The organism is Pseudomonas sp. PDM02 (assembly GCF_014852285.1).
Classification (GTDB): Bacteria; Pseudomonadota; Gammaproteobacteria; order Pseudomonadales; family Pseudomonadaceae; genus Aquipseudomonas; species Aquipseudomonas migulae.
The window spans coordinates 115344-173014 of record NZ_JACVBL010000012.1 but is presented as its reverse complement, the minus strand read 5'-3'; the positions used below and the strand labels follow the sequence as shown (position 1 = coordinate 173014).

Below are 57671 nucleotides of genomic sequence, written 5' to 3'. Positions count from 1 at the left end.
GCGTTCGAAGACAGTCGCAATGCCGCCCTCGCCGCTGCCGGGTTGTGGCTGACGCTGGTGTTTCTATTGCTGTTCCTCAACCAGCGCTGGCGCCTGGCGAAGATGCGCCAGCGCAGTCGCGAAGAGCTCGAACAGTTAGTGGAAGAACGCACCCGCGACCTGCGCACGGCGCAGGACGGTCTGGTGCAATCGGCCAAACTGGCCGCCCTCGGGCAGATGTCGGCAGCGCTGGCCCATGAAATCAATCAACCGTTGACCGCCCAGCGCATGCAATTGGCGACGCTGCGGTTGCTGCTCGATCACGGCCGTGTCGACGACGCCTACAAGGCACTGAAACCGGTGGATGAGATGCTGACGCGCATGGCCGCCCTCACCGGCCACCTGAAAACCTTCGCCCGCAAAAGCCCCAGCGGCTTGCGCGAACGCCTGGACCTGGCTTCAGTGGTGGACCAATCGCTGCAACTGCTCGACACGCGCCTGCGCGATGAACAGGTCAGCACCGTGCTGCACCTGACACGCCCGGCGTGGGTGCGCGGCGATGCGATTCGTCTGGAACAAGTGCTGATCAATCTGCTGCGCAACGCCCTGGATGCGATGCAGGACAAACCCTGCAAACGCCTGGAAATCCGCCTCGAAGCCGACGAACAACTCTGGCGCCTGAGCGTCATCGACAACGGTGGCGGCATCGCCGAAGAAAACCTGCCGAAGGTCTTCGATCCGTTTTTCACCACCAAACCGGTGGGCGATGGCCTGGGCATCGGTCTGGCCGTATCCTTTGCCATCGTTCACGAATCGGGCGGACGCCTGAGCGCCGCTAATCACGACAACGGCGCGGTGTTCGCCCTCACCCTGCCCATCGATCCGGAGGCGCCTGGCGCATGCTGAATTCTGTGATGGTGGTCGACGACGAAAGCAGCATCCGCAGTGCCGTCGAGCAATGGCTGAGCCTGTCGGGTTTCGAGGTGCAGCTGTTCAGCCGCGCCGATGAATGCCTGGCGCAACTGCCGAAGCATTTCCCCGGGGTGATCCTCAGCGACGTGCGCATGCCCGGCATGACCGGGCTGGAACTGCTCGCCGAAGTGCAGCGCCGCGATACCGATTTGCCGGTGATTCTGCTGACCGGCCACGGCGATGTGCCAATGGCGGTCGATGCGATGCGCGATGGCGCCTACGACTTTCTCGAAAAACCCTTCAGCCCGGAAACCCTGCTCGGCAGCCTGCGCCGTGCACTGGACAAGCGTCGGCTGGTGCTGGAAAACCGCGCGTTGCACGAGCAGGCCGATAACCGCGCCAAACTCGACGCGACCTTGCTCGGCGTGTCCCGTGGCTTGCAGACATTGCGTCGGCAAGTGCTGGACCTGGCGGCGTTGCCGGTCAACGTGTTGATTCGCGGTGAAACCGGCAGCGGCAAGGAGCTGGTCGCCCGCTGCCTGCACGACTTCGGCCCGCGTGCCGACAAGCCGTTTGTCGCGCTGAACTGTGCAGCGATTCCCGAGCAGTTGTTCGAGGCCGAGCTGTTCGGTCACGAGAGCGGCGCGTTCACCGGCGCTCAGGGCAAACGCATCGGCAAGCTCGAATACGCCGATGGCGGCACGCTGTTTCTCGATGAAATCGAAAGCATGCCGCTGGCCCAACAGGTGAAATTGCTGCGGGTGTTGCAGGAGCAGAAGCTGGAGCGCCTGGGTTCCAATCAGAGCATTCGCGTGGATTTGCGCATCATCGCTGCGACCAAACCGGATTTGCTGGACGAGGCGCGGGCCGGGCGCTTTCGCGAGGATCTGGCCTATCGGTTGAACGTTGCCGAGTTGCGCTTGCCGCCGTTGCGTGATCGACGCGAAGACATTCCATTGTTGTTCGAGTCGTTTGCGCACAGGGCTGCCGAGCGGCTGGGCCGCACGTTTGCGCCGCTGAGCGGCCCGCAGTTGAGCCATCTGTTGAGCCACGACTGGCCGGGTAATGTGCGCGAACTGGCGAACGTGGCCGAACGGCAAGTGCTGGGGCTGGAAGAGCCCACACCTGCGGGCATCGATCCGGGGCAGTCGCTGGCAGCGCAGCAGGAAGCGTTCGAAGCGCATTGCCTGCGCGCGGCGTTGACGCGGCACAAGGGCGATGTGAAAGCGGTGCTTGAAGAGCTGCAACTGCCGCGCCGCACGTTCAATGAAAAGATGCAGCGGCATGGCCTGACCCGGGAGATGTTCCTCTAACGGCCGACGCAAACCCTGTAGGAGCGAGGCTTGCCCGCGAAGAACGATAACGCGGTATTCCAGTTACACCGCGTTGGATTCTTCGCGGGCAAGCCTCGCTCCTACAGGATCGCGAACATGCGCGGATTTTCGCTCGCTGCTCCGCTAACCATAAGCGGATTTCCGCTCATCCAAACCTCTCCCCCCCTCTAAACCGGCCCTCCCCCCGTTGGCACACCTCCTGCTATAGCCCTCGCAGGCTGCGTTTAAACGCGCTCCACAAAAACAATTAAACGAAGGATCCTTCAATGGATAACTCCAACGCCCTGCCCCTTGGGTCGGCTGCCGTGCCGGTCAAAGAAAGAACCACCGCCAGTCGTATCAAATCGATCTTCAGCGGTTCGGTCGGCAACATGGTCGAGTGGTACGACTGGTACGTCTATGCCGCCTTCTCCCTGTACTTCGCCAAAGCGTTTTTCCCCAAAGGCGACACCACCGCCCAACTGCTGAATACCGCCGCGATCTTCGCCGTGGGCTTCCTGATGCGCCCGATCGGTGGCTGGCTGATGGGCCTCTACGCCGACAAGGCCGGTCGCAAGAAAGCGCTGATGGCCTCGGTGTACCTGATGTGCTTCGGCTCGCTGGTGATCGCCCTGAGCCCGGGTTATGAAACCATTGGCATCGGCGCACCGATCCTGCTGATTTTCGCCCGTCTGCTGCAAGGCCTGTCGGTCGGTGGCGAGTACGGCACTTCGGCGACGTACCTCAGCGAGATGGCGACCAAGGACCGTCGCGGTTTCTTCTCCAGCTTCCAGTACGTGACCCTGATCTCCGGCCAGCTCATCGCTTTGGGCGTGCTGATCGTGCTGCAAAACATCCTGACCACCGAAGAGCTGTACGCGTGGGGCTGGCGTATTCCGTTCGCCATCGGCGCGCTGTGTGCCGTGGTCGCGCTGTACCTGCGTCGTGGCATGGAAGAGACCGAGTCATTCACCAAGGTCAAGAAAGAGAAAAAAGAAAGCGCCATGCGCACGCTGATGCGCCATCCCAAGGAACTGATGACCGTGGTCGGCCTGACCATGGGCGGCACCCTGGCGTTCTACACCTACACCACGTACATGCAGAAATACCTGGTGAACACCGTCGGCATGAGCATCTCCGACTCCACCACCATTTCCGCTGCCACGCTGTTCCTGTTCATGTGCCTGCAACCGATCATCGGCGGGCTGTCGGACAAGGTCGGTCGTCGGCCGATCCTGATCGCCTTCGGCATCCTCGGCACGCTGTTCACCGTGCCGATCCTGACCACCCTGCACACCATCCAGTCTTGGTGGGGCGCGTTCTTCCTGATCATGGCGGCGCTGATCATCGTCAGCGGCTACACCTCGATCAACGCCGTGGTGAAAGCCGAGCTGTTCCCGACCGAAATCCGCGCCCTGGGCGTTGGCCTGCCGTATGCCCTGACCGTGTCAATCTTCGGCGGCACCGCTGAATACATCGCGCTGTGGTTCAAGAGCATCGGCATGGAAACCGGTTACTACTGGTATGTCACCGCGTGTATTGCCGTGTCGTTGCTGGTGTACATCACCATGAAAGACACCCGCAAACATTCGCGGATCGAGACGGACTAAGCTCGTCAGCGCAACAAAAAAATGGGGCAGACCTTAGCGGGTCTGCCCCTTTTTCGTTGAATAAACACAATCCCCCTGTAGGAGCCGGCTTGCTGGCGATGGAGTGTCAGCCGACATCAACGTAGCTGACACACCATCGCCAGCAAGCCGGCTCCTACAAGGGATTGTGTGCGCTGGAAATTATGGGGGCATCCTTGCACTATGAACGCCACACCAACAGGAATCCCTTCATGCCCGACGACATCCACTACTACGAACCCGCCAACGGCCACGGTCTGCCGCATGACCCGTTCAATGCCATCGTCGGCCCGCGCCCCATCGGCTGGATTTCTTCGCAGGATGCCGACGGCCGCCTGAACCTGGCGCCCTACAGTTTCTTCAACGCGTTCAACTACATTCCACCGATCATTGGGTTTTCCAGCGTCGGACGCAAAGACAGCCTGAACAACATCGAGCAGACCGGCGAGTTCGCCTGGAACCTGGCAACCCGGCCGCTGGCCGAGCAGATGAACCAGAGCTGCGCGATGGTCGGGCCAGAGGTCAACGAGTTCGAGTTGTCCGGGCTGACGCCTGTCGCGTCGAAAATCATTCAGGTGCCACGGGTCGCCGAAAGCCCGGTGTCCTTCGAGTGCAAGGTCACGCAGATCATCCAGTTGCAGCGCGCCGACGGCAACGTGGTGCCGAGCTGGCTGATTCTCGGCGAAGTGGTCGCCGTGCACATCGCCAAATGGCTGTTGAAGGACGGGGTGTACGACACCGCCGCGGCAGAACCGATTCTGCGCGGTGGCGGACCAGCGGATTACTTTCAACTGGGCCCGGAGGCCTTGTTCAAGATGTTCCGCCCGGGAGCGGTCAAGTAATTACCAGATCAGCTCGCCGTCTTCGCCGACGCCCTTGAGGTGCGTCAGTTGCAGGGCGGCAGCTTCGTCCGCTTCTTTGGCGGTCTTGAACGTCTGGTCTTCCAGCAATTTGTTGAAGCGCGGTGCGCCCGAGCCACCGATGGCTTTGGTGGCAATCGCCGCATAGTAACCGCCCTCGCGGGGCACTACGGCGGATACGGCTTCGAAGGTTTCAAAGGCTTTGCGTGCCATGTCGCGGATCCTGGCTGATTGAGAATGGCGTCATTAAACCCTCAACCCGCCAGTTTGTGTACCCGCGACCGGGACTGCCACTGCGCCTGGGCCGCCGACACGTCCTTGAAGGTATGGAAATCCAGGCTGTTGACCACCAGCTCTTGCACCAGCTCAGCGAAAATATCCATGGCCGGCGTACTGAAATAGGCCGTCATGGCTTGCTGATGGGTCCAGAAACCGGACACCAGCCACAATTCCGGATCGCACTGCGAATGCTGCAGGGAAAAACTCAGGCAGCCAGGCGCGGTGCGCGACGGCTCGATCAAGGCGCTGAGGCGCGCACCGAGTTCCGCCGAACACCCGGCGCGGGCCCGGACGAAGGCCATATGACTGACGGGGATCTGCTTAGACATGTTCAACCCTCCCAGGTACTCGAGTGGCAGCCGTGGGACGGGCTGCGACAGGATCCAAGATTAAGCCCCTGCTCGCCGCCCCGTTAGTCGATTCCTGCCGGCTTGTTGCACAATCCTGCGAGGCTGCATTCGGTACCTGTAACAATGTGTGAATAGTGTCACAGGCCTGAAACACGAGGTTCGAGCAAGTTTTCTCTGCCATAGACTGCTCGAGCAGCACACCTCTTCAACCCCGTGCAGAATCAGGCAAGCTTTTCGCAGGATGTGTCTACCGCTGTGCCTTGCACAAATTTAAGCTCAGCTCATTCCCATTGCTTCGCCGAGGATGCCCTGCATGTCGTCGCTCGATCACTTTCAAGCCCCGCTGGACGCCGACATGGAGAAACAGCGCGCGGAACTGGCCGCTATCATCCGTCGCAACACGATGGAGGATGGCACTTATGCCACTGCCGTCGCCTCGCTGTTCATGGGCAAACACAGCCAGTCCCATGAATTCGCCCCGGTGCTGGCGCAACCGGCGTTGTGCATCATGGCGCAGGGGCGCAAAGAGGTCAGACTGGCCGACGAATACTTCAATTACGACCCGCTGAATTACCTGGTGGTGTCGGTCTCCATGCCCCTGAGCGGGCGGATAGTGAACGTCACCTCTGAAGAACCGATCCTCTCGGTGCGGCTGGACATTGATCCGGCGGAAATCACCGCGTTGATTGCAGACGCCGGTCCATTGGGCGTGCCGACCCGCCCCACCGGTCGCGGTTTGTATGTCGAACGGATCGACACCGCGATGCTCGATGCGGTGTTGCGCCTGGCGCGATTGCTGGACACACCGAAAGACATCGCCATGCTCGCACCGTTGATTCGCCGGGAGATTCTCTATCGGTTGCTGCGCAGTCAGCAGGGCCATCGCTTGTATGAGATCGCGATTGCCAACAGCCAGAGCCACCGCATCAGCCAGGCGATCAAATGGCTCAACGGCAACTATGAGCAACCGCTGCGCATTGATGATCTGGCCAAGGAAGTGAATTTGAGTGTGTCGACCTTGCATCACCGGTTCAAGGCGATGACGGCGATGAGTCCGTTGCAGTATCAGAAGCAACTGCGCTTGCAGGAAGCGCGGCGGTTGATGCTGGCCGAAGGGCTGGAAGCGTCGGCGGCGGGGTATCGCGTCGGGTATGAAAGCCCGTCGCAGTTCAGCCGGGAATACAGCCGGTTGTTCGGGGCGCCGCCGCTGCGGGATTTGGCGCGGTTGCGGTTGACGGTTTAGCCGAATTCAACCGCACACCTGTAGGAGCGAGGCTTGCCCGCGAAGAACGATAACGCAGTTTTCCAGAAGTACCGCGCTGCCTTCTTCGCGGGCAAGCCTCGCTCCTACAGGGGGTGCGCTTTTTACGCGCCGAGTACTCGGCAAGCCTCGGCCGGCAACGTCACCGACACCGGGTTGCCAATGCTCAACCCAAACCCCTGGCACGGCGTGCTCAACGCGGTAAACGACACCCCGGAACACTCCACGGTCGTCTCGATCGTCGCTCCGATATCACGCACGAACGTCACGGTGCCCAACAAACGATTCCCCGCCGTCGCCTGCGGATGCGACAGTTGCAGATCCTCAGGGCGGATCAGCATCTTGACCCTCTCTCCCGCCGCAATGCTCGTGCAGATCGGCACTTGCAGTGCATCGCCCCCCGGCAGGCTGACCTGGCCGTTACCCAGCGCGGTCGCCGGGAAGATGTTGCCCGAACCGATGAAGTCCGCGACAAACTCGTTGGCCGGGTGCCGGTAGATCTCGATCGGCGTGCCCACTTGCTGCACGCGATGCTCACCCAGCACCACGACGATATCGGCCATGGTCATCGCCTCACGCTGGTCGTGGGTGACCATGATGGTGGTGATGTTCAGGCGTTGTTGCAGCTGACGGATTTCCACCTGCATCGACTCGCGCAGCTTGGCGTCCAGCGCCGACAGCGGTTCGTCCAGCAGGAGGATTTTCGGGTGGTTGGCAATCGCCCGGGCAATCGCCACACGCTGACGTTGACCGCCAGACAGTTTCGCCACCGGGCGATCAATCATTTCCTGCAACTGGATCAGTTCCAGCAATTCCACTACGCGCTTGTGCTGATCAGCCTTGCTGACCCCGCGCAATTTCAGCGGATAGGCGATATTTTCCCCAACGGTCATGTGTGGAAACAGCGCCAACGATTGAAACACCATGCCGAAATTACGCAGATGCGCCGGGGTTTGGCCGATGTCTTCACCGTCCAGGCGAATCTCGCCGCCGGTCAGGGTTTCGAGGCCGGCGATCATCCGCAGCAAGGTGGTTTTACCGCAGCCCGAAGGGCCGAGGAAACACACCAGCTTGCCTTCCGGCAAATGCAGGTTCACATCCTTTACCGCGCAGGCCGAGCCGTAATGTTTCTCGACGTTTTCCAGAATCAGACCAGACATATGAATCACCTCAAGAATCAGAACGAAACGCCACCTTCACCGACCAGCTTCTCCAACGCCCAGATCAGGACGAAGTCGATCAGCACGATCAGCACGGCAAACGAAAATACGGTAGGGTCGAGCGACGACACGGTGCGGCTGTACATCCAGATCGGCACGGTCATCACGTCGATGGTGTAAAGGAAATAGGTCACGGTGAATTCGTTGAACGAGACGATGAACGCCAGCAGCATCCCCGCCAGAATCCCCGATTTCATCAGCGGCACCACCACATCGATGATCGCCCGCGTTGGCGAAGCACCGAGCATTTGCGCGGCCTCTTCGACTTCGCTGCCGATGGAGAGCATTGCCGCCGTGCAGTTTTTCACCACGAACGGCAGCGCCAGGATCACGTGGGCGATTACCAGCCGCGAGGTGGTCATCTGGAACGGCAGGCTGTCGAACACCAGCAGCAATGCCAGGCCCAATACCACCATCGGAAACACCAGCGGCAGCGACATCAGTTGCAGCGCCACCGCTTTGCCACGGAACTCGCAACGGGTCAGCGCATAAGCCGCCGGCACCGCGATGATCGTGGCGAAAACCATGGTCAGGCACGACACCATCAGGCTGGTGGTCATGGCTTTGCCGAGGCTCAGCACATCACTCGCGTCCGGCGACACGAAGGTGTGCCAGGCGGCCTTGTACCATTGCAGGCTGTAGCTGCTCGGCGGGAAGTCGAGGTTCGACGCACCGCTGAACGACATGACGATCATGGTCAGGATCGGCAACACCGCCAGCAGCAAAATGAACCCCGAGAGGATGCCGGCAAACTTGCCGGTTTCGCCTGGCAGCAGCGAGTAACGCTTCTTGATCACAGAGCTCATTGCGAAGCCTCCAGCATGCGCCGACGACGGCCAGTGATGTATTCGGACAAAGTCATGATCGCGAGCGTGGTGACAATCAGCACCACACCGGCGGCGGACGCGGCGGGCCAGTTCATCAGCGGGGCGATCTGGTCATGGACCATCACCGCCAGCATCGGCACGCGTCGGCCACCCAGCAGCAACGGCACCACGAAGCTGCTGGCGTTGTAAGCGAAAACCAGTGTCGCGCCAGTGATGATCCCCGGAAAACTCATCGGCAGAACCACCTGGCGGAACACCTGAAAGCGACTGGCGCCCAGGGTGGCGGCGGCCTCTTCGTAAGTGCGGGCGACGCCGCGCATGGCGCTGGCAATCGGCAGCACGGCCAACGGGAACGCGGTTTGCACCAGGCCCATCAGCACGCCGTTCTGGTTGTACAGCAGCATGATCGGGCGCTTGATCAGGCCCAGGCCCATCAGTGCCTGATTGAGCATGCCGCCCGGGCCGAGAATCACCAGCCAGCCGTAGCTTTGCAGCAGCAGGTTGACCAGCAATGGCAGCAGCACCGCAGCGAGGAAGATCCTGCGCACAAACGGCGACGTCAGGCGCGACATGGTGTAGGCCACCGGGATCGCCAGCACCACGGCGATCACTGCGCTGATCAGCGCCAGGCGCAAGGTCAGCAGCAAGGATTTGAGGTAATACGGTTCCAGCAATTGGGCGTAGCTGGCCAGGCTGAACCCGGTCCATTCCGCGCCTTTGGTGCCGACGCTCATGCGCAGCACCAGCAGGCTGGCGGCAATCAGCACGCCGAGAAACAGCATCGACGGCGTCAGAAAAAACCAGGCGCGGGTCGTCGGCGAAACACCCCGATTGGCGCGCACAGGAGCTGCATCGACCGGATGAGTCAGAGGTTGGTGTTCCATAGCAAGGGTCTCGTCAATGGAAAGCAGCTGGCAAACATAATCTTCGAAATCACCGTAAACCCTGTGGGAGCGGGCTTGCTCGCGAAGAGGCCGTGTCAGTCGACATCAATGTTGAATGTCACACCGCATTCGCGAGCAAGCCCGCTCCCACATTGGATTTGTGGTGCTTTATGGACCTGTGTTCGCCACTCGATCAGGAAGAAAAGATTTCCGTGTAGCGACGAATCCATTGGTCATGCACGGAGGCCAGGAAGGCGTTGTCGTGCATGATCGCCTTCTCGGCGATCTGCTCCGGCGTGAGGATGTACGGGCTCTTGCGCGCTTCGGCGGAGATGATCGCCTTGGCGTTGACCGGGCCGTTGTAAATGTCCTCAGCCATCTTGCCCTGCACCAGCGGGTCCAGAGAGTGGTTGATGAACGCGTAGGTCAGGTCGGTATCGCCCGGACGGTTCTTCGGCATCACCGACAGCATCAAGTCGGTGTAGAAACCTTCTTTCATGCCGAACGTGGCGCCCAGGCCGTAGGCCGGATCGCGGATCTGTTTCGGGAAGAAGGCCGGTGCGTACAAGCCGCCCATGTCCAGGGAACCGGTGCGGAACAGCTCGGCGATCTGGTTCGGGTTTTCACCCAGGGTCACCACACGATCCTTCAGCTCGGCGAGTTTCTTGAAGCCGGGTTCGATGTTGTGTTCGTCACCACCGGCCAGTTTGGCGGCGATGATGATCAGGTCCATCGCTTCGGTCCAGTTCGGCGGCGGCAGGAAGATGTTCGGCGACAGCTCTGCGTCCCACAGGGCGGCGTAACTGTCCGGTGCTTCCTTGATGGTACGGGTGCTGTAGACCAGGCTGTTGCACCAGAGCAGGTAACCGATCCCGTGGCCATTGGCGCCGGTACGGTATTTCTCCGGGACATCCACCAGGTTGGGGATGCGGTTGAGGTCAGGTTTTTCCAGCAGGTTGGCGGCGGCCAGACCTTCGGCGCCAACGCCAGCCAGGGTGATGATGTCGTATTGCGGACGATCACCGCCGGCCTTGAGTTTGGCGACCATTTCCGAGGTACTGCCGGTGCGGTCAGCGATGACCTTGCAGCCGTACTTGTCTTCGAACGTTGCGGCGATGTTGCGCAGTGCCGCCAGGCCTGTGTCATCGGACCAGGTCAGCAGGCGCAGGGTCTTGCCCTGGAAGCGCGTGTCGCTGGCATTGGCCTTGACGAAGGGCAAGCTCATGGCTGCCGCGGCAACCGAGGCCACGCCTACGGTTTTGATGAATTGACGTCTGTTCAGATCATGCTCGCCCATTACGGACTCCCTTTGTTTTTGTAGGTATAAGGCAGGTCGAAACTGTTGCATCCGCGCGGCCGGATCAGTGTTATCCCCCGTATTTTCGGGGGCTTGGCTGAACCAGTGAGTTCATCCTGAGGTCGTGTAAAACACCTGACTATCGATAAAAATTCATTGAAGCCATGACGCCAGCGCATGCCTCCTTTGAAGGCATGCGCTCACCTTTTTCGTGCCGTCAGACGGCGCGAATCACGTGTTTGATTTCCTGGAAAGCCTGCAAGCCCCACGGCCCCAATTCGCGGCCGATGCTGCTCTGCTTGTAGCCGCCCCAGGCGGTCTGCGGGAAGATCACTTGCGGCGCGTTGATCCACACAAGCCCCGCCTGCAAAGCGTTGGCAACCCGATCCGCCGCCTCGGCGTTGCGCGTCACCACGCTGGCCACCAGGCCGAACTGGCTGTCGTTGGCCAGGGCAATCGCCTCGGCTTCGGTGGCGAAACTGCGCACGCAGATCACCGGGCCGAAAATCTCTTCACACCACAGCGCACTGTCGAGGGGCACTTCGGTGAAAATCGTCGGCTGCAAAAAATAACCGCGCGGCAGGTCTGCGGGGCGATTGCCGCCGCAGATCAGCTTGGCGCCAGCACTCAAACCGCGATCGATGTGGCCGAGCACGCGTTGGTATTGCGCCTGATTGACCAGTGCGCCCATTTCCACGTTCGGGTCGAACGGGTCGGCCACGCGGATGGCTTCAGTACGCGCCTTCAGGCGCAGGAGGAATTCGTCGGCCAGTTCATCGGCGACCAGCACGCGGCTGGTGGCGGAACACATCTGCCCGGCGTTGAAGAAACCACCGCCACAGGCCACTTCCACGGCCAGTTCGATGTCAGCATCGGCCAGCACCAGCAGCGAGGATTTGCCGCCCAGTTCCAGGCTCACGCCCTTCACGGTTTCTGCCGCGCGCTGCATCACCTGCACGCCGACCGCGTTGCTGCCGGTGAAGGAAATCTTGGCGATGCGCGGGTCCGCCGACATCGGCGCGCCGACCGCCAGACCGGTGCCGCAGACCACGTTGAACACGCCCTTCGGCAAACCGGCCTCGGCGATGATCGCCGCCAGTTCCAGCTCCGGCAGCGGCGTCACTTCGGAAGGCTTGAGCACCACGCAGCAACCGGCGGCCAAGGCCGGGGCGAGTTTCCAGGCGGTGGTGACCATCGGGAAATTCCACGGCACGATCAGGCCGACCACACCACACGGCTCACGGCGCACACGGGCGCTGAAGTCGTCGGTGGGCAGCTCGACGTTGCTGTCCTGTTTGGCGTTGAGGCCTTCGGCCAGGCCTGCGTAGTACTCGAAAGTAGCGATCACATCATCGACGTCGATGGCCGCTTCGAACAACGGTTTGCCGTTGTTGCTCGACTGCAAGTGCATCAACTTGTCGCGACCAGCCTGTACGCCCGCAGCGATTTTGCGCAGGATTGCACCGCGCTCGGCACCGGTGGTTTGCGACCAGGCCTTGAAGGCTTCGGTCGCTGCGTTCGCGGCTTGATCGACGGAGTGCGCATCACCGCCGTTCACGGTGGTCAGCAACGCTTCGGTGGCCGGGTTGATCACGCGCAGGTGTTCGCTGCCCGCCGACCATTTTCCGTCAATGAACAGACCGTCGAGGGTGGTAGGAAAAGTCATTTCGACACCGCCTGCATCCACACAGTCTGATCGATTTCAATCAGGGTCGGGCCCTGGCGATCAGCCGCGCAGCGCAATGCACCGCGCAGTTGCTCGACACCGTCGACCGCTTCAGCCGCACAGCCCAATGCCTTGGCGACACCGATGAAGTCCGGGGTGTAGATGTCTACGCCGACCGGCTCGATGGCGCGGTTGACCATGTATTTCTTGATCTCTTCGTAGCCCTGGTTGTTCCACAGCAGGACGATCACCGGGGTACGCGCTTCAACAGCGCTGGCCAGTTCCGGCAGGGTGAATTGCAGGCCGCCGTCGCCGATCAGGCACACCACTGGAGGACGTGCGCCGTCTTCAACGCTACCGCCGAGCCAGGCGCCAATCGCTGCCGGCAAGGCATAACCGAGGGTGCCGTAGCCGGTGGACGAGTTGAACCAGCGGCGCGGGCGCTCCGGGTTGAAGGTCAGGTTGCCGGTGTACACCGGTTGGGTCGAGTCACCGACGAACACCGCGTTCGGCAATTCGTGCAGGACAGTTTCCAGGAAACGGGTCTGGGCCAGTGTCGGCGCGTCCCAGGTGGCGGCGAGGTCTTCGCGCAGACGTGCGGCGCGGACCTGGCCCCAATCGTTGCGGCGCTCGGCCAGCGATTTGTGGGACAGCGCGCTCAGCAAGGCTTGGGCAGCGTTGCGCGAATCGGCCACCAGTGCGATGTGCGGCGGGTAGTTGCGCACGGTCTGGTCCGGGTCGATATCAACGCGCAGCAGCTTGCCGGGAATTTCGAAACCACCGGCGAAAGTGACGTCGTAGTCGGTCTCGGCCAGCTCGGTGCCGATGGCCAGAACCACATCGGCCTCGGCAACCAAGGCGCGAGTCGCAACCAGGCTCTGGGTCGAGCCGATCAACAGCGGATGGCCGGATTCGAGCATGCCTTTGGCGTTGATGGTCAGCGCGACTGGCGCGTCCAACAATTCAGCCAGTTCAGTCAATTCCGCAGCGGCATCGATGGCACCGCCACCAGCGAGAATCAGTGGGCGTTTGGCGCCGGCGAGCAGTTCGGTCATGCGGCTGATCGCGCTTGGCGAAGCACCGGCGCGGTCGATGTTGACTGGCAGGCTGCTGAGCAGGTCGTCGGCTTCTTCAACCAGAACGTCCAGTGGGATTTCGATGTGAACAGGACGCGGACGACCGGCCTGGAACAGCGCGAAAGCGCGGGCCAGCACGCCCGGCAGTTCGGACGCCGACATCAGGGTGTGGGAGAACGCCGCCACGCCGCCGACCAATGCGCTCTGGTTCGGCAGCTCGTGGAGCTTGCCGCGACCACCGCCCAACTGGCTGCGGGTCTGCACGCTGGAGATCACCAGCATCGGGATCGAATCGGCGTAGGCCTGGCCCATGGCGGTGGTGATGTTGGTCATGCCCGGACCGGTGATGATGAAGCACACACCCGGTTTGCCGCTGGTGCGTGCATAACCATCGGCCATGAAACCGGCGCCCTGCTCGTGACGCGGAGTGACGTGGTTGATGCTCGAACGGGCCAGCCCGCGATACAGCTCCACGGTGTGAACCCCGGGGATGCCGAACACCTGCTCAACCCCGTAATCTTCGAGTAACTTGACCAATACTTCGCCGCACGTCGCCATGTCTTTTGCCCTTTTTGTTCGTTTGAGACGCCGGGCCTGCGCAGTGTTTATGATGAGCGGGCAGGTCCAGGGATGGCCTCATTGGAACGGGCGACACGTAGCCGCAACAATGGATAAAAAGTCATACTAGCCATGTCCTCACGTCATACCTTGGATCCCAATGAAACGATTGCCTCCCCTGCCGGCGCTGCACACTTTTCTGATTACCGCGCAGTGCTGCAACTTCACCCGTGCCGCCGAACAGCTGTTCATCACCCAGGGCGCGGTGAGTCGACAGATCGCCGGGCTGGAAGAACATTTGGGTTATGAGCTGTTCATTCGCCAGGCCCGCGGCCTGGATTTGACGGCGGAAGGACGGGAGTGGCTGCCACGGGTGCAGCAGATTTTCGGCTTGATCGACGAGGCGGTGGAGCAGATCGGCGAGAAGCGCGAAACCCTGCAACTCAAGGCGCCGACCTGTGTTATGCGCTGGTTGTTGCCGCGCCTGTTGCAGTGGCAACGGGAGCGTCCGGATGTGCCGGTGGAGCTGACCACCACGGTCAAGCACGGTGTGGATTTTCATCGCGAGCAATTCGATGCGGCGGTGATGTATGGCGCGCCGCCGGACAACGCGCTGACGTCTTATCTGCTGTTCGATGAGCAACTGACGCCGGTGTGTTCGCGACCGATGCTGGAAGGGCCACAGGCCTTGCAGTCACCGGCGGATCTGCAACAGCACTTGCTGCTGCACCCGACGCGGGATGAGCGCGACTGGAATGCCTGGCTGAAAGCGGCGGATCTTCAACTGAGCAATGTCAGCAAGGGTCAGCATTTCGAAACCCTGGACCTGGCGATGTCGATGGCGTCTCAGGGGACAGGTGTGGCGATTGGCGATTGGTCGTTGATTGGCGATGACCTGAGTGCCGGGCGGCTGGTCATGCCGTTTGAATTGAAGGTGAAAACCGGGTTGGCGTATTACCTGGTATTCCCGGAGAAACCTGCACCTTCGCCGAAGTTGCGCGAATTGATGGGGTGGTTGGTGGAGCAGGCGCAGAGTCGGTGAAAAGCTCAAAAGCTTCGCGAGCAAGCCCGCTCCCACATTGGATCTCCTGTGAACACAAAAATGTGAACACCTCGGATCAATTGTGGGAGCGGGCTTGCTCGCGAATGGATTTAAGCCACGCTATCAATACCCAACTGTGAACCGCTGCCGAGAGTGCTTCGGCACTTCCACTTCATCCAACATCGCAATCGCATAATCAGCAAACGTAATCCAGCTGCGCCCCGCCCCGCTCACCAGCAAATCATCCTTGCCAACCCGGAACGTACCCGTACGCTCACCTTCGACAAACTCCGCCGAGGGCGACAGGAAGGTCCAGTCCAGTTCCTGTTCCTTGCGCAGGTTTTCGAGAAACAACGCACCGGCGCTGGCCTCTGCCTTGTATTCCGCCGGGAAGCCCTCGCTGTCGATGACGCGGGTGCCGTCCGGCAGCAACAGCGAACCGGCACCACCCACCACCAGCAGACGTTTCACCCCGGACTTCTTCACCGGCGCCACAACGGCAGCGGCGGGAATCGTGGCGAAATGTGCCGCGCTGATGACCACATCATGCCCCGTCACAGCGGCTTGCAAGGCGTCGCCATCCAGCACGTCGACATTCTTGCTGACCACCCCGGCACGCGGGCCGATTTTCGACGTATCGCGCGCGATGGCCGTAACGCTATGACCACGACGCAGGGCTTCTTCCAACAGTTGGCTGCCGGCACGGCCGGTGGCACCGATGATTGCGATGTTGCTCATGACGTTCTCCAGTGTGGATCAGTGTGAGTGGGTGAATCGGGTTACCACTTCATCTCGCCCTTGGCGACTTTGGCGCTCAGCTCCAGCGAGCTTTCTTCGCCCAGTTTCGGGTAGCGTTTTTTCATCGCGGCGATCAGCGCGGCGGCGTCTTTGGCCTTGGCGGTTTCTTCGTCGAAGGCTTTGATGTAATCCGCGGTGAACTGCACGGCAGCCAGGGAGCGGGCACTTTTGCCAAGGTAGTGACCCGGCACGAGGGTGTGCGGTTTCAGGGTTTCGATGGAGTGCAGCGTAGCCAGCCAGTCAGCGTGGGACTGCGCGGTTTGGGTATCGGCCATCCACACGTGAATGTTTTCTGCGACGACCACGCCACCGACCACTGCCTTGATCGACGGGATCCACACAAAGGTACGATCCGGTTGTTTGCCCTCAAGACCCACCACCTGCAACTTCTGCCCTTCGAGCATCAGGCTGTCGCCCTTGAGTACGTCCGGCACGATGGTTTTGGCCGGCACGTCGGCACCCATTTTCGGCCCCCAGAACGCCAGTTTGCCGTCGACGGTTTGCTTGATGTGGTCCACGGTCGGTTGCGAGGCGAGCACCTTGGCGTTGGGGAACGCAGCGGTCAGGGTGTCGAGGCCGAAGTAGTAATCCGGGTCACCGTGGCTGATGTAGATGGTGGTCAGTTGCTTGCCGCTGGCGCGGATTTTTTCCACCACTTGCTCGGCCTGGGACTTGCCGAATTGCGCGTCCACCAGAATCGCGTCTTTCTCGCCGCTGACCAGCACCGACGTCACCGGGAAGATCGCTTTCTCGCCGGGGTTGTAAACATCCAGCGTCAGCGTCGATGCCGCCGCGTGGGCCGCGAAACCGAGGGTGGCCGTGGCCAGCAAAATACGCTTGAGGTTGAAACCGATCATCTGTTGCTCCGTTGTCCGAGTGCCATGCTTGGCGATGGAACAGAGCTTAGTTGCCTTATTCATTACAAAAAATGCGATGCTTAGACATAGTTTGTTTCTGAAAGCGGGCAAATCATGGATCGTCTACAAGCAATGCGCGTATTCGTCACGGTGGTCGACCTCGGCAGCCAGTCGGCCGCCGCCGACCACCTGGACCTGTCGCGGCCGGTGGTTTCGCGGTATCTGGCGGAACTGGAAGACTGGGTTGGCGCGCGCCTGATGCATCGCACCACGCGTAAATTGAGCCTGACCGCCGCCGGCAGTGAAATCCTGCCGCGCTGTCGACAGATGCTCGACCTGTCCACGGACATGCAGGCCGCCGTCAGCGAGCCGGACGATGCGCCGCGTGGCCTGCTGCGGATCAGCGTCAGCACCTCGTTCGGCCAGGCGCAATTGGCGGATGCGATGGCCGCCTACGTCAAACGTTACCCCGGCGTCAGCATCGACCTGCAGATGCTCGACCGCACGGTGAACCTGGTGGATGAGCGCATCGATCTGGCGATTCGCACCAGCAATGACCTGGACCCGAACCTCATTGCGCGGCGGCTGACGGTCTGCCGCTCGGTGATCTGCGCCGCCCCCGCTTACCTGCAGGAGCACCCGACGCCAATGCGGGTGGAAGACCTGAGCCAGCACAACTGCCTGACCCACTCCTACTTCGGCAAAAGCCTGTGGCATTTCGAGCAGGACGGCGAACCGGTCTCGGTGCCGGTGCAGGGCAACATCAGCGCAAACGAAGCGAGCACCCTGCTGCGCGCAACAATCGCTGGCGCCGGGGTGGCGATGTTGCCGAGTTATCAGGCGGGTGTGCATATCCACAGCGGCGAACTGATCCGCCTGCTGCCCCAGGCCGAGCCGCGCCAGATGAACATCTACGCGGTGTATGCCTCACGCAAGCACATGCCGGCGGCATTGCGCAGCGTGCTGGATTTTCTGGTGCTCAGGTTTCCGGAAGAACCGGCGTGGGATGCCGGCTTGTGAATACGTTCCCTTGTAGGAGCCGGCTTGCTGGCGATGGCGTCCGTCCAGTCAATAAACAGGTTGACTGGCCCACCGCTATCGTCGGAACGCCGCCCGCAGCAAGCCGGCTCCTACAGGGGGTAGTCCGTGTTCTGATGCATGACTGGCAACTCACTGCCGCTGACCTATGCTGAACTTAGTACCGAAGGGTATTCGTTCAGAGGTCAACGCCATGAACACGAAAACAAGAAGATACCTCGCCATTTTCATCACCTGCGCGGTGACGCTGGCGCTGTACGGCACCGCGGCGTGGCGCGTTGAGCAATTGCGAAACCTGCCCCGTGAGTACGCGAGCTGCAACTTCGAGCGCTGCATTCCCCACAACGCGACCCTCAACGCCCTCCGGTGATGAAGGGGATCAGGCCTCGTTGTCCTGATCGGCCTTCAAGCGGTCGCGGAACGCCTTGGGTGAGATCCCTACACGACGCCGGAACAGGCGCGTGAAGTTGGTCGGATCGGAAAACCCCAACACATCGGACATTTCATAAATGGTCATGCTGGTGTAGGTCAGCAAACGCTTGGCCTCCAGCAATTGCCGCTCGTGCATGATCTGCAACGCCGGTTGTCCCGCCAATTCACGGCACGTGCCGTTGAGGTGCGACACCGAAATCCCCAGCCGATGCGCCAGGTCTTCAACCTTGACGTGCTGGCGATACGTCTCTTCCACCAGTTGGATAAACCCGTTGAGGTATTCCCGCGCACGCTGCGGACGCTGACTGGCCGAGCGACGCTGCAGCGCCTGCCGGCTGACCCACACCATGATCACGCTGACCAGCGAATGCATGAGCATTTCCCGGGCCGGTTGATGGCCGGTGTATTCGGTTTGCAGCGCAGAAAACAGACTGTTGAGGTACTCGCTGTCGTTGCCGGCCGGATAACTTTCGGCCTGGGCCAGAGCATTCACCGAGTTGCCCAATTGTGCCTGAAGATGGGCGACCAGCGGCGCGGCGAGGGTCACGACAAAGCCTTCGACATCCTCGGAAAAACGATAACCGTGCACCGATAACGGCGGCAGAACCAGGATCGCCGGTTCGCCCAATTGCGTACGTTTGCCTTCGATTTCAAGCTCTGCCTGACCTTTGAACACGAAGAGTAATTGGCATAAATCGGCGTGGCGATGGGGTTTGATTTCCCACTGGTGTTCGCGGCTGCGTTTGGAAATGGTTTCACAGTGCAGCAAGTCCGGGGTCGGCCAATCCAGGCTTTCACCGTAGAGCTTGAACACCGGTATCGAAGGCAGGGCAGGCTTGTTCATAACTTCAATCCAGGCCTCGGGAAGTGACGGGCGATAATCGCACCGATTGGCAGAAAGTACAGCTATCGGCTCAGTTTTCACCTTCAATTGACAGACCCGCAAGTGAAAAATGCAAGCACTCGATCCATAAAAATTATTCACCGACGCAGGTCGTGTGGAGCTTGCGAGTCATAAAAACAATGAAAACACTGAAAACCCAAGTCGCCATCATTGGCGCCGGCCCCTCCGGTTTGCTGCTCGGCCAATTGCTGCACAACGCCGGTATCGACACCCTCATTCTCGAACGCCAGCCCCCGGACTATGTGCTCGGGCGAATCCGTGCCGGTGTCCTCGAACAAGGCATGGTAGAGCTGCTGCGTCAGGCCGGCGTTGGCCAGCGCATGGACGCCGAAGGACTGGTTCACGGCGGCTTCGAACTGGCCCTCGACGGGCGCCAGGTGCACATCGATCTGCACGCCCTGACCGGGGGCAAAACCGTGATGATCTACGGGCAAACCGAGGTCACTCGAGACCTGATGGCCGCTCGTCGGGAGGCCGGCGCGCAGACGATCTATGAAGCCGGCAACGTCGTGCCTCACGGTATGAAAACCGATGAAACGTTCGTGACGTTCGAAAAGGACGGCGAAGCGTATCGGCTCGATTGCGACTACATCGCCGGTTGCGACGGTTTCCATGGTGTAGCGCGGCAATCGATTCCCGCCGAGAACCTGAAGGTGTTCGAACGGGTTTATCCGTTCGGCTGGCTGGGGATTCTTGCCGACACGCCACCGGTTCACGATGAGTTGGTCTACGCCCGTCACGAGCGCGGTTTTGCCCTGTGCAGCATGCGCTCGGCGACTCGCACCCGGTATTACCTTCAGGTCCCTGCCGACGAGGCTGTCGAGAATTGGTCCGATCAACGTTTCTGGGATGAGCTCAAATCCCGGCTGCCTTCTGCGCTGGCCGAGTCTTTGGTGACCGGGCCGCCCATCGAAAAAAGCATCGCGCCGTTGCGCAGTTTCGTAGTCGAACCGATGCAATACGGGCGGATGTTTCTGGTCGGCGACGCCGCGCACATCGTCCCGCCGACCGGCGCCAAAGGCCTGAACCTGGCGGCCAGCGACGTCAGTACGTTGTTCAATATCCTGCTGAAGGTTTACCGCGAAGGCCGTGTCGATTTGCTGGAGAAATACTCCGAGGTCTGCCTGCGCAGGGTCTGGAAAGCCGAACGATTTTCCTGGTGGATGACCTCGATGTTGCACCGCTTTGACGATCACGATGCGTTCAGCCAGCGCATCAGCGCGTCGGAGCTGGACTACTTCGTCAGCTCCGAAGCGGGTCGGAAAACCATTGCAGAAAATTACGTCGGACTTCCGTATGAGGCTATCGAATAGCCTGCTACCGACTTACACTGGCGAGCATCCCCGCTCGCCCTTGCCTCCTGCGGGACCCTCACTGCCCGCAGGTTCTCCCGTGACCAATCTCAACCAGCCTGAAACGCCCAAACCGGCCATCCGGAGCGTGCTGATCGCCCTGATGCTGGCCATCTTTCTCGGGGCGCTGGATCAGACGATCGTCGCTGTATCGATGCCCGCCATTTCCGCGCAGTTCAAGGACGTCAGCCTGCTGGCCTGGGTGATTTCCGGCTACATGGTGGCGATGACCGTGGCCGTGCCGATCTACGGCAAACTCGGCGACCTGTACGGTCGGCGCAAGTTGATGCTGTTCGGCATGGGGCTGTTCACGATTGCTTCGTTCTTCTGCGGCATGGCCCAGAGCATGGAGCAACTGGTGCTGGCGCGGATTCTTCAGGGCATTGGCGCCGGCGGGATGATTTCGGTCAGCCAGGCGATCATCGGCGACATCGTGCCGCCTCGCGAACGCGGTCGTTATCAAGGCTATTTCAGCAGCATGTACGCGGTGGCCAGCGTCGCCGGGCCGGTGCTCGGCGGTTACATGACCGAATACCTGTCCTGGCGCTGGGTGTTCCTGATCAACCTGCCGCTGGGCCTTGGCGCCTGGCTGGTCGCCCGTCACACCCTGGTCGGGCTCCCGGTGCCGCAGCGCAAACCGATCATCGATTACCTCGGCACCGTGTTGATGATCATCGGTTTGACCGCCTTGTTGCTCGGCATTACTCAGGTCGGCCAGGGCCATTCGTGGCGCAGCGCCGAGGTACTGGGTTTGCTGGGTTGTGCGGTGGTGGTCCTGGCGTTGTTCGTCGGGCATGAGCGCCGTGCACGGGAGCCGTTGCTGCCGATGCACCTGTTCGCCAACCGCAATGCGATCCTGTGCTGGTGCACGATTTTCTTCACCAGTTTCCAGGCGATTTCGTTGATTGTGCTGATGCCGTTGCGCTTCCAGAGCGTGACCGGCGCCGGGGCCGACAGTGCCGCGCTGCACCTGTTGCCACTGGCCATGGGTTTGCCGATCGGCGCGTATTTCGCCGGGCGCCGAACCTCGGTGACCGGGCGCTATAAACCGATGATTCTCGCGGGCGCCCTCCTCATGCCGATCTCGATTCTCGGGATGGCGTTCAGTCCGCCACAGGCGGTGGTGCTCAGCAGTCTGTTCATGGTGCTCAGCGGGATCGCCTCCGGCATGCAGTTCCCGACGTCATTGGTCGGGACGCAGAACTCGGTGGAACAACGGGACATCGGCGTGGCGACCAGCACCACCAACCTGTTCCGCTCCCTCGGCGGCGCGGTGGGCGTGGCGTTGATGTCGGCGTTGTTGCTGGCATTGCTGCAAGACTCGAGTTTCGCCCATCTGGCCGGCTCTACGCTGATTGCCGAGGGCAGCTCCGGGAACGTTTTGCTGGATGGCCTGAACGCCGCGCCGGGGGATGCGCAGAACGCCTTGCGCGCCGAGCTGCTGCTGACCTTCCGGCATTTATTGATGGTCAGTGCGGCGGTGTCGTTGCTTGGGTTGGCGGCGGCGATTGCCATGCCGAACCGGGTGTTGCGTGGGCGGGAAGACAAGGCTCGGTAGTTGAACCGAGTCGCGGCCATCGCGAGCAGGCTCGCTCCCACATTGGACCGAGTAGTTCCTGTGCACGCGGTCAACTGTGGGAGCGAGCCTGCTCGCGATGGAGTACTGTCAAACACCAACATTCAAGGGCTGTAATACCCCACAGCCACCAGAAAATGCCCGACCTTCTTCAGGTACGCATGCTTGTCCTCGACCTTGCCGGTCACCGGGTTTTTCCACCGGTACGCGTATTCGCCATAATCCTGCCCGGCCATCAACGCCAGGATCGGCTCGCCGACCGGCTTGCCTTCAGGGTCCTTGATCTTGCCGAAATCGGTGTTGATCAAGCGCAGATTGGTGCCATGGGCGACATATCGCTGGGTACCCAGGTTGACGACGAACACATACAAGTCATCCTGCAAATAACCGCCCTTGAGCGAGTTGATCGACGTGAGCGTGCCCTTCTCGTCCTTGGCCAGATCGGTCGCCGCTTTGTTCAGCAACGCCATCGCCTGCTCCGCCGACGCCCGTGGCAAGTAGTAACCCACCGCCAGAATCCGCTGGCCGACCCGTTGATAGTACACATGCTTGCGTTCGACCTTGCCGTCGGACCAGTTCTGCCAGCGATACTCCGCTTGCTGAATGCCATTGCCCTCCGGCACTTTCAACGCGTCCTTGAAAGCCTTCTGCAAATCCGGCCCGAGCACATCCGATACATCACGCCCGATCAACGCCGAAGAAGGCCCACCGCTGGCGAGCATCACGCCTTTGGTATCGAGCACGAACACGTAGCGGTCCTTGTCGACAAACTCGCCCTGACGACTGAAAGCCGCGAACGCCTTGTCGCCATTGTCGTGGTAATAGGCCAGGGCTTTTTCCAGCAAGGCGATGGCGGCCTGGCTGTCGTCCTTCTCGGTCCCGGCGGCTTGCGCCTGCCCCAGGCACAGCAACAGCATCCCGCCCAGCAGGGCCAACCTGTGCAAAAACCCCATTGCGCATCCCTCGTTTTCTTCGGTGTTTGAAGAGCGTAGACGGCAATGGGGCATGTATGGATATTCAGCGAACCGCAGTCTGCAAAATGGTATTGCAGCGAATTACCGCGCCTTCAGCCTCAAGGCCTGGCCCGCAACTGCTGCTGCAAATTCTGAATCTGCGCCTGAAGGGTGTTGATGTTACGGGTGACCTGGCTACGGAAGGCGTCGAACTCGGCGGTACTGGATGGGCCTGACGCGGCGGCCGGGCGGTTGTCCTGCTCGCTTTTGAGCACGATTATGTCTTGCTCCAGACGTTCGATGGCGGCGCTCGGGTTGCCTTGTTTTTTCAGCGCGGTGATGTCGGCGCCGAGGCTTTTTAGCTGGGCGTCGAATTTTTCAGTTTCCGCCGGGGCGCTTTTCAGGGCGGCCAGTTCGCTGCTCAGGGCTTTGACCTGGGCCTGCAATTGCGTGTTGGCGGTCTGGTGCTCGGTGTTCTGGGCGGTGGCTTGCGCCAGGCGCTTGTCCAGATCGGCGGTTTGCGCAGTCATTTGCGCCAGACGCTTGCCCAGGTCCGACGTCTGACCGGCAACGCCCTGCTGCTGTTTGCTCTGGTCCTGGAGTTTGCTTTCCAGCTGCCTGATTTGCAGTTTCAGCGCTTCGCTGTCGCTGGTGACGTTGGTCTGACTGGCGACCACCTTGCCGGAAATGTCCTGCAAGCGTCCCGCTGCATCCTCACTGATACGCGCGAAACTTTCCTGGGTCGCCACCAGTTGCTGTTCCATCAGCGAGATCTGCTGAAAGCTCCACCACGCAAGGCCGGCGAACGCAAAGAACAAGGCGCCGACCAGCGCCCACAACGGGCCGGTGCTGGCCGCCCTGACCTTGACCACCGGCGGCGTGCGCGAATGCACGGCGGTGCGGGCGGAGGGCACAAAATCATCGTCGTCGAGGCTGTCGGCACGCAGGCTCGGTACATCGTCGAAGTCGTCGTTGGCATCGTTACGCATGGACATTGAGTCAACCTTTGTGGAACGCGGTGATGGCTTGATGGGGCGAAGTATAAACCCGTCAGCCGCATCGATTGACCCTGAACCCCACTCTGCGTTCAGTAACGGGATTTGTCAGTGAATGTCCTGAGCCTTCCACCAGCCGCAGAATTCATCGAGGGCCGTCCAGAGGCTGACCTTCGGGTCGTAGTCCAGATAATGCCGCGCGCGGCTGATGTCCAGGGTGAAATTTTTGTTCATGACCTGCATGCCCAGGCGCGACAGGGTCGGCTCGGGGCGCCCCGGCCACAGCTTGCACGCGCCCTCGTTGAGCGCCGCCACGGCGTAGGCCAAGCCGTAGGAACGGTAGCGGGTCACCTGTGGGACGTCCATTTTGCGCATGACGTAATTGACCACGTCCCACAACGGAATCGGCGCGCCGTTGCTGATGTTATAGGCCTTGCCCAACGCCGAACCGCTGGCCAGCAAGCTGCTGAGCAACGCTTCGTTGAGGTTTTGCACGCTGGTGAAATCGACCTTGTTCAAACCGTTTCCGATGATTGCCAGGCGACCTTTGCGTTGCATGTTCAACAGTCGCGGGAAGATGCTCATGTCACCGGCACCGGTCACGAAACGCGGGCGCAGGGCCAGGGTTTCGAGGCCGAACTCCTGGGCGCCGAAGACCTTTTGCTCGGCCAGAAATTTGGTCGCGGCGTAGGGATGCTTGAAGCGCTTGGGCACCTGTTCTTCGGTCAATCCGAGGTGATCGCGGCCGTCGAAATAGATCGACGGCGAGGACAAATGCACCAGTCGCCGCACGCGTTGCTTCAGGCAGGCTTCGACCACGTTTTCGGTGACCTGCACGTTGCCTTGATGAAAGTCCTGATAACGTCCCCACACGCCGACAGCACCGGCGCAATGCACCACGGCTTCGACATCGGAACACAGATCGCGCGCCAGTTGCGGGTCGCTCAAGTCGCCCGCAATGAACTCGGCGCCACGGCGCACCAGATGTTCGACGCTTTCGGCCCGGCGACCGTTGACCCGCACGTCCAGGCCCTGCTCCAGGGCGAAACGCGCAAAGCGCCCGCCGATGAAGCCGCTTGCGCCGGTGACCAGAATCTTCATGTAGTGCTCCGAATATTTCGTTTTGCGTAGTGCGTGAGGTCTTGACGCTGCCGGTCAGGTCAACGGCACCAGCCATTGCCTCGACGAGCGCACCAATTGATCGGTCAGCAACCCCAGCAACTGACCGCCATTGCGCCAATGATGCCAGTACAGCGGCACATCGATGGGCTTATCTGGCAAAAGCTCCACCAGAACGCCGCGCTCAAGTTGCTCGCGCACCTGCAATTCCGGCACCAGTCCCCAGCCGAGACCGGCTTCCGTCAGGCGAATGAACCCTTCGGATGACGGGCATAAATGGTGTTCGAAACCGCCGTCTACGCCGAGGGACGCGAGGTAGCGATGCTGTAGGAAATCGTCCGGGCCAAAGACCAGCGCCGGCGTTTTCGACAACTGATCGGCGCGCACGCCATGCGGAAAATGCCGGGCGATGAACGCCGGACTGGCCAGCGCGCGATAACGCATGGCGCCCAACAGGACGCTGCGCGCACCCGCCACCGGACGTTCGCTGGCACAGACACACGCCGCCACTTCGCCTGCACGCATGCGTTTGAGGCCGACAGTCTGGTCCTCGACCACCAGGTCGAGCAGCAAATGTTGCTCGGCACAAAAGTCACCGACCGCCTCGGCCCACCAGGTGGCGAGGCTGTCGGCGTTCAGCGCGATGCGCAGACGTTCCGGCAAGCCTTCTTCATCCAGCGCCGGCACCAGTGTCTGGAGGTCGCGTTCGAGCAAGCGCACCTGCTGCACATGGTTGAGCAAACGCCGGCCGATTTCCGTCGGCGCCGGTCGCGCCATCCGCACCAGCACAGGCTGGCCGACCCGCGCCTCCAGCAGTTTGATGCGCTGGGAGATCGCCGATTGCGACAAGCCAAGCACCTTTGCGGCACGTTCAAAACCGGCCTGCTCGATCACGGCGGCCAACGCAGAAAGCAATTTATAGTCGAACATCAGTTTTCCTAATGAGCGATCAGCATGATTGATTTTTCTTATACAGGTTAGCAGCAGAGAATGCGCGGCAAGAACTCTTGAACAAGGATTACCGACATGGCTGGCGAAACTTCACTGGCAACACTGCTACGCAGCATGAGCCCGCAGCTCAACGCTGGCGAATACGTGTTCTGCACCCTGCGGGACGGTCAATTGCCATCGAACCTTGAGATTGTCGGCAGCTTTCGCGAGCAGGAAGGTCTGACGGTGATTCTGGAACGTTCCCACGCAGAACGGGCCGGTTTCAGCTTCGACTACGTCGCAGCCTGGATCACCCTCAACGTGCATTCGGCCTTGGAAGCCGTCGGCCTGACCGCCGCGTTCGCCACCGCGCTGGGCCAGGCCGGGATCAGTTGCAACGTGATCGCCGGTTACTACCACGACCATCTATTCGTCGGCCAGGCCGATGCCGAACGCGCCCTGCAAGTGTTGCGGGATCTGGCAGCCAACGCGGAGTAAAACTTATGTGGCAAAGCTATGTGAACGGCCTGTTGGTGGCCGCGGGGCTGATCATGGCGATCGGCACTCAGAATGCGTTTGTGCTGGCCCAGAGCCTGCGACGTGAACACCACCTGCCGGTGGCAGCGCTCTGCGTGACCTGCGACGCGTTGCTGGTAGCGGCCGGCGTATTTGGTCTGGCGACCGTGCTGGCGCAAAACCCGACCTTGCTGGCCATCGCTCGCTGGGGCGGTGCGGCGTTTCTGCTGTGGTACGGCAGCCTTGCGCTGCGCCGGGCCTGCTCGAAGCAAAGCCTGCAACAGGGTGAAAACCAGACGGTCCGTTCACTGCGCGCGGTGATGCTCAGCGCCCTCGCGGTGACCTTGCTCAACCCGCATGTTTATCTGGATACCGTGTTACTGATTGGCTCCCTTGGTGCGCAACAAACCGAACCCGGGGCTTATGTTGTCGGCGCGGCCAGCGCTTCGCTGCTTTGGTTTTTCACGTTGGCGCTGGGCGCCGCCTGGTTGGCGCCATGGCTGGCTCGGCCAAGCACATGGCGGATCCTTGATTTGTTGGTGGCCGTCATGATGTTCGCTGTAGCCGGCCAACTGATCATCGCGTCCTGATATTCCAAATGGCTCTGGAACCTCTATTCCACACAGTTGTTGCGTGGTTATGCCGCACCCCCGGTGCTATGATCCGGTTCGATGCGCCGCAAAGAGTACAAACTCCCCGGCGCTTGTCTGGCCGCCCGTGATCGGCCTTGCGCTCACCGCAACTGACCTGATTAGGAGAATCATCATGGCTTTCGAATTGCCGCCGCTGCCTTACGCACACGATGCCCTGCAGCCGCACATTTCCAAGGAAACCTTGGAGTACCACCACGACAAGCACCACAACACCTACGTCGTGAACCTGAACAACCTGGTGCCAGGCACCGAGTTCGAAGGCAAGACCCTGGAAGAGATCGTCAAGTCTTCCTCGGGCGGTATCTTCAACAACGCCGCTCAAGTCTGGAACCACACTTTCTACTGGAACTGCCTGGCGCCAAACGCCGGCGGTCAACCAACCGGCGCACTGGCTGAAGCCATCAATGCTTCCTTCGGTTCGTTCGACAAGTTCAAGGAAGAATTCAGCAAGACTTCCATCGGCACCTTCGGTTCCGGTTGGGGCTGGCTGGTGAAAAAGGCTGACGGTTCCCTGGCCCTGGCCAGCACCATCGGCGCCGGCAACCCGCTGACCAACGGCGACACCCCGCTGCTGACCTGCGACGTCTGGGAACACGCTTACTACATCGACTACCGCAACGTTCGTCCGAAATACGTCGAAGCGTTCTGGAACCTGGTCAACTGGAAATTCGTGGCTGAGCAGTTCGAAGGCAAAACCTTCACCGCTTAAGCTCGACGCCAGTCAAAAAACCCGGCTTTTGCCGGGTTTTTTTATGGGTCTGGAAACGTACAAACCCAGGTGTTCCCGTAGAACGGGTCGGTAGTTCTGACGCCATCGTCGGAACACCGCCCGTAGCAAGCTGACTCCTACAAGGTCCGGGTACAGCCGTGAAAACAGGTCGGTTGTCAGGACGCCATCGCCAGCAAGCCGGCTCCTACAAGGTCCGGGGACAGTCGTGAAAACAGGTTGGTTGTCAGGCCGCCATCGCCGGCAAGCCGGCTCCTACAGGGGGTGGGTACATCCGTGAAAACAGGTTGGTTGTCAGGCCGTCATCGCCAGCAAGCCGGCTCCTACACAAGCAGACTCGCGCCCACCACCCGCTTCTCACCACTCATCAGGCCGAGCGTTAGCTCGCCTTCAGCTTTTGATCTACCCGCCCCTTCGGGAGGCCGAGCGCAGGTTCTGCGCAGTGGGCAACCCGGCATGGATGCCGGGTTAGCCGCCCCCGGCCATGGATGGCCGATGGCGGCGGGCCCACGGAGCAGGACCGGAGCGAGGGAACGCCGAGCCTAAGCGAGGGGCCGGACGCTGGGGCAAGACTTTTTGGTTCCTTTTGTGGCGTTTGACAAAAGGGACTCGCCGTAAGGGCGAAACCATAAGCGGCCGTTACCGCAGGAATGGATATGTACACCCGAAAGAAAATGGTCCGCCATAAGGCCGCCATCGCCAGCAAGCCGGCTCCTACAGGAGATCGAGGTGTTGCAGACAGGTGATTTCAGACAATGAAACAAGCGTTAAGCCCCTTGCCCCAACGCCACAGACGTCTACCATCAACCAAATGGAAAATAAGTCCAAATCCCCCTCAAGTTGAAGGACTCGACTACCGACACAGTACTAATAGGGCAAATACTCCAGGCAACAGCATTTCGGCCAACCCACAGGCAAATTCCCCTGTGTTTGATTGTCCCTTTGACTGCCATCACCGGATTGCCAATACTCATGGCAACTTGATGCTACCTGCACGGAACAAGGAATGACTCTTTGAAGCTGGAACTCAAGAACAGCTTGTCGGTGAAGTTGCTCCGGGTCGTGCTCCTGTCGGCATTGATCGTCGGCGTGGTCTTGAGCTGCGCGCAGATCGTTTTCGATGCCTATAAAACACGCCAGGCCGTGGCAGGCGATGCCCAGCGCATCCTCGACATGTTCCGCGACCCCTCGACCCAGGCCGTCTACAGCCTGGACCGAGAGATGGGCATGCAGGTGATTGAAGGCCTGTTTCAGGACGACGCCGTCCGCCAGGCCTCCATCGGCCACCCCAATGAGGCCATGCTGGCGCAAAAATCCCGCGAGTTGCAGCAATCCAACAGCCGCTGGCTGACCGACCTGATCCTCGGCAAGGAACGCACCTTCACCACTCAACTGGTGGGTCGCGGCCCGTACAGCGAGTACTACGGCGACCTGAGCATCACCCTCGACACCGCCACCTACGGACAAGGGTTCATCGTCAGCTCGGTGATCATCTTCATTTCCGGGGTATTGCGCGCCCTCGCCATGGGGCTGGTGCTGTATCTGGTCTACCACTGGCTGCTGACCAAACCGCTGTCGCGGATCATCGAGCACCTGACCGAAATCAACCCGGACCGCCCCAGCGAGCACAAGATTCCACAGCTCAGGGGCCACGAGAAAAACGAACTGGGCATCTGGATCAACACCGCCAACCAGTTGCTCGAGTCCATCGAGCGCAACACCCACCTGCGCCACGAAGCGGAAAACAGCCTGCTGCGCATGGCCCAGTACGATTTCCTCACCGGCCTGCCGAACCGCCAGCAATTGCAACAGCAACTGGACAAGATCCTCGTCGACGCCGGCAAACTGCAACGCCGAGTCGCGGTGTTGTGTGTCGGCCTCGATGACTTCAAGGGCATCAACGAACAATTCAGCTATCAGACCGGCGACCAACTGCTGCTGGCGCTGGCTGATCGCCTGCGGGGCCACAGCGGTCGCCTTGGCGCCCTCGCCCGACTGGGCGGCGATCAGTTCGCCCTGGTTCAGGCCGATATCGAACAACCCTACGAAGCCGCCGAACTGGCGCAAAGCATTCTCGATGACCTGGAAGCGGCATTCGCCCTCGATCATCAAGAGATTCGCCTGCGCGCCACCATCGGCATCACCCTGTTCCCCGAGGATGGCGACAGCACCGAGAAGCTGCTGCAAAAAGCCGAGCAGACCATGACCCTGGCCAAGACTCGCTCACGCAACCGCTACCAGTTCTATATCGCCAGTGTCGACACCGAGATGCGTCGCCGTCGCGAACTGGAAAAGGACCTGCGCGACGCGTTGATCCGCGACCAGTTCTACCTCGTCTACCAGCCGCAGATCAGCTACCGCGATCATCGGGTGGTGGGCGTCGAAGCATTGATTCGCTGGCAACATCCCGAACACGGGCTGGTGCCGCCGGACCTGTTCATCCCGCTGGCCGAGCAGAACGGCACCATCATTGCCATTGGCGAATGGGTGCTGGATCAGGCCTGCAAACAATTGCGCGACTGGCATGACCAGGGCTTCACCGACCTGCGCATGGCAGTAAACCTGTCCACGGTGCAATTGCACCACGCCGAGCTGCCGCGGGTGGTCAACAACCTGTTGCAAATGTACCGCCTGCCACCGCGCAGCCTGGAGCTGGAAGTCACCGAAACCGGCCTGATGGAAGACATCAGCACCGCCGCCCAGCATCTGCTGAGCCTGCGTCGCTCCGGTGCGTTGATCGCCATCGACGACTTCGGCACCGGTTACTCATCGCTGAGTTACCTGAAAAGCCTGCCGCTGGACAAGATCAAGATCGACAAGAGCTTCGTACAAGACCTGCTCGATGACGACGACGATGCAACCATCGTTCGGGCCATCATCCAGTTGGGCAAGAGCCTTGGCATGCAGGTCATTGCAGAGGGGGTGGAAACCATCGAGCAAGAGGCCTACATCATTTCCGAAGGCTGCCACGAAGGTCAGGGCTACTTTTACAGCAAGCCACTGCCGGCGCGAGAACTGGGCGCCTATCTGAAGCAGGCCCAGCGCAGCAACGCGGCTATTTTGTAGGGATCCTGTAGGAGCGAGCCTGCTCGCGATGAACTCCAAGGCGACGCATTCTTTCAGTCTGCACGCGTTATCGTTCACGTTCATCGCGAGCAGGCTCGCTCCTGCAAAGTGCAACATCCGCTATCTGAATAAGAAATATTTCCAAGAACAACTCTTTACACATAATGCGAAAGATTTGCATTATGTCGCAGTTTTGCGCGCTAGCTGCGCCATTCCACCCCCTCTCGAAGCAGGATGTTCGCCATGATTCGTATGCCTCTGGCTACCGCCAGTCTGTTGGCCATCGCTATTTCCCTCGCCGGTTGTGGCGAAGGCAAAGACAAAGCTGCCGCCCCAGCGCCTACGCCAGCCGCCACTACCACGGCCCCGGCCGCTGCGCCTGCGCCAGCTGCTGCCGGCAAAGTCGACGAAGCCGCTGCCAAAGCCGTTGTCGCGCATTACGCCGACATCGTCTTCGCCGTTTACAGCGATGCCGAATCCACCGCGAAAACCCTGCAAACCGCCGTCGACGCCTTCCTCGCGAAGCCGAACGCCGACACCCTGAAAGCCGCCAAGGCTGCCTGGATCGCTGCTCGTGTTCCTTACCTGCAGAGCGAAGTGTTCCGCTTCGGCAACACCATCATCGACGACTGGGAAGGTCAGGTGAACGCCTGGCCACTGGACGAAGGCCTGATCGACTACGTCGACAAATCCTACGAGCACGCACTGGGTAACCCGGGCGCGACCGCCAACATCATCGCCAACACTCAAGTTCAGGTCGGCGAAGACAAGATCGACGTGAAAGACATCACCCCGGAAAAACTCGCCAGCCTGAACGAGCTGGGTGGTTCCGAGGCCAACGTCGCCACCGGCTACCACGCCATCGAATTCCTGCTCTGGGGCCAGGACCTGAACGGCACCGGCCCTGGCGCCGGCAACCGTCCAGCCTCCGACTACCTGGAAGGCAAAGGCGCCACCGGCGGTCACAACGATCGTCGTCGCGCTTACCTGAAGTCCGTGACCCAACTGCTGGTCAGCGACCTGGAAGAAATGGTCGGTAACTGGAAGCCGAACGTGGCCGACAACTACCGCGCCACCCTGGAAGCGGAACCGGTGGATTCCGGCCTGCGCAAAATGCTGTTCGGCATGGGCAGCCTGTCCCTGGGCGAACTGGCGGGCGAGCGCATGAAGGTTTCCCTGGAAGCCAACTCCCCTGAAGACGAACACGACTGCTTCAGCGACAACACCCACAACTCGCAGTTCTACGATGCCAAAGGCATTCGTAACGTGTACCTGGGCGAATACACCCGTGTCGACGGCACCAAAATGACCGGCGCCAGCCTGTCCTCTCTGGTGGCCAAGGCTGACCCGGCGGCCGACACAGCGCTGAAGGCCGACCTGGCTGCGACCGAAGCCAAGATGCAGGTCATTGTCGATCACGCCAACAAGGGTGAGCACTACGACCAGTTGATCGCTGCCGGCAACACCGCTGGCAACCAGATCGTTCGTGACGCCATCGCTTCGCTGGTCAAGCAGACCGGTTCGATCGAAGCCGCCGCTGGCAAGCTGGGCATCAGCGACCTGAACCCGGACAACGCTGATCACGAATTCTGATCAACGCTGGCTAAATGAAAAAGGCGACCTTCGGGTCGCCTTTTTCATGCCAGCCCAACACAGATCATTGTAGGAGCGAGCGATGCGGCGACCCGACTTGCCCGCGAAGACGGCATCACACACGACATCATCGTTGACTGACAAACCGCTTTCGCGGGCAAGCCTCGCTCCTACAACGATCGCATCCAACCAATGGACGCCCACCAAACCTGCGCCACATCAACCAAACGATAATTCCTCTTATTCAATCTCCCCTGCCCTGTTAGACTTTGCGCCCTTGTTTTGCTCGTCTTGCAGGATGTCTGATGCCCTCGCTGCCTCTTCGCTTGTCCGCACTGTTTCTGGCCCTGGGCCTGAGTGCCTGCGATGACGCCCCGCGTTTTACCCAGGCCGAACCCGGCGAAGCCAGGTCCGGAGGCAGCGCGACCGTGCGCAAGACCGATCAGAACGCCTTTTCCCTGCCCTCCGCCAACCTGCCGCCGTCACGGCGCGTTGACTTCAGCGTCGGCAACAGCTTCTTCCGCAACCCCTGGGTGATCGCCCCGTCGACCACCACGGCCCGCGACGGCCTCGGCCCACTGTTCAACACCAATGCTTGCCAGGGCTGCCATATCAAGGACGGTCGCGGTCACCCGCCTGCACCTGATGCAGTGAATGCCGTTTCGATGCTGGTGCGCCTGTCGATACCCGATTCACCGACCTACGCCAAAATCATCGAGCAGCAAGGTGTCGTGCCCGAGCCGGTCTACGGCGGCCAGTTCCAGGACATGTCGGTGCCCGGTGTGACTCCGGAAGGCAAGGTTCGGGTTGATTACACGCCGGTGCCGGTGCGTTTCAAGGACGGCACCGAAGTCGAGTTGCGCAAGCCGACATTGCAGATCACCCAACTCGGCTACGGCCCGATGCACCCGGACACGCGTTTCTCGGCGCGCATCGCCCCGCCGATGATTGGCCTCGGTTTGCTCGAGGCGATCCCGGAAGAAGCGATCCTCGCCAATGCCGCCGCGCAGGCCAAAGAGAAAAACGGCATCAATGGCCGACCGAACCAGGTCTGGGATGACGCCCTGCAGAAAACCGTCCTCGGCCGATTCGGCTGGAAGGCCGGGCAGCCGAACCTCAATCAACAGAATGTTCACGCGTTTTCTGGTGATATGGGCCTCACGACCAGCCTGAGGCCCTTTGATGACTGCACCGAGGCGCAAACCGCCTGCAAACAGGCGCCGAACGGCAACGGCCCGGACGGCGAACCGGAAGTCAGCGATAACATTCTGCGTCTGGTGCTGTTCTACAGCCGTAACCTTGCCGTACCGGCCCGCCGCGATGTCGGCACTCCGCAAGTGCTGGCCGGCAAGAGCCTGTTTTTCCAGGCCGGTTGCCAGTCCTGCCACACACCGAAATACACCACCGCCGCCAACGCGGCAGAACCTGAACTGGCCAATCAAGTGATTCGCCCTTACAGCGATCTGCTGCTGCACGACATGGGCGACGGCCTGGCCGACAACCGCAGCGAATTCCAGGCCAGTGGCCGCGACTGGCGCACGCCGCCGTTGTGGGGCATCGGCCTGACGCAGGCAGTCAGTGGCCACACCCAGTTCTTGCATGACGGCCGCGCCCGCAATCTGCTCGAAGCCGTGCTCTGGCATGGCGGCGAAGCAAAAGCGGCCCAGCAACAGGTTTTGTCTTTCAATGCCGAGCAGCGCGCGGCGTTGCTGGCGTTTTTGAATTCCCTTTAAACGTATTCCTTAGCGGGAGCCCTAAATGTTCCGTCCCAAGTTGTTGTTCACCAGCCTTGCCGCACTCGCCCTCGGCGCCTGCTCACCGCAGGATCCGCAGGCTGTCACGTCGGCGGCCATCGCCAAGTCGGTGATCCTGCCGACCTACACGCGCTGGGTTGAAGCCGACCGCCAGTTGGCCGTCAGCGCGCTGGCCTATTGCGAAGGCAAGGAAAACCTCGACACCGCCCGTGCCGATTTCCTGCATGCGCAGAAAGCCTGGGCCGAGCTGCAACCGTTGCTGATCGGGCCGCTGGCCGAAGGCAATCGCGCCTGGCAGGTGCAATTCTGGCCGGACAAGAAAAACCTGGTGGGCCGTCAGGTCGAGCAACTGGTGACCGCGCAACCACAGATCGATGCCACCGCCCTGGCCAAATCCAGCGTTGTGGTGCAAGGCCTCTCGGCCTACGAATACATCCTGTTCGACAGCAAACCTGACGTGGCCAACGAGGCGCAAAAAGCCAAGTATTGCCCTCTGCTGAAAGCCATTGGCGAGCGTCAGAAACAGCTGGCCGAAGAGATTCTGCAAACCTGGAACAACACCGACGGCATGCTCGCGCAGTTGAGCAAATTCCCGAACCAGCGCTACGCCGACTCCCACGAAGCGATTGCCGATCTGCTGCGTGTACAGGTCACCGCTCTCGACAGCCTGAAGAAAAAACTCGGCACGCCGATGGGCCGCCAGACCAAGGGTGTGCCGCAACCATTCCAGGCTGACCAGTGGCGCAGCCAGTCGTCCCTGACGAGTATGGAAGCGAGCCTCGCCGCCGCCAAAACCGTGTGGGAAGGCGTTGACAACAAAGGCCTGCGTGGCTTGCTGCCAAGCGAGCAGAAACCTTTGGCCGACAAGATCGACGCCGCTTACGCCGCGTCCCTGAAACTGTTCGCCAGCAACCAGCGTTCGCTGACTGAAATGCTCAACGACGACGCCGGTCGCCAGCAGCTCAACGACATCTACGACAGCCTCAACGTCGTCCACCGCCTGCACGAGGGCGAACTGGCCAAGGCATTGGGCATCCAACTGGGCTTCAACGCCAACGACGGTGACTGATGAGGGCGAGTGCCATGCTGCGACGACAGGCTCTGACGTTAGGTAGTTTGCTGCTGGGAGCAGTGACACTGGGCGGCTGGACGCTGTTCAAGCAAAAGGACAAGAGCCCGTTGCTGCTCTCGGCGCGGGACGATGGCGACGGCAAGCACTACGCCGTCGGTTATCGGCTGGACGGTACGCGGGTGTTCGCCACCCAGGTCGGCCAGCGTTGCCACGACATCATCAACCACCCGACGCTGCCAATCGCGCTGTTCGTCGCCCGGCGTCCGGGCACCGAAAGTTACCTGATCGACCTGCGCGACGGCACGCTGCTGCAAACCGTGGCCTCGCAACCGAACCGGCATTTCTACGGTCACGCGGTGATTCACCAGAGCGGCGACTGGCTGTACGCCACCGAGAACGACACGTCCGATCCCGGTCGCGGCTTGCTCGGTGTGTACAAGTTCGAAGGCGAGCGTCTGGTGCACAGCGGCGAGATTTCGACCCATGGCATCGGCCCGCATCAGGTGTCGTGGATGCCCGATGGCGAAACCCTGGTGGTGGCCAACGGCGGCATTCGCACCGAGGCTGAAAGCCGCGTCGAGATGAACCTCAACGCCATGGAACCAAGCCTGGTGCTGATGCAGCGCGACGGTACATTGCTGAGCAAGGAAACCCTCGCGCAACAGATGAACAGCGTGCGGCACCTGGGGATCGCCAGTGATGGCACCATCGTCGCCGGTCAGCAATTCATGGGGCCGTCCCATGAGTCGTCGGAGCTGTTGGCGATCAAGCGTCCGGGGCAACCGTTCGTGGCGTTCCCGGTGCCCGAGCATCAGTTGCAAGCCATGGGGCATTACACCGCCAGTGTCGCGGTGCACAGTGATTTGCGCCTGGTCGCGTTGACGGCGCCACGGGGCAATCGCTTTTTCATCTGGGACATGGACAGCGGTGAAGTGCGCCTGGATGCGCCGCTTCCCGATTGCGCCGGGGTGGGTGCGGTGGCCGACGGTTTTGTCGTGACCTCGGGTCAAGGCCGATGCCGGTACTACGATTGCCGCCAGACAAACCTTGTTGCAAAACCCCTCGAACTGCCTGCGGGGCTCTGGGATAACCACCTGCACCTCATCTGACTGCCCCGCTCTTGTAGGAGCTGAGCTTGCTCACGAAGGCGGTGTGTCAGGCACATCCATTTTGCATGTGCCGCCGCTTTCGCGAGCAAGCTCTGCTCCTACAGGTTTTGCGCCTGCCTGTAAAAAGTGGCAGTTGGAATACCCGGCACACTCGGAGTAATGTGCCCGACTGTCTCACCTGATTTTCTCCAAGGAAGTGGAAATATGCTGCGTCGCCGCATGCTGATCATGTTGGGTGTTGTTTTGCTGATCGTGCTGGTTCTGGCCGGTTACAAAGCCTTCTCCATCTACACGATGATTCAAGGCTTCGCTGTGCCGAAACCGCCGATCAGCGTCGCCGTGGCTACTGCTACCGAGCAACCGTGGCAGGAACGCCTGCCTACCGTCGGCACGCTCAAGGCGCTGCAAGGCGTGGACCTGAGCCTGGAGACCGACGGCACCGTCATCGATTTGCAGTTCGAGTCAGGGCAGAAGGTCAAGGTAGGTCAACCACTCCTGCGCCTCGACAGCGCCGTGGAAAGTGCCTTGCTGGAAACCGCCCAGGCCGACCTCGGGCTGGCCCAGCTCGATTACGGTCGCGGTAGCCAACTGGTGGGCAGCCAGGCCATTTCCAAAGGTGAGTTCGACCGACTTTCGGCGGTGCTGAAAAAAAGCAAAGCCACGGTCAATCAACTCAAGGCTGCACTCGGCAAAAAAAGCATCGTTGCCCCCTTCAGCGGGACCATCGGCATTCGGCAGGTGGACGTTGGCGACTACCTTGCCAGCGGCACCATGATTGCCACCCTGCAAGACCTCAGCAGTCTTTACGTCGACTTTTTCGTGCCCGAACAGTCGGTGCCGAAGATCGCCATCGGCCAGCCGGTTGAAATCATCGTTGCGGCCTACCCGGCGCAGACCTTCCCCGGCACCATCAGCGCGATCAATCCGAAAATCGAGAACAGCACGCGCAACATGCAGGTCCGCGCAACCCTGGCCAACCCCGACGGCAAACTGTTACCGGGCATGTTCGCCAGCCTGCAGGTGATGCTGCCCGACCCGCAGCCGCGCATCGTCGTGCCGGAAAGCGCGATCACGTACACGCTGTACGGCAATTCGTTGTACGTGGCAGCGCAGAAAAAAACCGAAGACGGCAGCGTCGAAAAAGACGACAAGGGCCAACCGATCCTGATCGCCGAACGCCGTTTCATCGAAACCGGCGAGCGACGCGATGGGCAGGTGATGATTACCAAAGGCGTGAAGAACGGCGAAAAAGTGGTCACCGCCGGCCAGATCAAACTGGACAACGGCGCGCACATCGCCATCAGCGACGACAAGACCCTGGCCGAGAAGAACAGTCAGCCACGCGCTGACTGATCAAGGAACCCCCAATGGCTTTTACCGACCCGTTCATCCGCCGCCCGGTGCTCGCCACCGTGGTCAGCCTGTTGATTGTGCTGCTGGGCTTTCAGGCCTGGAGCAAGCTGCCGCTACGCCAATACCCGCAAATGGAAAACGCCCTGATCACGGTGACCACCGCGTACCCCGGGGCGAACGCCGAAACCATTCAGGGCTACATCACCCAACCGATGCAACAGAGCCTGGCGAGCGCCGAGGGCATCGACTACATGACCTCGGTCAGTCGTCAGAACTTCTCGGTGATCTCGATCTACGCGCGCATCGGTTCCAACAGCGACCGCTTGTTCACCGAGCTGCTGGCCAAGGCCAACGAAGTGAAAAACCAGTTGCCTCAGGACGCCGAAGACCCGGTACTGAGCAAGGAAGCCGCCGATGCGTCGGCGCTGATGTACATCAGCTTCTTCAGCAAGGAAATGAGTAACCCGCAGATTACCGATTACCTGTCACGGGTCATCCAGCCAAAACTGGCGACCCTGCCGGGCATGGCCGAGGCCGAGATTCTCGGCAACCAGGTATTCGCCATGCGCCTGTGGCTGGACCCGGTGAAACTGGCGGGTTTCGGCCTCAGCGCCAGCGATGTGACCGATGCCGTGCGCAAGTACAACTTCCTCTCCGCCGCCGGCGAAGTGAAAGGCGAGTACGTGGTCACCAGCATCAACGCCAACACCGAGCTCAAATCCGCCGAAGCCTTCGCCGCGATTCCGCTCAAGGTCGACGGTGACAGCCGGGTGCTGCTCAGCGATGTCGCGCGGGTCGAGATGGGTGCGGAAAACTACGACACCATCAGCTCCTTCGGTGGCACGCCCTCGGTGTACATCGGCATCAAGGCAACGCCCGGCGCCAACCCGCTGGACGTGATCAAGGAAGTGCGCAAGATCATGCCGGACCTGGAAGCCCAGCTGCCGCCGAACCTCAAGGGTGAAATTGCCTACGACGCCACGCTGTTCATCCAGGCCTCGATCGACGAAGTGGTGAAAACCCTGTTCGAAGCCGTGTTGATCGTGATCGTCGTGGTGTTTCTGTTCCTCGGTGCGCTGCGTTCGGTGGTGATCCCGGTGGTGACGATTCCGTTGTCGATGATCGGCGTGATGTTCTTCATGCAGATGATGGGCTACTCGATCAACCTGCTGACCCTGCTGGCGATGGTATTGGCCATTGGCCTGGTGGTGGACGACGCCATCGTGGTGGTGGAAAACATCCACCGTCACATTGAAGAAGGCAAGAGGCCGCTGGACGCCGCCATTGAAGGCGCCCGGGAAATCGCCATGCCGGTGGTCTCGATGACCATCACCCTGGCGGCGGTCTACGCCCCGATCGGCTTCCTGACCGGCCTCACCGGGGCGCTGTTCAAGGAGTTCGCCCTGACACTGGCCGGTGCGGTGGTGATCTCCGGCATCGTCGCCCTGACGTTGTCGCCGATGATGTGCGCCTTTCTGCTGCGCCACGACGAAAACCCCAGCGGCCTCGCTCATCGGCTGGACCTGATTTTCGAAGGTCTCAAGCGCCGCTACCAGCGCATGCTGCACGGCACGCTCAACACGCGGCCGGTGGTGCTGGTGTTCGCGGTGATCGTGCTGTGCCTGATTCCGGTGCTGCTCAACTTCACCAAATCGGAACTGGCACCGGACGAGGACCAGGGCGTCATTTTCATGCTGGCCAGCGCCCCGCAGCCGACCAACCTTGATTACCTGAACACCTACACCGACGAGTTCGTCAGCATCTTCAAGGCGTTTCCCGAGTACTACTCCTCGTTCCAGATCAACGGCTTCAACGGCGTGCAATCGGGGATTGGCGGTTTCCTGCTCAAACCGTGGAACGAGCGTGAGCGCACGCAAATGCAGATCCTGCCTGCGGTCCAGAGCAAACTGGAAAGCATTCCAGGGTTGCAGATTTTCGGCTTCAACCTGCCTTCCCTGCCGGGAACCGGCGAAGGGCTGCCGTTTCAATTCGTCGTCAATACCGCCAACAATTACGAGTCGTTGCTGCAAGTGATGGACCGGGTGAAAAAACGCGCGATGGAGTCCGGCAAGTTTGCCTTCGTCGACGTTGACCTGGCCTTTGACAAACCCGAAGTCGTGGTCGATATCGATCGGGCGAAGGCCGCGCAAATGGGCGTGTCCATGCAGGATCTGGGCGGCACGCTGGCGACGTTGCTGGGCGAGGCGGAGATCAACCGGTTCACCATTGAAGGTCGCAGCTACAAAGTCATCGCGCAGGTCGAACGGCCCTTCCGGGACAACCCCGACTGGCTGAACAACTATTACGTGAAAAACACCAAGGGCGAACTGCTGGCCCTGTCGACCCTGATTACCGTGACCGACCGGGCACGCCCACGGCAACTGAATCAGTTCCAGCAGCTCAACTCGGCGATCCTGTCCGGGGTCCCGCTGGTGAGCATGGGGGAAGCCCTCGACGCGGTGCGTCAGATTGCCCGGGAAGAGGCACCCGCAGGTTTTGCCGTCGACTATGCCGGCGCATCGCGGCAGTACGTGCAGGAAGGCAGTGCGTTGTGGGTCACTTTTGCCTTGGCATTGGCGATCATTTTCCTGGTGCTGGCGGCGCAGTTCGAAAGCTTCCGCGACCCACTGGTGATTCTGGTGACCGTGCCGCTGTCGATCTGCGGCGCTCTGATTCCGCTGTTCCTCGGCTGGTCGAGCATGAACATCTACACCCAGGTCGGGCTGGTGACGTTGATCGGATTGATCAGCAAGCACGGGATCCTGATCGTCGAGTTCGCCAACCAGTTGCGCAAGGACAAGGGCCTGACGCCGCGCGAAGCGGTTGAGGAAGCAGCGGCCATTCGTCTGCGTCCGGTGCTGATGACCACCGCGGCGATGGTATTTGGCATGGTGCCGTTGATCATCGCCACGGGCGCGGGCGCTGTCAGCCGGTTCGACATCGGCACAGTGATCGCCACGGGGATGTCGATCGGGACGCTGTTTACGCTGTTTGTGCTGCCGTGCGTGTACACGTTGCTGGCTAAACCCGATAAACCATAAAAAGCCTCGCTCCTACAATAACGGGCATAAAAAAGGCCTCGCATTTGCGAGGCCTTTTATTTGGGCTTCAATCTGGTCAACTCTGCGGCCTCAGTCCTTGAGAAAGTCCGAACATGAACAGCAATAGATCATGATCGGGTTGGGTTGCAACGGTCGCCTTCGCAACCCGTGGCATCGGACAACGCACGTCCCCGCTCACTGAACTGAGGACCTGCGTGCGGGGCTGCTCCCAAGCCGCCACCGCCAGTGAAGCAACTGCCAAGGCTCCTATCAGGAACAAACCTCTAGCAATTTCGAGTTTCATTGCTATAAACCTTTGATAGCGCTGCCAAACGCCGTCTCATAAAGGTAGACGAGATTTTTCCAGTCCGTGTCGCTGAACGACGAGTGGCGGCGCAGTTGCCGCATGTCATGGGTAGCGGCGCGACGGGCGGTCAAACGCTTCCGGCTCTTCTCCAGATCGAGCATGGCAATCTCGACATTGGCGGCCTCGCCCTCACCAGTGACGCGTACGAATACGTGCTTCATATAGAGGCAGCCGTGTTGCCAGCGGCCCTTGTGCATGCGAGCCAGATTCTCGGCCAGATCCTTCAGGACCCGATCATGCACCGCCTCGCCATGACGTTCGCGACCACCACCTGCATACCAGTGTTCGATTTCTTCGAAACCGTCCAGTGCCTTGGTCACCAGCAATGCGCGCCACTTGTGAACCGGGTCATGCTGCGCACCGCAGAAAACAATCTCCGGAACGCGCACGTCGATCAGGCGCATGCCCATGAGCGCATCTCGCTCACGCAACACCGTCGGCCGACCGAAAGGATGCAGCCAACTCCGATAGATATGTCCGGTCTGACGTTTGACGTAGAGCAGTTGTCCCTTGCTGCTCTTGATACGCTGCACGCCACTTTCGCCGCCACGACGGACGTTGGGTTCTTCAACCCACTCACCGCGCTGATTCCAGAAATAGTCAAAGCGGTCTTGGGAAGCGACGTCCGTTTCTGCTGCACACTGCACTGCCATTGAGTTACCTCTTGCGTAATACATAAACCCGCCACATGGCATAGAGCGGTAAAAAGTCCAGTTGTTCCTGGACTCGAAAACCCGCCTGCTCGAACTCCTTTTCGACCGTAGCCGCCGGTAACACAAATCGGTTTTGGTAACCGAGATGCCCACGTGTTTTTTCAAGCCGCCTGCGTTTCCAGGCTTTGAAATTGCCGTCCACCCACAACGAAATAATCACGCTGTCACGCGTGACGCGTTCGAACTCACGCAGAATGGCCAGTCGATGCTCGGCTTCACCGATGTGGTGCAGCAAACGCATACAAAAAATGCTGTCGACGGCGTTATCAGGCAAGGCAATGTCGAACGCAGATGTGTGCAAGGGTTGTACCCGTTTCACCACATCGGCCGGTTGCGCCTTCAAAGCGATTTTCAGCATGGACTCGGAGTTGTCCGCACCGATAATCACCCGATTGGCTTTTTCCGCCAGTAGTGGCCAGAAGCGCCCGGCACCGCAGGGTAAATCGAGAACCAGGCCAGGTTCACCGGCCAATGTCAAAGCCTTGCGCGCCAGTTGCTCGTCACGCCAATGGGACAGTCGGCGACCGAGTCCGTCCTGATGTTTGCGCAGGTATTTCTGAGCGTGTTGATCGTCGTATTTTTCGGAAAAATCAAGTTTGATCGGGCCAGCCATCACGAAGGGCTCCTGCGTTTCTGATGACCACTACCCTAAGGAATGGTGTGTCAGCGCCAGGTCATGCCTTCGTGAAAAAATCGTGGTGTAAAACCCCGATTTATTTCGAGGTTTTACAGGTTGATGGCAGTGGCCGAGGGCCACCAACGAAATCAACTATCGCGCTGACTCAACGTCACCTGAAAACGACAGCCATTGGGCTCCATATTCGTCAGGCTGACATTCCACCCCTGGTTCTCGCAGATCCGCTGCACCAGCGACAGGCCCAGCCCCAGGCCTTCACCGCGTTTCTCGTTGCCACGCACGAACGGCTCGAACATCGCCTCGCGTTTTTCCTCGGGAATGCCCACACCACTGTCCTCGACCGTGAAACCGGCGGTCGTCAGCGTCAAGCGGATGAAGCCTCGTTCGGTGTAATGCAGCGCGTTACGCAGCAGGTTACCCATGACTGCGTGCAACAGGGTTGCGTTGTAGCAGGTGCTGGCCGGATTGCCCGGTTCAAATATCAGCGACAGCCCTTTTGCCTCGATCGGTTCTCGCCATAAATTGAGCAGCCCGCCGGCGACCTGGCTCAAGGACTGCTGCGGCGCCATGCTGGCGTCTTCATGTTGGGCGCGGGCCAGCATCAGGAAGGTTTGCACCAGCTCACGCATCTCTTCGCAGGCGCGGGCGATTCGTTCAACCTGAGCCCGACCCCGCTGGTCGATGCCGGGGTTTTCCAGCAACAGCTCACAGGAACTGGCCAGCACCATCAACGGCGTGCGCAATTCGTGGCTGACGTCGCTGGTGAACAATCGCTCCCGGGTCAATGCCTGCCGCAAGCGCCCGAGGGTGGCGTCGAAGGCGACCGCCAGCTCGCCCACTTCATCAGCGGCGTAGTCCGGTGCCAACGGGGGCGCCAGCCCCAGGAGCTGATCGCGGTGACGCACCTGCCGAGCGAGGCGCACCACCGGCGCCATCACTTTACGCGCGAGGACCCAGCCGAGGAACACCGCCAACGCCAGGCTCAAGACGAAGCCCACCAGCACCACCGCGAACAGCACCCGCTCACGCTCTTCGAAATCACTCTGGTCTTGCAGCAGCACATAATGCCGGCCGTCGACGACTTCGACCATCGCGTGATACGACAGCTGCTCCCGGAACACCTCGTGAAAACCCGGCTCCAGATGACGCAAATCCTTGGGCAAGTCGAAATCGCCCGGCCCGCCGCTGAAGTAGAACAGCTGGTCTGGTTCGGGGCGATGGCTCCAGTCCGAGACACTGTCCATCAACAACAGACGTTGCAGATCGCCACCCAGACCTGCCGAAATCAGTTTTTCTTCCACCAGGTGCACGGTTGCCACAATGCCCATGGCGAAGGCGCCTGCCACCAATGCGCTCATCAGCGCAAAGGCGATGATGATCCGTTGAGCAAGGCTCTGTTTAAACTCCATCACGGCCCTCGGCCAAGCGATAACCCACACCGTGTACGGTTTGCAGCAACGGCTTGGCGAACGGCTTGTCGATCACCTGACGCAATTGGTGGACGTGGCTGCGCAGGCTGTCGCTGTCCGGGCAGTCATCGCCCCACAGGGCTTCTTCGAGAATTTCCCGGCGCAAGACGTGCGGACTTTTCTGCATCAGCACGGCCAACAGTTTCAGGCCGACCGGGTTGAGTTTCAGCAAGCGCCCTTCGCGGGTGACTTCCAGGGTATCGAGGTCGTAGCTCAGATCGCCGACCTGCAGGGTACGACGACCACCGCCCTGCGCCCGGCGCATCACCGCTTCGATCCGCGCGGCCAGTTCAGACAGGGCGAAAGGTTTGATCAGGTAATCATCGGCCCCGGACTTGAAGCCTTGCAGCCGGTCGTCCAGTTGATCGCGAGCGGTCAGCATGATCACCGGGGTGTCACGGCGAGCGTCTTCGCGCAGGCGTTTGCACAGGGTATAGCCGTCGATGCCGGGCAACATGATGTCGAGCACGATCAAGTCGTAGTGCTCGGTGGCCGCCAGGTGCAGGCCAGACAAACCGTCCTGCGCGCAATCCACGGTGTAGCCTTTGAGCCCCAGGTAATCGGCCAGATTGGCCAGGATATCGCGGTTGTCTTCAACCAATAGAATTCGCATGGGCACCTCCTCCGTACACAGTAACGGCCGTCTTGGCCCGCGCAGCTTAAGGCCTGGCGTGGCGCAGAGCCAGAACTGTGTGCAGTGGCCAAACCCATTGATAAACCCGGTGTGACGTTGACGATTTTTTCACTATCGGTTCACACGGCAGCGACAGAAACAGGCCCAAACTCCGCGCGGCTGCGCTCTCAAGAACATTTAACCGACCAAGGAACTGCCATGGTTTCGACCACTGCCCGCCCCGCCTCTCGCCCTCTGAACTTCTGGGTGTGCCTGGGTGTGCCCGCCGTTGCGGCGATCATTCTGGTGCTGCTCGAACTGACGTCCGTGGACATGGACCTGGCGAGGATGTTCTACGACCCGGCTGCGGGGGATTTCATCGGACGGCACAGTTACTTCCTCGAAAACATCCTGCATGACCGCGCCAAACAGGTGGTCATCGCGTTTTCAGTGTTGGCCATCTTCGGCTTCATCGGCGCCTTTTTCATCGACCGGCTCAAACCGTTCAAACGGGAACTGGGCTGCCTGGTGCTGTCCCTTGGCCTGGCGACCTCTTTTGTCACGCCCGTCAAAGCGGTGACCGCGGTTCAATGCCCATGGAGCCTGGAGCAATTCGGCGGTCATGAAACCTACAGTGAACTGCTCAGCCCGCGCCCACCTACCGAAAAACCCGGCCGTTGCTGGCCGGGGGGTCATGCCGCCACCGGTTTCACGTTGTTTGCGCTGTTTTTCGTGCTGCGCGACCGACGTCCGCGTCTGGCGCGCAAGGCGCTGGTGTTCGCGTTTGCGCTGGGCACGGTGTTTTCCATCGGCCGGATGCTGCAGGGCGCGCATTTTTTCTCGCACAACGTGTGGACAGCGATTTTCTGCTGGCTGATTTGTCTGGGGTCGTATTACTACATCCTTTATCGACCGGCCTCCAAGGTTGAACGGGTTACCAAGACGCAACCGGTCAGCGCCTGATCTGACGCCTTCGCGGGCAAGCCTCGCTCCTACAGGTCTAGCGATTAACCTGTAGGAGCGAGGCTTGCCCGCGAAGGGGCCCTCAAAAGCAATACAACTTTCCGGCACGCAATAAAAAACCCCGCCTGCTTTCGCAGGCGGGGTTTTTTCGTACGGGGTAAGGCTGGCTTACATCATGCCGCCCATGCCGCCCATACCGCCCATGTCTGGCATGCCGCCGCCAGCTGGTGCGTCTTCCTTGATCTCGGCGATCATGGCTTCGGTGGTGATCATCAGGCTGGCAATCGACGAAGCCGCTTGCAGAGCCGAACGAGTCACTTTGGCCGGGTCCAGGATACCCATTTCGATCATGTCGCCGTATTCGCCGGTGGCAGCGTTGTAACCGTAGTTACCCGAACCCTGCTTGACCTTGTCCACAACAACGCTTGGCTCGTCGCCGGAGTTGGCAACGATCTGACGCAGTGGCGCTTCAACAGCGCGACGCAGCAACTGGATGCCAACGTTCTGGTCATCGTTGTCGCCTTTCAGCTCGGAGATAGCCTGCAGAGCGCGAACCAGTGCCACGCCGCCGCCAGGTACCACGCCTTCTTCAACGGCTGCACGGGTAGCGTGCAGGGCGTCTTCAACGCGGGCTTTCTTCTCTTTCATTTCAACTTCGGAACCAGCGCCAACCTTGATCACTGCAACGCCGCCGGACAGCTTGGCCAGACGCTCTTGCAGTTTTTCACGGTCGTAGTCGGACGAAGTGTCGGCCACTTGCTGACGGATCTGCAGAACGCGAGCCTGGATGTCAGCCTCAACGCCGGCACCGTCGATCACGGTGGTGTTTTCTTTCGACAGGATTACGCGCTTGGCATTACCCAGGTGTTCCAGGGTAGTGCTTTCCAGGCTCAGACCGATCTCTTCGGAGATAACGGTACCGCCAGTCAGAACAGCGATGTCCTGCAGCATGGCCTTGCGACGGTCGCCGAAGCCTGGAGCCTTGACGGCTGCGACTTTGACGATGCCACGCATGTTGTTCACAACCAGAGTCGCCAAGGCTTCGCCTTCAACGTCTTCGGCCACGATCAGCAGTGGACGGCCGGCTTTGGCAACGGCTTCCAGTACTGGCAGCATTTCGCGGATGTTCGAGATCTTTTTGTCGACCAGCAGGATCAGCGGACCGTCCAGCTCGGCAGTCATGGTCTCTGGCTTGTTGACGAAGTACGGGGACAGGTAGCCACGGTCGAACTGCATGCCTTCAACAACCGACAGTTCGTTTTCCAGGCCCGAGCCTTCTTCAACGGTGATCACGCCTTCTTTACCGACTTTTTCCATGGCTTCGGCAATGATGTCGCCGATGGAGTTGTCGGAGTTGGCCGAGATGGTGCCGACCTGAGCGATTGCCTTGGTGTCAGCGCATGGCTTGGACAGGGCTTTCAGCTCTTTGACGATAGCGATGGTCGCTTTGTCGATACCGCGCTTGAGGTCCATCGGGTTCATGCCGGCAGCGACGGCTTTCAGGCCTTCGTTGACGATCGATTGAGCCAGAACGGTAGCGGTGGTGGTGCCGTCGCCTGCGTCATCGTTGGCACGGGAGGCAACGTCTTTGACCAGCTGCGCGCCCATGTTTTCGAAGCGATCTTTCAGCTCGATTTCTTTGGCAACGGACACGCCGTCCTTGGTGATGGTCGGAGCGCCGAAGCTCTTCTCGATGATCACGTTACGGCCTTTAGGGCCCAGGGTCGCTTTTACTGCGTCAGCCAGGACGTTTACACCGGCGAGCATTTTCTTGCGGGCGGAGTCGCCGAATTTAACTTCTTTAGCAGCCATGATCGATATTCCTTAAATACTTTGTAGTAGCGGGAAAATGAGCGGGGAATCAGCCTTCGATAACAGCGAGAATCTCGTTCTCAGCCATTACCAACAGGTCTTCGCCGTCGACTTTCACGGTGTTGCTGCCGGAGTACGGGCCGAACACAACCTTGTCACCCACTTTCACGGCCAGCGCACGCACTTCACCGTTGTCCAGCACGCGGCCGGTACCTACAGCGAGCACTTCGCCGCTGTTGGCTTTTTCAGCAGCCGAACCTGGCAGGACGATACCGCCAGCGGTTTTCTTTTCTTCTTCGCTGCGACGGATGACGACGCGGTCATGCAGAGGACGAAGCTTCATTGTCGATCTCTCCTAATTGTGGTTTTCATCGGCCGGTGTAGTCCCGGCGGGTTTAACAAATCCGGCGGTGCCGGGTGCGGTTCGTCAAGCGAACCGCGGAAGTCTGTCTGGCGTGATTGCCAGAAACCTTGCGGTGACCGTTACATAAGGGCGCATAAGCTTATTACAAGGGCGCGGATCGAAATTTTTTACGTTGATGCCCCGAAAACGAACACGGCACCCGAAGGTGCCGTGCAGGTGAAACGATTTACTTGGAATCGCGGTGTTCGAACTCGCCTTCGATCACGTTCGGCTCTCGGCCCAACGGCTCGCGTGGGGCAGGACCGCCACGCGGCTGAAGATCATCGGCGAACGCACGCTGACGGATCGCCGCCTCTTCGGCGCGCTGGCGCATTTTATTGGCCAGCAGTCGACGCGAGATCGGCAGCAGCATGATCAGGCCCAGCACGTCGGTGACGAAGCCCGGCAGAATCAACAGACCACCGGCCAGGGCCAGCATCAGGCCTTCGAGCATGGTCTGGGCTGGCAGTTCGCCGCGGTTCAGACTTTCACGCGCACGCAGCGCAGTTGCCAGGCCGGCGATGCGCAGCACGAACACGCCGAGCATCGAGCCGAGAATGACCAGCAGCAGCGCCGGGAAAAACCCGATCGCACCGCTGACCTTGACGAATACGAACAGCTCCAACACCGGAAACAGTACAAAGAGCAATAAAAAAGGGCGCATCAAATGGTTCCTCAACGCAAGAATGCCTTGCCAGTCTTCCCTAGATGACGTCGCCCTATCGTGAATTCAAGCGCCGGCCACTTCATTTTTCGGCCAATGTTCGGCGTGAGCCAGGAAAACCAAGGCTTCCCGAACTTGTGTCGGCGTATTACACGGGGCTTGAAACGGTAACCAGTACAGCGCCTGGCCAATGCGCAGGTGCATGCCTTCAGTGTCGATCCCGGCCAGTTGCGCCGGCTCGGTTTTCGGCAGCCCCGCCAGTTCGACGTAGTGGGCGATGGCTTTGGCGTGATCGGCGTTCATGTGCTCGACCATGCTCACCTCGGCCTTGCCGGCGAACGGATTGGCCAACGTCAGTTGATCGACCCAATGAATCGCGCCGAAGCCGCCGATGTAGCGATGACGCACGGGTTTGAGCACCCAGAAATCGAAATCGTGGGCCTTGTGGTAATTCTGCGAATCCGGGAAGTAACGGTAGTAGCGCTCGGCGGCCGCTTCAATCGCAGCCACGTCCTCGAGTTTTTCTGCTTCGGCGAGGTACGTCAGGCGGCCGACCGCTTGCACGTCTTCGGCCCCGCGCTCGCCGACGAACAGCGAACACTTCGGGTCTTTCTGCAGGTTGTGGGTGTGCTGGGCGATGCGGCTGATCAGGATCAGCGGCCGGCCCTGCTCGTCCAGACAGTAAGGAACCACGGAGCCAAACGGGAAACCGGGCATCGCCTTGGAGTGCGTCGACAGCACTCCGCGGTATTCCTTGAGAAGCAATTCTCGGGCATTCTTGGCCGCTTCAACGCTCAATTTATGACTCCTTATATAGAATCCGTCGAAAAAACGGACAGGTGACTGCTGAAAGTTCCAGTCCGCCATCGGGGCAGTTCTCATGTGCAGCCAGGCCACATCAGGTGCAGATCGAGAGGCTCTCTAGAAGGAAGACCACTCCAACCTGCAACTGGGGCACGCGAATGCAACTCACTGACAAAGTAATCATTATCACTGGCGGTTGCCAGGGTTTAGGCCGTTCGATGGCCGAGTATTTAGCCGGCAAAGGCGCGAAGCTTGCGCTGGTTGACCTGAACCAGGAAAAGCTCGATGACGCCGTTGCCGCGTGCAAGGCCAAGGGCGTCGAGGCCCGCGCCTACCTGTGCAACGTGGCCAATGAAGAGCAAGTGACGCACATGGTCGCCCAGGTGGCCGAAGATTTCGGCGCGATCCATGGCTTGATCAACAACGCCGGGATCCTGCGTGACGGGCTGCTGTTGAAGGTCAAGGACGGCGAGATGACCAAGATGAGCCTGGCCCAATGGCAGGCGGTCATCGACGTCAACCTGACCGGCGTGTTCCTGTGCACCCGCGAAGTCGCGGCGAAAATGGTCGAGCTGAAGAATATCGGCGCGATCATCAACATCTCGTCGATCTCCCGCGCCGGCAACGTCGGCCAGACCAACTACTCGGCGGCCAAGGCCGGGGTTGCTGCGGCGACCGTCACTTGGGCAAAGGAATTGGCGCGTTACGGCATCCGCGTTGCGGGCATTGCACCGGGCTTTATCGAGACCGAGATGACGCTGGGCATGAAGCCTGAAGCGCTGGAGAAAATGACGTCCGGGATTCCGCTCAAGCGCATGGGCAAGCCGGAAGAGATCGCCCATTCGGCGGCGTACATTTTCGAGAACGACTACTACACCGGCCGGATCCTGGAAATGGATGGCGGGTTGCGCATCTAACCAACACCGCAAAACCAATGTGGGAGCGAGCCTGCTCGCGATAACGGTGTGCCAGTCAACGCATCCGTTGAATGTTAATCCGCTATCGCGAGCAGGCTCGCTCCCACAATTGGATCGCGTTTAATCGTCGCTGATGGTGATGTTCGGCATCGCCGGGGTCGCCGCTTCCTGCAACACGATCCGCGCGCCGACGTGGCGGGCGAGTTCCTGATACACCAGCGCGATCGGGCTGTCCGGCTCGGCAATGACCGTTGGCTTGCCGCCATCGGCCTGTTCACGAATGGCCATCGCCAGCGGCAACGACGCCAGCAGCTCGACGCCGTACTGATTGGCCAGCTTCACCCCACCGCCCTCACCGAACAGATGCTCGGCATGCCCGCAGTTCGAGCAGATGTGCACCGCCATGTTTTCCACCACGCCCAACACCGGGATGTTGACCTTGCGGAACATCTCCACGCCTTTGCGCGCGTCCAGCAACGCCAGGTCTTGTGGGGTGGTAACGATGACAGCGCCCGCCACCGGGACTTTCTGCGCCAGGGTCAGCTGGATGTCGCCGGTGCCTGGCGGCATGTCGATGACCAGGTAATCCAGATCGCCCCAGGCGGTTTGTGTCACCAGTTGCAACAGTGCGCCAGAGACCATCGGCCCGCGCCAGACCATCGGCGTGTTGTCGTCGGTCAAAAACGCCATGGACATCACTTCGACGCCATGGGACTCAATCGGCACGAACCACTTCTGATCCTTGACCTTTGGTCGGGTGCCTTCGGGAATGCCGAACATGATGCCTTGGCTCGGACCGTAAATGTCCGCATCCAGAATCCCCACCTTCGCGCCTTCGCGGGCCAGGGCCAACGCGAGGTTGGCGGCGGTGGTGGACTTGCCCACGCCGCCCTTGCCGGACGCCACGGCCACGACGTTCTTGACGTTGGCCAGGCCCGGAATCTGTGCCTGAGCCTTGTGTGCAGCGATCACACTGGTGATATCAACGCGGGCGCTGGTGACGCCGTCGAGGCCTTCGATGGCCATCTGCAGCATCTGCGCCCAGCCACTTTTGAACAGGCCGGCGGCGTAACCCAACTCCAGCTGGACGCTGACGCGATCACCCTGGATGTCGATGTTGCGCACGCACCCGGCGCTGACCGGGTCCTGGTTCAGGTAAGGGTCGGTGTATTGGCGAAGGACGGCTTCCACCGCTGCGCGATTGACGGCGCTCATGGGCAACTCCGATAGCAAGACTGGAAAATCAGGCGGGTATCGTACCTGTTCTGATCGTTTGGCGGCATGTTGAAAAGATCTGTAGGAGCCGGCGTTCCGACGATAGCTGACTAGAAGGCGCCATCGCCGGCAAGCCGGGCTCCTGCAGGAACGCGGCGCATCGCATGAATCCACGTCAGTCATCCAATGAAACAGGCGCACGGGGTGAAAAATATGCGCCGGCGCTTTATAGTGGCCGACCTCCGTTTCATCAAGTAGCCGAGCCCCATGTCCGAGCCACGCAAGATCCTCGTCACCAGCGCCCTGCCCTATGCCAATGGTTCGATCCATCTTGGCCACATGCTGGAATACATCCAGACCGATATGTGGGTGCGCTTCCAGAAGCACCGCGGCAACCAATGCATTTATGTCTGCGCCGACGACGCCCACGGTTCGGCGATCATGCTGCGCGCGGAAAAGGAAGGCATCACCCCGGAACAACTGATCGCCAACGTCCAGGCTGAACACAGCGCCGACTTTGCCGAGTTCCTGGTGGACTTCGACAACTTCCACTCCACTCACGCCGAAGAAAACCGTGAGCTGTCGAGCCAGATCTACCTGAAGCTGCGCGACGCCGGGCACATTGCCACGCGCTCGATCACGCAGTATTTCGACCCGGAAAAGAAAATGTTCCTGGCCGACCGCTTCATCAAGGGCACCTGCCCGAAATGCGGCACCGAAGACCAGTACGGCGACAACTGCGAGAAATGCGGTGCGACCTACGCACCGACTGACTTGAAGGATCCGAAGTCGGCCATCTCTGGCGCCACCCCGGTGCTCAAGGATTCCCAGCACTTCTTCTTCAAACTGCCGGACTTCCAGGAAATGCTGCAAACCTGGACCCGCAGCGGCACGTTGCAAGACGCCGTCGCCAACAAGATCGCCGAATGGCTGGATGCCGGCCTGCAACAGTGGGATATCTCCCGCGATGCGCCGTACTTCGGTTTCGAAATTCCAGGCGAGCCGGGCAAGTACTTCTACGTCTGGCTGGACGCGCCAATCGGTTACATGGCCAGCTTCAAGAACCTGTGCAACCGCACGCCGGAACTGGATTTCGATGCGTTCTGGGGCAAGGATTCCACCGCCGAGCTGTACCACTTCATCGGCAAGGACATCGTCAACTTCCACGCCCTTTTCTGGCCAGCGATGCTCGAAGGCGCCGGTTTCCGTAAACCGACCGGCATCAACGTGCACGGCTACCTGACCGTCAACGGTCAGAAAATGTCCAAGTCCCGCGGCACCTTCATCAAGGCCCGGACCTACCTGGATCACCTGTCGCCGGAATACCTGCGTTATTACTACGCGGCCAAACTGGGACGTGGCGTCGACGACCTCGACCTGAACCTCGAAGACTTCGTGCAGAAGGTCAACTCCGACCTCGTCGGCAAAGTCGTCAACATCGCCAGCCGCTGCGCCGGTTTCATCCACAAAGGCAACGCCGGCGTGCTGGTGGCCGGTAACGCCGCGCCGGAACTGACCGAAGCCTTCCTCGCCGCAGCGCCAAGCATCGCCGAAGCCTACGAGGCTCGCGACTTTGCCCGTGCCATGCGCGAAATCATGGGCCTGGCCGACCGCGCCAACGCCTGGATCGCCGACAAGGCGCCTTGGTCGCTGAACAAACAGGAAGGCAAGCACGACGAAGTCCAGACGATCTGCGCGCTGGGCATCAACCTGTTCCGCCAACTGGTGATCTTCCTCAAACCGGTGCTGCCACTGTTGGCCGCCGATGCCGAGGCGTTCCTCAACGTCGCGCCGCTGACTTGGGCCGATCACGCGACCTTGCTCAGCAACCATCAGTTGAACGAGTTCAAGCCGCTGATGACCCGCATCGACCCGGTGAAAGTGCAAGCCATGACCGACGCTTCGAAAGAAGACCTGACCGCCAGCCAGACCGACACCGGCGACGCGGCACCCGCCGGCAACGGCGAACTGGCGAAGGATCCGCTGTCGCCGGAGATCGAATTCGATGCGTTTGCCGCCGTCGACCTGCGCGTTGCGCTGATCGTCAAGGCCGAAGCCGTGGAAGGCGCCGACAAGCTGCTGCGCCTGACCCTCGACATCGGTGACGAGCAACGCAACGTGTTCTCCGGGATCAAGAGCGCTTACCCGGATCCGTCCAAGCTCGATGGTCGCCTGACCATGATGATCGCCAACCTCAAGCCACGGAAAATGAAGTTCGGTATCTCCGAAGGCATGGTGATGGCAGCCGGTCCTGGCGGTGAAGAAATCTACCTGCTCAGCCCCGACAGCGGTGCCAAGCCAGGTCAGCGTATCAAGTAAGATCCTGCGGCAAACCGATCCCACAGTCGTGCCCGACGCGACTGTGGGATTTTCATGTCTGGCCCCCCCTCCTTCCTTGCCGGATAATGCCTAACCTTGTTAGCAAGGCTTCTTTCTTCCGGCACGATCATGACCGAGATGCTTCTTACGCTTATCAGCGCTGCCCTGATCAACAACGTCGTGTTGCACTGGCCGCTGGGCGTCGATCCGCTGCTGGGCTCCGAGCGCCGTCAGGTGCATGCGCTGGGCATTGCGACGACGTGCCTGATGCTGATCGTCGGAATGCTCGGCTACGCACTCTATTACTGGCTGCTGGCGCCGCTGGAGCTGACTTCGCTGCGCTTGTTCGCGTTTCTGCCCCTGAGCGTGTTGTTGATCACCCCAGTGCTGAAGCTGCTGGCAAAGGTGTTTTCGACGCTTTCATTCGAAGGGCTCTGGCCGCTGCTGCTCGGCAATGCCGGCGTGCTCGGTCTGGCGCTGATCAACGCCCAGGAAAACCACGGATTTTTCCACGCCACAGCCCTGAGCCTCGGCGCCGGGCTGGGGTTCTGGCTGGTGCTGAGTCTGTTCAGCGACTTGCGCCAGCGCACCCTCGATAACGATGTCCCCCTGCCCTTTCGCGGCCTGCCGATCGACCTGATCGGCGCCGGACTGATCGCAGTGGCTTTTCTCGGTTTCAGCGGACTGATCAAAACATGAGTCTGATTCAACGCATCGACGCCCTCTTGCCGCAGACCCAGTGCGGCAAATGTGGCCATCCGGGATGCAAGCCGTACGCAGAAGGCATCGCCAGCGGCGAGCCGATCAACAAGTGCCCGCCCGGCGGCAGCGAAACCATTGCAGCCTTGGCTCAATTGCTGAAAGTGCCGGTGCTGGAGCTGGACGTCAGTCGCGGTTCGGCCCCGGCGCAAATCGCCTACATCCGCGAAGCCGAGTGCATCGGTTGCACCAAGTGCATTCAGGCCTGCCCGGTAGACGCCATCGTCGGCGCAGCGAAATTGATGCACACGGTGATCATCGACGAATGCACCGGTTGCGACCTTTGCGTGGCTCCTTGCCCGGTGGACTGCATCGAAATGCGGCCGTTGCCGCTGGCCACGGTGTTGCCGATTGTCGGTGGCCTGGCGTTCAGCCCTGAAGAACAACAGGCGCGTACCGCCAAACGCAATCACGCCCGGCGTCGCTTTGAACAGCGCAACGCCCGCTTGCACCGCGAAGAAGAACAGAAACTCGCCGAGCGTCAGGCCCGGGCACATCGCGCCGCGCAACAGCAGCACAGTGAAGTGACAACGCTCGACCCGGTTCAAGCCGCACTGGAGAGAGTTCGTGCGCAGAAAGCGGCCAATGCCGACGCGGCGTTGAAAAAAGCCAAAATCGATCTGGCGATGAGCCGCGCACAACTGAACAAATCGCTCAAGGCGTTCGGCCATCCGCCGACCTTCGAACAGCAGTCGCAACTGATCGTCCTGCAACAGCAATTCGACGCCGCTGAACACGCCTTGGCGCAGTTGGAAAACAGCGCACCACCCGCCGTTGCGCCTGCGGCGCCAGTGAAGGACGCGGAGCTGAAGCGGGCAAAAATACAGTTGGCCATGCGCCGCGCCGAACTCAAGAAAGCGCAAACCAGTGACGCGCCGGCCGAGCAGATCGAAGCCCTGGAGCGTGCACTCGGCGACGCTGAAAAAGCCCTGCACGCGGCAGAAACTGCAAGCGAGCAGCCTTTACCTGACCTGGCGCGTATCGAAAAACGCCCCATCGACAGCCAGCTTCGACAGCTGAAAACCGAATTGGCCTACGCTCGCGCGGATGTCAGCAAACTCGAACGTCGCACCGACACACCCGCTGAGTTATTGGACAAGGCGCGCGCCCGCCTGCAAGAAGCCGAGCGCCAGGTGGATGCCTATGTCGCCCCTTGAATCGGTCGACGAGCGCCTTCAGCAGGCCATGAAGCTGGTGTTGCTGGCCACCGTGCCGGGGATGCTGGTGCTGTTCTGGTTGTATGGCTGGGGCGTGTTGATCAATTTGATCCTGGCCGGCGTTACCGCGCTGGCCGTTGAAGCGGCCGTGTTATGGCTGCGCAAACGCCAGATCAAACCGACCTTGAGCGATGGCAGCGCGCTGGTCAGTGCGACGTTGCTGGCCCTGGCTTTGCCGCCGTATTGCCCATGGTGGCTGACGGTCTGCGCCGCGGCATTCGCACTGCTCGGCAAACAACTGTATGGCGGCGTGGGGAAAAACCCGTTCAACCCGGCGATGCTCGGTTTCGCTTTGGTGCTGGTGACCTTTCCCCAACCAATGACTCACTGGCCGTCGTCCCACGGCATGGACCTGCTCGGTGGCCTGCAGCAAGTGTTCGGTTTCAGCCTCAGCCAGACGCCGGATGCGTGGGTCCAGGCCACGGCGCTGGACAGCTTGCGAATCAACAAAAGCCTGACCATGGACGAACTCTTCGCCGGTAATCCGGCGTTCGGTCACTTCGGCGCACGCGGCGTGGAATGGGTCAACCTGGCGTTTCTGGCGGGCGGTTTGTTTCTGCTGCAACGGCAGGTGTTCAGCTGGCATGCGCCGGTGGGCATGCTTGCCAGCCTGTTCGTCATCAGCCTGCTGTGCTGGAACGGTTCGGGCTCCGACTCCCATGGTTCCCCCCTGTTTCATCTGCTCACGGGCGCGAGCATGCTGGGCGCATTCTTTATCGTCACGGAGCCGGTGTCCGGCGCAAAAATCCCAGGTGCCCGACTGCTGTTCGGCGCGGGCGTGGGATTGCTGACTTACCTGATTCGCACTTGGGGCGGCTATCCGGACGGCGTTGCGTTTGCAGTGTTGTTGATGAATCTTTGCGTGCCGGCGCTGGAGCGGTTTGTCGCGTCCAGGCAGGAGCCGATTTCGCCATGAGCCGAACGTCGAGCGTTGTGATTCTGCTGTTGCTGGCAAGCCTGGGGATTGGCGCGACCTACCTTGTGCAGTACAGCAGCGCGCCACGTATCGCAGCCGAACAACGACGGATCGACAGCCGCAACCTGCTCGATCTGCTGCCTTCCGACAGTTACGACAATCAACCGCTGGAGCAGCCGCTGCAGCTCGGTAACCTGGCGTTGACCAACAGCACCTTGCTGGGCGGCTACCTCGCCACCAAGGCCGGCCAACCCGTTGCGGTCCTGCTGCGCAGCCAGACGATCGGGTATGCGGGCGCCATCGATTTGCTGATCGCCATTGACGCGAACGGCAAGTTGCTGGGGGTCAAGACCCTGAAACAATCGGAAACCCCGGGCCTGGGTGCGCGTATCGCCGACTGGCCCAATACCTGGCTTCAGGCGTTCACTGGCAAATCCTTGAATGAACCCGCCGACAGCGGTTGGGCGTTGAAAAAGGATCAGGGTCAATTTGATCAAATCGCTGGCGCGACTATTACCTCCAGAGCCGTGATCAATGCGATCCACGAGGCTCTGCGCTACTTCGATGAACACTCGCGTCAGCTGATCGGGAGCGACCTCCTCCATGAATAAGTCCGCGAATTTACAGAACTCGCTGATGCTCGCGCCGCTGATCGGCGCCACTGACTCGTTAGTGACCGCACTGGGTGTATGGCTGATGTTCATCGTGGTGATCAGTGCGTTTGGTGCGAGCATGGCTGCCTTGCGATCCCGACTGATCCCGGCGGCTCGCTTGTTCGCAGGCGTCCTGCTGGCGGCCACGCTGACCGGTTGTGCAGAACTCGCCGCGCAGGTCTGGTCACTTCAATGGCACCAGCATTCGGGGTTTTATGCAGCACTGATCGCTTTGCAGTG

At 60.5% G+C, this 57671-nt stretch carries 53 protein-coding genes (2 of these 53 cut by a window edge); 28 read left to right on the top strand and 25 right to left on the bottom strand.

Annotated elements, in window-relative coordinates; translation table 11 throughout:
• From IB245_RS21705 to IB245_RS21690, 4 genes are all read left to right on the top strand, one after another.
• A protein-coding gene (locus tag IB245_RS21705; protein WP_192228611.1) for a sensor histidine kinase crosses the window boundary here: on the top strand, positions 1–885 show its 3' portion. The gene continues 882 nt to the left of window position 1, outside the view; 885 of the gene's 1767 nt are visible here — the last part of the coding sequence; the start codon falls outside the window, past its left edge; its stop codon occupies positions 883–885.
• The gene (locus tag IB245_RS21700) at positions 879–2204 is read left to right on the top strand and encodes a sigma-54-dependent transcriptional regulator (RefSeq protein WP_192228610.1); all 1326 of its coding nucleotides are present in this window, start codon (positions 879–881) and stop codon (positions 2202–2204) included. Before IB245_RS21705 ends, IB245_RS21700 begins: the two co-directional genes overlap by 7 nt.
• 287 nt (positions 2205–2491) lie before the next feature.
• A complete protein-coding gene (locus IB245_RS21695) occupies positions 2492–3814 on the top strand; it encodes an MFS transporter (protein ID WP_192228609.1) in 1323 nt (440 codons plus the stop codon).
• A gap of 230 nt (positions 3815–4044) precedes the next feature.
• Entirely contained in the window at positions 4045–4674 is a 630-nt protein-coding gene (locus IB245_RS21690; protein WP_192228608.1) for a flavin reductase family protein, read from the top strand.
• On the opposite strand, the gene IB245_RS21685 is transcribed toward IB245_RS21690, so the two are convergent.
• Both IB245_RS21685 and IB245_RS21680 read right to left on the bottom strand, forming a co-directional pair.
• Positions 4675–4905 (bottom strand): hypothetical protein, encoded by a 231-nt coding sequence (locus IB245_RS21685; protein WP_008034307.1) that lies wholly within the window; start codon positions 4903–4905, stop codon positions 4675–4677.
• Positions 4906–4946: 41 nt separating this feature from the next.
• Positions 4947–5300, bottom strand: a complete 354-nt coding sequence (locus tag IB245_RS21680; protein WP_008034309.1) for a putative quinol monooxygenase — start codon at positions 5298–5300, stop codon at positions 4947–4949.
• Positions 5301–5634: 334 nt separating this feature from the next.
• Here IB245_RS21680 and IB245_RS21675 point away from each other — a divergent pair, with 334 nt between their 5' ends.
• Positions 5635–6564, top strand: coding sequence for an AraC family transcriptional regulator (locus IB245_RS21675; RefSeq protein WP_192228607.1), 930 nt, complete (start codon positions 5635–5637; stop codon positions 6562–6564).
• Positions 6565–6686: 122 nt separating this feature from the next.
• Here IB245_RS21675 and IB245_RS21670 read toward each other — a convergent pair whose 3' ends face one another.
• The 6 genes from IB245_RS21670 to IB245_RS21645 form a co-directional block, all read right to left on the bottom strand.
• The gene (locus IB245_RS21670) at positions 6687–7742 is read right to left on the bottom strand and encodes an ABC transporter ATP-binding protein (protein ID WP_192228606.1); all 1056 of its coding nucleotides are present in this window, start codon (positions 7740–7742) and stop codon (positions 6687–6689) included.
• 17 nt (positions 7743–7759) lie between these two features.
• Positions 7760–8608 carry an ABC transporter permease gene (locus IB245_RS21665; protein ID WP_008034315.1) on the bottom strand — a complete coding sequence of 283 codons (849 nt, stop codon included), beginning with the start codon at positions 8606–8608 and terminating at the stop codon, positions 7760–7762.
• Positions 8605–9513 (bottom strand): ABC transporter permease, encoded by a 909-nt coding sequence (locus IB245_RS21660; RefSeq protein ID WP_008034316.1) that lies wholly within the window; start codon positions 9511–9513, stop codon positions 8605–8607. Before IB245_RS21660 ends, IB245_RS21665 begins: the two co-directional genes overlap by 4 nt.
• A 193-nt stretch (positions 9514–9706) precedes the next feature.
• On the bottom strand, positions 9707–10810 hold the full coding sequence (locus IB245_RS21655) for an extracellular solute-binding protein (RefSeq protein WP_008034320.1): 1104 nt from the start codon (positions 10808–10810) through the stop codon (positions 9707–9709).
• Positions 10811–11027: 217 nt separating this feature from the next.
• Positions 11028–12476 (bottom strand): aldehyde dehydrogenase family protein, encoded by a 1449-nt coding sequence (locus IB245_RS21650; protein WP_192228605.1) that lies wholly within the window; start codon positions 12474–12476, stop codon positions 11028–11030.
• Positions 12473–14110 carry a 5-guanidino-2-oxopentanoate decarboxylase gene (locus IB245_RS21645; protein WP_192228604.1) on the bottom strand — a complete coding sequence of 546 codons (1638 nt, stop codon included), beginning with the start codon at positions 14108–14110 and terminating at the stop codon, positions 12473–12475. Before IB245_RS21645 ends, IB245_RS21650 begins: the two co-directional genes overlap by 4 nt.
• Before the next feature lie 160 nt (positions 14111–14270).
• Between IB245_RS21645 and IB245_RS21640 the strand changes: the two genes are divergently transcribed.
• Positions 14271–15152 (top strand): LysR substrate-binding domain-containing protein, encoded by an 882-nt coding sequence (locus tag IB245_RS21640; protein WP_008034326.1) that lies wholly within the window; start codon positions 14271–14273, stop codon positions 15150–15152.
• A 123-nt stretch (positions 15153–15275) separates the two neighbouring features.
• Here IB245_RS21640 and IB245_RS21635 read toward each other — a convergent pair whose 3' ends face one another.
• Both IB245_RS21635 and IB245_RS21630 read right to left on the bottom strand, forming a co-directional pair.
• Positions 15276–15890, bottom strand: coding sequence for an NAD(P)-dependent oxidoreductase (locus IB245_RS21635; RefSeq protein ID WP_192228603.1), 615 nt, complete (start codon positions 15888–15890; stop codon positions 15276–15278).
• A 41-nt stretch (positions 15891–15931) separates the two neighbouring features.
• Positions 15932–16807, bottom strand: a complete 876-nt coding sequence (locus tag IB245_RS21630; protein WP_008034330.1) for an MBL fold metallo-hydrolase — start codon at positions 16805–16807, stop codon at positions 15932–15934.
• Between the two features lie 114 nt (positions 16808–16921).
• On the opposite strand from IB245_RS21630, the gene IB245_RS21625 reads away from it, so the two are divergent.
• Both IB245_RS21625 and IB245_RS21620 read left to right on the top strand, forming a co-directional pair.
• Entirely contained in the window at positions 16922–17827 is a 906-nt protein-coding gene (locus IB245_RS21625) for a LysR family transcriptional regulator (protein ID WP_225602300.1), read from the top strand.
• 211 nt (positions 17828–18038) lie between these two features.
• Positions 18039–18215 carry a hypothetical protein gene (locus IB245_RS21620; RefSeq protein ID WP_008034333.1) on the top strand — a complete coding sequence of 59 codons (177 nt, stop codon included), beginning with the start codon at positions 18039–18041 and terminating at the stop codon, positions 18213–18215.
• A 9-nt stretch (positions 18216–18224) separates the two neighbouring features.
• On the opposite strand, the gene IB245_RS21615 is transcribed toward IB245_RS21620, so the two are convergent.
• Positions 18225–19121, bottom strand: coding sequence for a helix-turn-helix domain-containing protein (locus IB245_RS21615; RefSeq protein WP_008042009.1), 897 nt, complete (start codon positions 19119–19121; stop codon positions 18225–18227).
• A gap of 188 nt (positions 19122–19309) precedes the next feature.
• Between IB245_RS21615 and pobA the strand changes: the two genes are divergently transcribed.
• Positions 19310–20494 (top strand): 4-hydroxybenzoate 3-monooxygenase, encoded by a 1185-nt coding sequence (pobA, locus tag IB245_RS21610; RefSeq protein ID WP_192228629.1) that lies wholly within the window; start codon positions 19310–19312, stop codon positions 20492–20494.
• A gap of 79 nt (positions 20495–20573) precedes the next feature.
• A complete protein-coding gene (locus tag IB245_RS21605) occupies positions 20574–22091 on the top strand; it encodes an MDR family MFS transporter (protein WP_008042013.1) in 1518 nt (505 codons plus the stop codon).
• A gap of 122 nt (positions 22092–22213) precedes the next feature.
• Here the strand turns inward: IB245_RS21605 and IB245_RS21600 are convergent, their stop codons facing one another.
• The 4 genes from IB245_RS21600 to IB245_RS21585 form a co-directional block, all read right to left on the bottom strand.
• Positions 22214–23062, bottom strand: coding sequence for a cache domain-containing protein (locus tag IB245_RS21600; protein WP_192228602.1), 849 nt, complete (start codon positions 23060–23062; stop codon positions 22214–22216).
• A gap of 119 nt (positions 23063–23181) precedes the next feature.
• Complete coding sequence (locus IB245_RS21595; protein ID WP_192228601.1) at positions 23182–24057, bottom strand: ATPase; 876 nt, start codon at positions 24055–24057, stop codon at positions 23182–23184.
• A 108-nt stretch (positions 24058–24165) separates the two neighbouring features.
• Positions 24166–25158 (bottom strand): NAD-dependent epimerase/dehydratase family protein, encoded by a 993-nt coding sequence (locus IB245_RS21590; RefSeq protein WP_192228600.1) that lies wholly within the window; start codon positions 25156–25158, stop codon positions 24166–24168.
• Between the two features lie 54 nt (positions 25159–25212).
• The gene (locus IB245_RS21585; RefSeq protein ID WP_192228599.1) at positions 25213–26106 is read right to left on the bottom strand and encodes a LysR family transcriptional regulator ArgP; all 894 of its coding nucleotides are present in this window, start codon (positions 26104–26106) and stop codon (positions 25213–25215) included.
• Positions 26107–26202: 96 nt separating this feature from the next.
• Between IB245_RS21585 and IB245_RS21580 the strand changes: the two genes are divergently transcribed.
• The 10 genes from IB245_RS21580 to IB245_RS21535 all read left to right on the top strand — a co-directional run bounded on the left by IB245_RS21580 (position 26203) and on the right by IB245_RS21535 (position 40990).
• Positions 26203–26604, top strand: coding sequence for an ACT domain-containing protein (locus IB245_RS21580; protein WP_192228598.1), 402 nt, complete (start codon positions 26203–26205; stop codon positions 26602–26604).
• Between the two features lie 5 nt (positions 26605–26609).
• Complete coding sequence (locus IB245_RS21575) at positions 26610–27212, top strand: LysE/ArgO family amino acid transporter (RefSeq protein ID WP_192228597.1); 603 nt, start codon at positions 26610–26612, stop codon at positions 27210–27212.
• Between the two features lie 175 nt (positions 27213–27387).
• Positions 27388–27984, top strand: a complete 597-nt coding sequence (locus IB245_RS21570) for a superoxide dismutase (RefSeq protein ID WP_008034365.1) — start codon at positions 27388–27390, stop codon at positions 27982–27984.
• 1032 nt (positions 27985–29016) lie between these two features.
• Complete coding sequence (locus tag IB245_RS21565; protein WP_008036514.1) at positions 29017–31068, top strand: putative bifunctional diguanylate cyclase/phosphodiesterase; 2052 nt, start codon at positions 29017–29019, stop codon at positions 31066–31068.
• Between the two features lie 243 nt (positions 31069–31311).
• Positions 31312–32661, top strand: a complete 1350-nt coding sequence (locus IB245_RS21560; protein WP_008032101.1) for an imelysin family protein — start codon at positions 31312–31314, stop codon at positions 32659–32661.
• A gap of 305 nt (positions 32662–32966) precedes the next feature.
• On the top strand, positions 32967–34394 hold the full coding sequence (locus IB245_RS21555) for a di-heme oxidoredictase family protein (RefSeq protein ID WP_192228596.1): 1428 nt from the start codon (positions 32967–32969) through the stop codon (positions 34392–34394).
• A gap of 25 nt (positions 34395–34419) precedes the next feature.
• Positions 34420–35484, top strand: a complete 1065-nt coding sequence (locus IB245_RS21550; RefSeq protein ID WP_008036511.1) for an imelysin family protein — start codon at positions 34420–34422, stop codon at positions 35482–35484.
• Between the two features lie 14 nt (positions 35485–35498).
• The gene (locus tag IB245_RS21545) at positions 35499–36596 is read left to right on the top strand and encodes a DUF1513 domain-containing protein (protein ID WP_192228595.1); all 1098 of its coding nucleotides are present in this window, start codon (positions 35499–35501) and stop codon (positions 36594–36596) included.
• Between the two features lie 204 nt (positions 36597–36800).
• Positions 36801–37949, top strand: a complete 1149-nt coding sequence (locus tag IB245_RS21540) for an efflux RND transporter periplasmic adaptor subunit (protein WP_192228594.1) — start codon at positions 36801–36803, stop codon at positions 37947–37949.
• Between the two features lie 14 nt (positions 37950–37963).
• A complete protein-coding gene (locus tag IB245_RS21535; RefSeq protein ID WP_192228593.1) occupies positions 37964–40990 on the top strand; it encodes a multidrug efflux RND transporter permease subunit in 3027 nt (1008 codons plus the stop codon).
• A 76-nt stretch (positions 40991–41066) separates the two neighbouring features.
• On the opposite strand, the gene IB245_RS21530 is transcribed toward IB245_RS21535, so the two are convergent.
• From IB245_RS21530 to colR, 5 genes are all read right to left on the bottom strand, one after another.
• Positions 41067–41294, bottom strand: a complete 228-nt coding sequence (locus IB245_RS21530) for a hypothetical protein (RefSeq protein WP_032832295.1) — start codon at positions 41292–41294, stop codon at positions 41067–41069.
• Positions 41295–41296: 2 nt separating this feature from the next.
• Positions 41297–42010, bottom strand: a complete 714-nt coding sequence (locus tag IB245_RS21525; RefSeq protein WP_192228592.1) for a lipopolysaccharide kinase InaA family protein — start codon at positions 42008–42010, stop codon at positions 41297–41299.
• A gap of 4 nt (positions 42011–42014) precedes the next feature.
• Complete coding sequence (locus IB245_RS21520) at positions 42015–42683, bottom strand: class I SAM-dependent methyltransferase (RefSeq protein WP_192228591.1); 669 nt, start codon at positions 42681–42683, stop codon at positions 42015–42017.
• 152 nt (positions 42684–42835) lie between these two features.
• A complete protein-coding gene (locus IB245_RS21515) occupies positions 42836–44116 on the bottom strand; it encodes a sensor histidine kinase (RefSeq protein WP_008036469.1) in 1281 nt (426 codons plus the stop codon).
• Positions 44106–44789, bottom strand: a complete 684-nt coding sequence (gene colR / locus IB245_RS21510) for a two-component system response regulator ColR (protein WP_008032118.1) — start codon at positions 44787–44789, stop codon at positions 44106–44108. The genes IB245_RS21515 and colR overlap by 11 nt, the downstream gene beginning before the upstream one ends.
• A gap of 219 nt (positions 44790–45008) precedes the next feature.
• Between colR and IB245_RS21505 the strand changes: the two genes are divergently transcribed.
• A complete protein-coding gene (locus IB245_RS21505; protein WP_192228590.1) occupies positions 45009–45752 on the top strand; it encodes a phosphatase PAP2 family protein in 744 nt (247 codons plus the stop codon).
• A gap of 168 nt (positions 45753–45920) precedes the next feature.
• Here IB245_RS21505 and groL read toward each other — a convergent pair whose 3' ends face one another.
• From groL to IB245_RS21485, 4 genes are all read right to left on the bottom strand, one after another.
• Positions 45921–47564, bottom strand: coding sequence for a chaperonin GroEL (groL, locus tag IB245_RS21500; RefSeq protein ID WP_008032122.1), 1644 nt, complete (start codon positions 47562–47564; stop codon positions 45921–45923).
• 49 nt (positions 47565–47613) lie between these two features.
• On the bottom strand, positions 47614–47907 hold the full coding sequence (locus IB245_RS21495; protein WP_008032125.1) for a co-chaperone GroES: 294 nt from the start codon (positions 47905–47907) through the stop codon (positions 47614–47616).
• A 247-nt stretch (positions 47908–48154) separates the two neighbouring features.
• Complete coding sequence (locus IB245_RS21490) at positions 48155–48631, bottom strand: FxsA family protein (protein ID WP_008032127.1); 477 nt, start codon at positions 48629–48631, stop codon at positions 48155–48157.
• 66 nt (positions 48632–48697) lie between these two features.
• Complete coding sequence (locus tag IB245_RS21485; protein ID WP_192228589.1) at positions 48698–49429, bottom strand: HugZ family protein; 732 nt, start codon at positions 49427–49429, stop codon at positions 48698–48700.
• 164 nt (positions 49430–49593) lie between these two features.
• Here IB245_RS21485 and IB245_RS21480 point away from each other — a divergent pair, with 164 nt between their 5' ends.
• On the top strand, positions 49594–50352 hold the full coding sequence (locus tag IB245_RS21480; RefSeq protein ID WP_192228588.1) for an SDR family oxidoreductase: 759 nt from the start codon (positions 49594–49596) through the stop codon (positions 50350–50352).
• A gap of 120 nt (positions 50353–50472) precedes the next feature.
• On the opposite strand, the gene apbC is transcribed toward IB245_RS21480, so the two are convergent.
• Positions 50473–51567 carry an iron-sulfur cluster carrier protein ApbC gene (gene apbC, locus IB245_RS21475; protein WP_008036460.1) on the bottom strand — a complete coding sequence of 365 codons (1095 nt, stop codon included), beginning with the start codon at positions 51565–51567 and terminating at the stop codon, positions 50473–50475.
• A 267-nt stretch (positions 51568–51834) separates the two neighbouring features.
• Here apbC and metG point away from each other — a divergent pair, with 267 nt between their 5' ends.
• The 6 genes from metG to IB245_RS21445 form a co-directional block, all read left to right on the top strand.
• Positions 51835–53886 carry a methionine--tRNA ligase gene (metG, locus tag IB245_RS21470; protein ID WP_192228587.1) on the top strand — a complete coding sequence of 684 codons (2052 nt, stop codon included), beginning with the start codon at positions 51835–51837 and terminating at the stop codon, positions 53884–53886.
• 129 nt (positions 53887–54015) lie between these two features.
• A complete protein-coding gene (locus IB245_RS21465; protein WP_192228586.1) occupies positions 54016–54585 on the top strand; it encodes an electron transport complex protein RnfA in 570 nt (189 codons plus the stop codon).
• Complete coding sequence (gene rsxB / locus IB245_RS21460; RefSeq protein ID WP_192228585.1) at positions 54582–55802, top strand: electron transport complex subunit RsxB; 1221 nt, start codon at positions 54582–54584, stop codon at positions 55800–55802. Before IB245_RS21465 ends, rsxB begins: the two co-directional genes overlap by 4 nt.
• A complete protein-coding gene (locus tag IB245_RS21455) occupies positions 55789–56778 on the top strand; it encodes an RnfABCDGE type electron transport complex subunit D (protein ID WP_192228584.1) in 990 nt (329 codons plus the stop codon). The genes rsxB and IB245_RS21455 overlap by 14 nt, the downstream gene beginning before the upstream one ends.
• Complete coding sequence (locus IB245_RS21450; RefSeq protein ID WP_192228583.1) at positions 56775–57389, top strand: RnfABCDGE type electron transport complex subunit G; 615 nt, start codon at positions 56775–56777, stop codon at positions 57387–57389. Before IB245_RS21455 ends, IB245_RS21450 begins: the two co-directional genes overlap by 4 nt.
• On the top strand, positions 57382–57671 hold the 5' portion of the coding sequence (locus IB245_RS21445; RefSeq protein WP_192228582.1) for an Rnf-Nqr domain containing protein. 220 nt of this gene lie beyond the right edge of the window; 290 of the gene's 510 nt are visible here — the first part of the coding sequence; the start codon lies at positions 57382–57384; its stop codon lies beyond the right edge, outside the window. Before IB245_RS21450 ends, IB245_RS21445 begins: the two co-directional genes overlap by 8 nt.

Bases quoted from the DNA above. Each gene is read 5' to 3' on its own strand.
- IB245_RS21555 (WP_192228596.1), top strand. From the start codon at position 32,967: ATGCCCTCGCTGCCTCTTCGCTTGTCCGCACTGTTTCTGGCCCTGGGC.
- apbC (WP_008036460.1), bottom strand. From the start codon at position 51,567: ATGAGCGCCGTCAATCGCGCAGCGGTGGAAGCCGTCCTTCGCCAATAC.
- IB245_RS21600 (WP_192228602.1), bottom strand. From the start codon at position 23,062: ATGGGGTTTTTGCACAGGTTGGCCCTGCTGGGCGGGATGCTGTTGCTG.
- IB245_RS21525 (WP_192228592.1), bottom strand. From the start codon at position 42,010: ATGGCAGTGCAGTGTGCAGCAGAAACGGACGTCGCTTCCCAAGACCGC.
- IB245_RS21540 (WP_192228594.1), top strand. From the start codon at position 36,801: ATGCTGCGTCGCCGCATGCTGATCATGTTGGGTGTTGTTTTGCTGATC.
- IB245_RS21655 (WP_008034320.1), bottom strand. From the start codon at position 10,810: ATGGGCGAGCATGATCTGAACAGACGTCAATTCATCAAAACCGTAGGC.
- IB245_RS21570 (WP_008034365.1), top strand. From the start codon at position 27,388: ATGGCTTTCGAATTGCCGCCGCTGCCTTACGCACACGATGCCCTGCAG.
- colR (WP_008032118.1), bottom strand. From the start codon at position 44,789: ATGCGAATTCTATTGGTTGAAGACAACCGCGATATCCTGGCCAATCTG.
- IB245_RS21505 (WP_192228590.1), top strand. From the start codon at position 45,009: ATGGTTTCGACCACTGCCCGCCCCGCCTCTCGCCCTCTGAACTTCTGG.
- IB245_RS21560 (WP_008032101.1), top strand. From the start codon at position 31,312: ATGATTCGTATGCCTCTGGCTACCGCCAGTCTGTTGGCCATCGCTATT.
- rsxB (WP_192228585.1), top strand. From the start codon at position 54,582: ATGAGTCTGATTCAACGCATCGACGCCCTCTTGCCGCAGACCCAGTGC.
- IB245_RS21530 (WP_032832295.1), bottom strand. From the start codon at position 41,294: ATGAAACTCGAAATTGCTAGAGGTTTGTTCCTGATAGGAGCCTTGGCA.
- IB245_RS21595 (WP_192228601.1), bottom strand. From the start codon at position 24,057: ATGTCCATGCGTAACGATGCCAACGACGACTTCGACGATGTACCGAGC.
- IB245_RS21515 (WP_008036469.1), bottom strand. From the start codon at position 44,116: ATGGAGTTTAAACAGAGCCTTGCTCAACGGATCATCATCGCCTTTGCG.
- metG (WP_192228587.1), top strand. From the start codon at position 51,835: ATGTCCGAGCCACGCAAGATCCTCGTCACCAGCGCCCTGCCCTATGCC.
- IB245_RS21550 (WP_008036511.1), top strand. From the start codon at position 34,420: ATGTTCCGTCCCAAGTTGTTGTTCACCAGCCTTGCCGCACTCGCCCTC.
- IB245_RS21690 (WP_192228608.1), top strand. From the start codon at position 4,045: ATGCCCGACGACATCCACTACTACGAACCCGCCAACGGCCACGGTCTG.
- IB245_RS21455 (WP_192228584.1), top strand. From the start codon at position 55,789: ATGTCGCCCCTTGAATCGGTCGACGAGCGCCTTCAGCAGGCCATGAAG.
- IB245_RS21665 (WP_008034315.1), bottom strand. From the start codon at position 8,608: ATGAGCTCTGTGATCAAGAAGCGTTACTCGCTGCTGCCAGGCGAAACC.
- IB245_RS21520 (WP_192228591.1), bottom strand. From the start codon at position 42,683: ATGGCTGGCCCGATCAAACTTGATTTTTCCGAAAAATACGACGATCAA.
- IB245_RS21580 (WP_192228598.1), top strand. From the start codon at position 26,203: ATGGCTGGCGAAACTTCACTGGCAACACTGCTACGCAGCATGAGCCCG.
- IB245_RS21675 (WP_192228607.1), top strand. From the start codon at position 5,635: ATGTCGTCGCTCGATCACTTTCAAGCCCCGCTGGACGCCGACATGGAG.
- IB245_RS21620 (WP_008034333.1), top strand. From the start codon at position 18,039: ATGAACACGAAAACAAGAAGATACCTCGCCATTTTCATCACCTGCGCG.
- IB245_RS21615 (WP_008042009.1), bottom strand. From the start codon at position 19,121: ATGAACAAGCCTGCCCTGCCTTCGATACCGGTGTTCAAGCTCTACGGT.
- IB245_RS21640 (WP_008034326.1), top strand. From the start codon at position 14,271: ATGAAACGATTGCCTCCCCTGCCGGCGCTGCACACTTTTCTGATTACC.
- IB245_RS21645 (WP_192228604.1), bottom strand. From the start codon at position 14,110: ATGGCGACGTGCGGCGAAGTATTGGTCAAGTTACTCGAAGATTACGGG.
- IB245_RS21545 (WP_192228595.1), top strand. From the start codon at position 35,499: ATGCTGCGACGACAGGCTCTGACGTTAGGTAGTTTGCTGCTGGGAGCA.
- groL (WP_008032122.1), bottom strand. From the start codon at position 47,564: ATGGCTGCTAAAGAAGTTAAATTCGGCGACTCCGCCCGCAAGAAAATG.
- IB245_RS21480 (WP_192228588.1), top strand. From the start codon at position 49,594: ATGCAACTCACTGACAAAGTAATCATTATCACTGGCGGTTGCCAGGGT.
- IB245_RS21535 (WP_192228593.1), top strand. From the start codon at position 37,964: ATGGCTTTTACCGACCCGTTCATCCGCCGCCCGGTGCTCGCCACCGTG.
- IB245_RS21590 (WP_192228600.1), bottom strand. From the start codon at position 25,158: ATGAAGATTCTGGTCACCGGCGCAAGCGGCTTCATCGGCGGGCGCTTT.
- IB245_RS21575 (WP_192228597.1), top strand. From the start codon at position 26,610: ATGTGGCAAAGCTATGTGAACGGCCTGTTGGTGGCCGCGGGGCTGATC.
- IB245_RS21695 (WP_192228609.1), top strand. From the start codon at position 2,492: ATGGATAACTCCAACGCCCTGCCCCTTGGGTCGGCTGCCGTGCCGGTC.
- IB245_RS21495 (WP_008032125.1), bottom strand. From the start codon at position 47,907: ATGAAGCTTCGTCCTCTGCATGACCGCGTCGTCATCCGTCGCAGCGAA.
- IB245_RS21465 (WP_192228586.1), top strand. From the start codon at position 54,016: ATGACCGAGATGCTTCTTACGCTTATCAGCGCTGCCCTGATCAACAAC.
- IB245_RS21450 (WP_192228583.1), top strand. From the start codon at position 56,775: ATGAGCCGAACGTCGAGCGTTGTGATTCTGCTGTTGCTGGCAAGCCTG.
- IB245_RS21490 (WP_008032127.1), bottom strand. From the start codon at position 48,631: ATGCGCCCTTTTTTATTGCTCTTTGTACTGTTTCCGGTGTTGGAGCTG.
- IB245_RS21630 (WP_008034330.1), bottom strand. From the start codon at position 16,807: ATGATCGGTTTCAACCTCAAGCGTATTTTGCTGGCCACGGCCACCCTC.
- IB245_RS21680 (WP_008034309.1), bottom strand. From the start codon at position 5,300: ATGTCTAAGCAGATCCCCGTCAGTCATATGGCCTTCGTCCGGGCCCGC.
- IB245_RS21670 (WP_192228606.1), bottom strand. From the start codon at position 7,742: ATGTCTGGTCTGATTCTGGAAAACGTCGAGAAACATTACGGCTCGGCC.
- IB245_RS21650 (WP_192228605.1), bottom strand. From the start codon at position 12,476: ATGACTTTTCCTACCACCCTCGACGGTCTGTTCATTGACGGAAAATGG.
- IB245_RS21685 (WP_008034307.1), bottom strand. From the start codon at position 4,905: ATGGCACGCAAAGCCTTTGAAACCTTCGAAGCCGTATCCGCCGTAGTG.
- IB245_RS21700 (WP_192228610.1), top strand. From the start codon at position 879: ATGCTGAATTCTGTGATGGTGGTCGACGACGAAAGCAGCATCCGCAGT.
- IB245_RS21585 (WP_192228599.1), bottom strand. From the start codon at position 26,106: ATGTTCGACTATAAATTGCTTTCTGCGTTGGCCGCCGTGATCGAGCAG.
- IB245_RS21625 (WP_225602300.1), top strand. From the start codon at position 16,922: ATGGATCGTCTACAAGCAATGCGCGTATTCGTCACGGTGGTCGACCTC.
- IB245_RS21635 (WP_192228603.1), bottom strand. From the start codon at position 15,890: ATGAGCAACATCGCAATCATCGGTGCCACCGGCCGTGCCGGCAGCCAA.
- IB245_RS21660 (WP_008034316.1), bottom strand. From the start codon at position 9,513: ATGGAACACCAACCTCTGACTCATCCGGTCGATGCAGCTCCTGTGCGC.